General features: G+C 73.1%; 50 protein-coding genes, 1 pseudogene and 1 riboswitch (1 of these 52 only partly in view). Of the genes and pseudogenes, 29 read left to right on the top strand and 22 right to left on the bottom strand.

Annotated features, from left to right (window positions below):
- On the top strand, positions 1–728 hold the 3' end of the coding sequence (locus E6U81_RS20080) for an NAD(P)/FAD-dependent oxidoreductase (RefSeq protein ID WP_136231493.1). 970 nt of this gene lie to the left of the window's left edge; 728 of the gene's 1,698 nt are visible here — the last part of the coding sequence; the start codon falls outside the window, past its left edge; it ends in the stop codon at positions 726–728.
- A gap of 117 nt (positions 729–845) precedes the next feature.
- Here the strand turns inward: E6U81_RS20080 and E6U81_RS20075 are convergent, their stop codons facing one another.
- The 4 genes from E6U81_RS20075 to E6U81_RS20060 form a co-directional block, all read right to left on the bottom strand.
- The gene (locus tag E6U81_RS20075) at positions 846–1,409 is read right to left on the bottom strand and encodes a DUF1963 domain-containing protein (RefSeq protein WP_136231492.1); all 564 of its coding nucleotides are present in this window, start codon (positions 1,407–1,409) and stop codon (positions 846–848) included.
- Between the two features lie 54 nt (positions 1,410–1,463).
- Complete coding sequence (locus E6U81_RS20070; RefSeq protein WP_136231491.1) at positions 1,464–2,105, bottom strand: DUF5995 family protein; 642 nt, start codon at positions 2,103–2,105, stop codon at positions 1,464–1,466.
- 76 nt (positions 2,106–2,181) lie between these two features.
- On the bottom strand, positions 2,182–3,579 hold the full coding sequence (locus E6U81_RS20065; RefSeq protein WP_136231608.1) for a solute carrier family 23 protein: 1,398 nt from the start codon (positions 3,577–3,579) through the stop codon (positions 2,182–2,184).
- 111 nt (positions 3,580–3,690) lie between these two features.
- Positions 3,691–4,929, bottom strand: a complete 1,239-nt coding sequence (locus E6U81_RS20060) for an MFS transporter (RefSeq protein ID WP_136231490.1) — start codon at positions 4,927–4,929, stop codon at positions 3,691–3,693.
- Between the two features lie 54 nt (positions 4,930–4,983).
- Between E6U81_RS20060 and E6U81_RS20055 the strand changes: the two genes are divergently transcribed.
- Positions 4,984–6,171, top strand: coding sequence for an ROK family transcriptional regulator (locus E6U81_RS20055; protein ID WP_136231489.1), 1,188 nt, complete (start codon positions 4,984–4,986; stop codon positions 6,169–6,171).
- 10 nt (positions 6,172–6,181) lie between these two features.
- Here the strand turns inward: E6U81_RS20055 and E6U81_RS20050 are convergent, their stop codons facing one another.
- The 4 genes from E6U81_RS20050 to E6U81_RS20035 all read right to left on the bottom strand — a co-directional run bounded on the left by E6U81_RS20050 (position 6,182) and on the right by E6U81_RS20035 (position 12,335).
- Positions 6,182–6,622 carry a DUF6086 family protein gene (locus E6U81_RS20050; RefSeq protein ID WP_136231488.1) on the bottom strand — a complete coding sequence of 147 codons (441 nt, stop codon included), beginning with the start codon at positions 6,620–6,622 and terminating at the stop codon, positions 6,182–6,184.
- A gap of 1,497 nt (positions 6,623–8,119) precedes the next feature.
- Positions 8,120–8,920 carry an NAD(P)H-binding protein gene (locus E6U81_RS20045; RefSeq protein ID WP_136231487.1) on the bottom strand — a complete coding sequence of 267 codons (801 nt, stop codon included), beginning with the start codon at positions 8,918–8,920 and terminating at the stop codon, positions 8,120–8,122.
- A 60-nt stretch (positions 8,921–8,980) separates the two neighbouring features.
- Positions 8,981–9,880 carry an RNA polymerase sigma-70 factor gene (locus E6U81_RS20040; RefSeq protein ID WP_240803917.1) on the bottom strand — a complete coding sequence of 300 codons (900 nt, stop codon included), beginning with the start codon at positions 9,878–9,880 and terminating at the stop codon, positions 8,981–8,983.
- Between the two features lie 100 nt (positions 9,881–9,980).
- Positions 9,981–12,335, bottom strand: coding sequence for a chitinase C-terminal domain-containing protein (locus E6U81_RS20035; protein WP_136231486.1), 2,355 nt, complete (start codon positions 12,333–12,335; stop codon positions 9,981–9,983).
- Positions 12,336–12,677: 342 nt separating this feature from the next.
- Positions 12,678–12,807: riboswitch (FMN riboswitch) on the top strand.
- Between the two features lie 221 nt (positions 12,808–13,028).
- Between E6U81_RS20035 and ribD the strand changes: the two genes are divergently transcribed.
- The 10 genes from ribD (at position 13,029) to E6U81_RS19985 (ending at position 21,652) form a co-directional block, all read left to right on the top strand.
- Positions 13,029–14,093: a bifunctional diaminohydroxyphosphoribosylaminopyrimidine deaminase/5-amino-6-(5-phosphoribosylamino)uracil reductase RibD gene (gene ribD, locus E6U81_RS20030; RefSeq protein ID WP_240803923.1), complete on the top strand. Its 1,065-nt coding sequence runs from the start codon at positions 13,029–13,031 to the stop codon at positions 14,091–14,093.
- Complete coding sequence (locus E6U81_RS20025; protein WP_136231484.1) at positions 14,094–14,723, top strand: riboflavin synthase; 630 nt, start codon at positions 14,094–14,096, stop codon at positions 14,721–14,723.
- Positions 14,720–15,373 carry a nicotinamide mononucleotide transporter family protein gene (locus E6U81_RS20020; RefSeq protein ID WP_136231483.1) on the top strand — a complete coding sequence of 218 codons (654 nt, stop codon included), beginning with the start codon at positions 14,720–14,722 and terminating at the stop codon, positions 15,371–15,373. Before E6U81_RS20025 ends, E6U81_RS20020 begins: the two co-directional genes overlap by 4 nt.
- Positions 15,370–16,659, top strand: coding sequence for a bifunctional 3,4-dihydroxy-2-butanone-4-phosphate synthase/GTP cyclohydrolase II (locus E6U81_RS20015; protein WP_136231482.1), 1,290 nt, complete (start codon positions 15,370–15,372; stop codon positions 16,657–16,659). Before E6U81_RS20020 ends, E6U81_RS20015 begins: the two co-directional genes overlap by 4 nt.
- Before the next feature lie 51 nt (positions 16,660–16,710).
- Entirely contained in the window at positions 16,711–17,196 is a 486-nt protein-coding gene (gene ribH / locus E6U81_RS20010) for a 6,7-dimethyl-8-ribityllumazine synthase (protein WP_007262951.1), read from the top strand.
- A 58-nt stretch (positions 17,197–17,254) separates the two neighbouring features.
- Positions 17,255–17,536, top strand: a complete 282-nt coding sequence (locus E6U81_RS20005; RefSeq protein WP_136231481.1) for a phosphoribosyl-ATP diphosphatase — start codon at positions 17,255–17,257, stop codon at positions 17,534–17,536.
- A 65-nt stretch (positions 17,537–17,601) separates the two neighbouring features.
- Positions 17,602–18,450, top strand: coding sequence for an ATP phosphoribosyltransferase (hisG, locus tag E6U81_RS20000; RefSeq protein ID WP_136231480.1), 849 nt, complete (start codon positions 17,602–17,604; stop codon positions 18,448–18,450).
- A gap of 65 nt (positions 18,451–18,515) precedes the next feature.
- Complete coding sequence (locus E6U81_RS19995) at positions 18,516–18,980, top strand: PH domain-containing protein (RefSeq protein ID WP_136231479.1); 465 nt, start codon at positions 18,516–18,518, stop codon at positions 18,978–18,980.
- Positions 18,981–19,178: 198 nt separating this feature from the next.
- Entirely contained in the window at positions 19,179–20,612 is a 1,434-nt protein-coding gene (locus E6U81_RS19990) for a hemolysin family protein (protein ID WP_168714685.1), read from the top strand.
- The gene (locus tag E6U81_RS19985; protein ID WP_136231478.1) at positions 20,609–21,652 is read left to right on the top strand and encodes a hemolysin family protein; all 1,044 of its coding nucleotides are present in this window, start codon (positions 20,609–20,611) and stop codon (positions 21,650–21,652) included. The genes E6U81_RS19990 and E6U81_RS19985 overlap by 4 nt, the downstream gene beginning before the upstream one ends.
- A gap of 53 nt (positions 21,653–21,705) precedes the next feature.
- Here the strand turns inward: E6U81_RS19985 and E6U81_RS19980 are convergent, their stop codons facing one another.
- Together E6U81_RS19980 and E6U81_RS19975 are read right to left on the bottom strand one after the other, a co-directional pair.
- Positions 21,706–23,634, bottom strand: coding sequence for an AAA family ATPase (locus E6U81_RS19980; protein WP_136231477.1), 1,929 nt, complete (start codon positions 23,632–23,634; stop codon positions 21,706–21,708).
- A 388-nt stretch (positions 23,635–24,022) separates the two neighbouring features.
- Positions 24,023–24,658, bottom strand: a complete 636-nt coding sequence (locus tag E6U81_RS19975; RefSeq protein WP_136231476.1) for a hypothetical protein — start codon at positions 24,656–24,658, stop codon at positions 24,023–24,025.
- A gap of 109 nt (positions 24,659–24,767) precedes the next feature.
- Here E6U81_RS19975 and E6U81_RS19970 point away from each other — a divergent pair, with 109 nt between their 5' ends.
- The 5 genes from E6U81_RS19970 (at position 24,768) to E6U81_RS19950 (ending at position 29,119) form a co-directional block, all read left to right on the top strand.
- Positions 24,768–26,135: a peptidase C39 family protein gene (locus E6U81_RS19970; protein ID WP_136231475.1), complete on the top strand. Its 1,368-nt coding sequence runs from the start codon at positions 24,768–24,770 to the stop codon at positions 26,133–26,135.
- 168 nt (positions 26,136–26,303) lie between these two features.
- Entirely contained in the window at positions 26,304–26,735 is a 432-nt protein-coding gene (locus E6U81_RS19965) for an SPW repeat protein (RefSeq protein WP_136231474.1), read from the top strand.
- 147 nt (positions 26,736–26,882) lie between these two features.
- Positions 26,883–27,035: an SCO1431 family membrane protein gene (locus E6U81_RS19960; protein ID WP_136231473.1), complete on the top strand. Its 153-nt coding sequence runs from the start codon at positions 26,883–26,885 to the stop codon at positions 27,033–27,035.
- A 75-nt stretch (positions 27,036–27,110) separates the two neighbouring features.
- Positions 27,111–27,800 carry a TetR/AcrR family transcriptional regulator gene (locus E6U81_RS19955; RefSeq protein ID WP_136231472.1) on the top strand — a complete coding sequence of 230 codons (690 nt, stop codon included), beginning with the start codon at positions 27,111–27,113 and terminating at the stop codon, positions 27,798–27,800.
- Positions 27,801–27,946: 146 nt separating this feature from the next.
- The gene (locus E6U81_RS19950) at positions 27,947–29,119 is read left to right on the top strand and encodes an acyl-CoA dehydrogenase family protein (protein WP_136231471.1); all 1,173 of its coding nucleotides are present in this window, start codon (positions 27,947–27,949) and stop codon (positions 29,117–29,119) included.
- Positions 29,120–29,140: 21 nt separating this feature from the next.
- On the opposite strand, the gene E6U81_RS19945 is transcribed toward E6U81_RS19950, so the two are convergent.
- Entirely contained in the window at positions 29,141–29,347 is a 207-nt protein-coding gene (locus E6U81_RS19945; RefSeq protein WP_240803916.1) for a hypothetical protein, read from the bottom strand.
- Between the two features lie 2,210 nt (positions 29,348–31,557).
- On the opposite strand from E6U81_RS19945, the gene E6U81_RS19935 reads away from it, so the two are divergent.
- Both E6U81_RS19935 and E6U81_RS19930 read left to right on the top strand, forming a co-directional pair.
- The gene (locus tag E6U81_RS19935) at positions 31,558–32,691 is read left to right on the top strand and encodes a hypothetical protein (RefSeq protein ID WP_136231469.1); all 1,134 of its coding nucleotides are present in this window, start codon (positions 31,558–31,560) and stop codon (positions 32,689–32,691) included.
- A 45-nt stretch (positions 32,692–32,736) separates the two neighbouring features.
- A complete protein-coding gene (locus E6U81_RS19930; RefSeq protein ID WP_136231468.1) occupies positions 32,737–33,828 on the top strand; it encodes a phosphotransferase family protein in 1,092 nt (363 codons plus the stop codon).
- A 38-nt stretch (positions 33,829–33,866) separates the two neighbouring features.
- Here E6U81_RS19930 and E6U81_RS19925 read toward each other — a convergent pair whose 3' ends face one another.
- Positions 33,867–34,340: a hypothetical protein gene (locus tag E6U81_RS19925; RefSeq protein WP_136231467.1), complete on the bottom strand. Its 474-nt coding sequence runs from the start codon at positions 34,338–34,340 to the stop codon at positions 33,867–33,869.
- 216 nt (positions 34,341–34,556) lie between these two features.
- On the opposite strand from E6U81_RS19925, the gene E6U81_RS19920 reads away from it, so the two are divergent.
- The 4 genes from E6U81_RS19920 to fxsA all read left to right on the top strand — a co-directional run bounded on the left by E6U81_RS19920 (position 34,557) and on the right by fxsA (position 38,543).
- Positions 34,557–34,997 (top strand): Lrp/AsnC family transcriptional regulator, encoded by a 441-nt coding sequence (locus E6U81_RS19920; RefSeq protein ID WP_030663734.1) that lies wholly within the window; start codon positions 34,557–34,559, stop codon positions 34,995–34,997.
- A gap of 59 nt (positions 34,998–35,056) precedes the next feature.
- Positions 35,057–36,685 (top strand): amidohydrolase, encoded by a 1,629-nt coding sequence (locus E6U81_RS19915; protein WP_136231466.1) that lies wholly within the window; start codon positions 35,057–35,059, stop codon positions 36,683–36,685.
- A 366-nt stretch (positions 36,686–37,051) separates the two neighbouring features.
- Positions 37,052–37,861 (top strand): polyprenol monophosphomannose synthase, encoded by an 810-nt coding sequence (locus tag E6U81_RS19910; protein ID WP_136231465.1) that lies wholly within the window; start codon positions 37,052–37,054, stop codon positions 37,859–37,861.
- A gap of 88 nt (positions 37,862–37,949) precedes the next feature.
- On the top strand, positions 37,950–38,543 hold the full coding sequence (gene fxsA, locus E6U81_RS19905) for an FxsA family membrane protein (RefSeq protein WP_136231464.1): 594 nt from the start codon (positions 37,950–37,952) through the stop codon (positions 38,541–38,543).
- 82 nt (positions 38,544–38,625) lie between these two features.
- Here the strand turns inward: fxsA and E6U81_RS19900 are convergent, their stop codons facing one another.
- The 3 genes from E6U81_RS19900 to E6U81_RS19890 form a co-directional block, all read right to left on the bottom strand.
- Positions 38,626–39,000, bottom strand: coding sequence for an RNA polymerase-binding protein RbpA (locus E6U81_RS19900; protein ID WP_007262928.1), 375 nt, complete (start codon positions 38,998–39,000; stop codon positions 38,626–38,628).
- A 313-nt stretch (positions 39,001–39,313) separates the two neighbouring features.
- Positions 39,314–40,717: an MFS transporter gene (locus tag E6U81_RS19895; protein WP_136231463.1), complete on the bottom strand. Its 1,404-nt coding sequence runs from the start codon at positions 40,715–40,717 to the stop codon at positions 39,314–39,316.
- Between the two features lie 67 nt (positions 40,718–40,784).
- On the bottom strand, positions 40,785–41,555 hold the full coding sequence (locus E6U81_RS19890) for a glycerophosphodiester phosphodiesterase (RefSeq protein WP_136231462.1): 771 nt from the start codon (positions 41,553–41,555) through the stop codon (positions 40,785–40,787).
- Between the two features lie 160 nt (positions 41,556–41,715).
- On the opposite strand from E6U81_RS19890, the gene E6U81_RS19885 reads away from it, so the two are divergent.
- Complete coding sequence (locus E6U81_RS19885; RefSeq protein WP_136231461.1) at positions 41,716–43,218, top strand: PLP-dependent aminotransferase family protein; 1,503 nt, start codon at positions 41,716–41,718, stop codon at positions 43,216–43,218.
- Between the two features lie 309 nt (positions 43,219–43,527).
- Here the strand turns inward: E6U81_RS19885 and E6U81_RS19880 are convergent, their stop codons facing one another.
- Together E6U81_RS19880 and E6U81_RS19875 are read right to left on the bottom strand one after the other, a co-directional pair.
- Positions 43,528–45,099, bottom strand: a complete 1,572-nt coding sequence (locus E6U81_RS19880) for a hypothetical protein (protein ID WP_136231460.1) — start codon at positions 45,097–45,099, stop codon at positions 43,528–43,530.
- Between the two features lie 69 nt (positions 45,100–45,168).
- The gene (locus E6U81_RS19875; protein ID WP_030031218.1) at positions 45,169–45,363 is read right to left on the bottom strand and encodes a hypothetical protein; all 195 of its coding nucleotides are present in this window, start codon (positions 45,361–45,363) and stop codon (positions 45,169–45,171) included.
- Between the two features lie 302 nt (positions 45,364–45,665).
- On the opposite strand from E6U81_RS19875, the gene E6U81_RS19870 reads away from it, so the two are divergent.
- Positions 45,666–46,082, top strand: a complete 417-nt coding sequence (locus E6U81_RS19870) for an ankyrin repeat domain-containing protein (protein ID WP_031154880.1) — start codon at positions 45,666–45,668, stop codon at positions 46,080–46,082.
- A gap of 321 nt (positions 46,083–46,403) precedes the next feature.
- Positions 46,404–47,801 carry a HEAT repeat domain-containing protein gene (locus E6U81_RS19865; protein ID WP_136231459.1) on the top strand — a complete coding sequence of 466 codons (1,398 nt, stop codon included), beginning with the start codon at positions 46,404–46,406 and terminating at the stop codon, positions 47,799–47,801.
- Between the two features lie 151 nt (positions 47,802–47,952).
- Here the strand turns inward: E6U81_RS19865 and E6U81_RS19860 are convergent, their stop codons facing one another.
- From E6U81_RS19860 to E6U81_RS19840, 5 genes are all read right to left on the bottom strand, one after another.
- On the bottom strand, positions 47,953–48,963 hold the full coding sequence (locus tag E6U81_RS19860) for a hypothetical protein (RefSeq protein WP_136231458.1): 1,011 nt from the start codon (positions 48,961–48,963) through the stop codon (positions 47,953–47,955).
- Entirely contained in the window at positions 48,960–49,532 is a 573-nt protein-coding gene (locus tag E6U81_RS19855) for an RNA polymerase sigma factor (protein ID WP_136231457.1), read from the bottom strand. Before E6U81_RS19855 ends, E6U81_RS19860 begins: the two co-directional genes overlap by 4 nt.
- A 73-nt stretch (positions 49,533–49,605) precedes the next feature.
- A complete protein-coding gene (locus E6U81_RS19850; RefSeq protein ID WP_136231456.1) occupies positions 49,606–50,472 on the bottom strand; it encodes a biotin-dependent carboxyltransferase family protein in 867 nt (288 codons plus the stop codon).
- Positions 50,469–51,089 carry an allophanate hydrolase subunit 1 gene (locus tag E6U81_RS19845; RefSeq protein ID WP_136231455.1) on the bottom strand — a complete coding sequence of 207 codons (621 nt, stop codon included), beginning with the start codon at positions 51,087–51,089 and terminating at the stop codon, positions 50,469–50,471. The genes E6U81_RS19850 and E6U81_RS19845 overlap by 4 nt, the downstream gene beginning before the upstream one ends.
- Positions 51,086–51,853 (bottom strand): 5-oxoprolinase subunit PxpA, encoded by a 768-nt coding sequence (locus tag E6U81_RS19840; protein ID WP_136231606.1) that lies wholly within the window; start codon positions 51,851–51,853, stop codon positions 51,086–51,088. Before E6U81_RS19840 ends, E6U81_RS19845 begins: the two co-directional genes overlap by 4 nt.
- Before the next feature lie 117 nt (positions 51,854–51,970).
- On the opposite strand from E6U81_RS19840, the gene E6U81_RS19835 reads away from it, so the two are divergent.
- The 3 genes and pseudogenes from E6U81_RS19835 to E6U81_RS19825 form a co-directional block, all read left to right on the top strand.
- Positions 51,971–53,473: a hypothetical protein gene (locus E6U81_RS19835; RefSeq protein ID WP_240803915.1), complete on the top strand. Its 1,503-nt coding sequence runs from the start codon at positions 51,971–51,973 to the stop codon at positions 53,471–53,473.
- Between the two features lie 317 nt (positions 53,474–53,790).
- Positions 53,791–54,693: a hypothetical protein gene (locus E6U81_RS19830; protein WP_136231453.1), complete on the top strand. Its 903-nt coding sequence runs from the start codon at positions 53,791–53,793 to the stop codon at positions 54,691–54,693.
- Positions 54,694–54,746: 53 nt separating this feature from the next.
- Positions 54,747–56,588: pseudogene (locus E6U81_RS19825) on the top strand (hypothetical protein); the annotation flags it as partial.
- Positions 56,589–56,805 lie beyond the last annotated feature (217 nt).

Below are 56,805 nucleotides of genomic sequence, written 5' to 3'. Positions count from 1 at the left end.
ACATCCGCACGTACCGCGCCGCGATCTTCACGGCCCAGTCGTGGATGCTCCTGTCGAAGATCGAGTGCGACGACACGCTGTTCCCGATCGACCACTGGACGGCGATCGAGCGCACCCACTACATGGAGTCGTCGAAGCTGTTCGTCCCCGTCGACCGGCCGTTCTGGCTGGACAAGGACGAGGAGACCGGCCGCGACGTCATGTCGATGACGCTGACCGACCGCATGACCCGCGGCACCTACCTGCTGGACAACGGCCCCGACAAGCCGGCCGTCATCTGCCTCTCGTACACCTGGTGCGACGACAGCCTCAAGTGGCTGCCGCTGTCCGCGAACGAGCGGATGGAGGTCATGCTGAAGTCCCTCGGCGAGATCTACCCCAAGGTCGACATCCGCCGCCACATCATCGGCAACCCGGTCACCGTCTCCTGGGAGGACGAGCCCTACTTCATGGGCGCGTTCAAGGCCAACCTCCCCGGCCACTACCGCTACCAGCGCCGCCTGTTCACCCACTTCATGCAGGACCGCCTCCCCGAGGACAAGCGCGGCATCTTCCTCGCGGGCGACGACATCTCCTGGACGGCCGGCTGGGCCGAGGGTGCGGTCCAGACCGCGCTGAACGCCGTCTGGGGCGTCATGCACCACCTCGGCGGGTCCACGGACTCCACCAACCCGGGCCCGGGCGACATCTACGACGAGATCGCCCCGGTCGAACTGCCGGAGGACTGACCCTCCCGGCCCTCCGAGAAGGGCCCCATGATCACGGGCCGCCGCCCCGCGCCGTCAGCACGCGGGCCGGCGGCCCGTTCTCATGCCCGCGCCCCGTACCCGGGGCGCCCGGCCCGCTCAGCACTGCCACAGCAGCGCCGCCCGGCCGCACCCTCCGCACACGTGGGCGTAGGCCTGCCCGGACCCGAAGTTCATGGCCGTGACGGGGTCCGGCCCCTCCTCCAGGCCCGCCGCGAACTCCATCGGCCGTGCGCACGCGGGGCAGTCGGGTGTCTCGTCGTACTGGAGCCAGTCCGGCTCGCCCCCGAGCGAGCCCAGCACCGCCCGCCCGTCCGCCCCGCAGGCCGACGGCACGACCGCCCGTACGGCGCCCAGCCCGAGCACTTCCGGATCCGCACCGCGCGGTACCGGTACGGGCGCCAGGCCGCCGGCGGGCAGCAGCAGGGCCAGGTTCCCGCCCGCGGAGGGGCTCCACTGCTCGCATTCCCCGGGCCGGTGCGCGCACATGAACAGGACCAGTACGCCCGCGTCGAGCACGATCTGGGCCAGGAACTGGAGCGGACCCGCGCATGCGCCGCACACGGGCCAGACCATCCCGGAGGGACCCAGCGGCACGCCACCGGTCCGGCTGACCGGGGCGTCCGGGGCGACCGGCCCGCCGTCGAGGAGAAGTGTCGTCATGGCCGGAACCTATCCGCCGGCCCCGACAGCGTTCCGGGCGGGCCGTACGGCGTCTCAGCCCCGCGGGGTCAGCAGACAGCGGCCGACCAGGCCCACGCCCGCGTCCAGGGAGTCGGCGAACTCCTCGGCCAGGTCCGGCGCCCGGCGCAGTGTCCACAGCAGGCGGGCCGCCGACCAGGCCCCGGCGCGGGCCCGCTCCAGGCTCCACGAGCCGACCAGGTGGGTCAGCGGGTCGGCGATCTCCAGCAGGTCGGGGCCCGGCATCAGGTCCTCCCGGATGTGCTCCTCCAGCGAGACCAGCGTGTCGCCGACCCGGTCGAAGTCCGCCTCCAGGGCCCGTGGTTCGCAGTCCAGCTCACCGCACGTGGCCACCACCGCGAGCGCCAGGTCGTGGCCGATGTGCGCGTTGATCCCGGCCAGCGCGTGCTGGAGCGGCCGGATCCCGGGGTGGCGGCGGTACTGCAGCAGCGGGCGCCAGCACGCCGGGGCCCGGTCCGCCTCCACCGCCGTCAGGTACCGCTCCGCGAACCGCACACTGAGCGTCGCCGCCCGCCGCGGCGCCGGGAAGGCCCCGTGCTCGATCCGATGGTGCAGGGTCTCCGTCACCGTCAGGTAGACCCGGTTGAAGACGGCGACACCGTCCTGCGGCGGGAGCCGCTCCTCCAGGGCGCGCATCCGCGCCAGCACCGCTTCCATGGGAGGCAGAGTCGCAGGCGCCGGCACGGATCCGGGGAACTTGGCCGTACGCTTCCCCGGTTCGGGCGAAACCCCGTCAACGCGGCTTGTCCTCCGCCTCCCCGCCGTCGTCGTAGGCGGACGTGCCCGCGTCGAGCAGGGGCCCCTGCGGCTTCAGGTGTGCGGGGGCGAGGCTCCGCAGCGCGTGGTAGCCGCCGATCACCACGATCGTGCCCAGCGCGATGCCGCCCAACTCGAAGGTGTCCGTGATCTGCAGCTTCACACCGCCGATGCCGATGATGATGCCCGCCGCCGCCGGCACCAGGTTCAGCGGATTGCGCAGGTCCACCCCGCCGTTGATCCAGATCTGGGCGCCGAGCAGGCCGATCATCCCGTACAGGATGACCGTGATGCCGCCGAGGACGCCGCCCGGGATCGCCGCGACGACCGCGCCGAACTTGGGGCACAGGCCGAAGAGCAGCGCGAAGCCCGCCGCGGCCCAGTAGGCCGCCGTGGAGTAGACCCGGGTGGCCGCCATGACGCCGATGTTCTCGGAGTAGGTGGTGTTGGGCGGGCCGCCGACCGCCGTGGACAGCATCGACGCGGCGCCGTCCGCCGCGATGGCCGTGCCCAGCTTGTCGTCGAGGGGGTCGCCGGTCATCTCGCCCACGGCCTTGATGTGCCCCGCGTTCTCGGCGATCAGCGCGATCACCACGGGCAGGGCGATCAGGATCGCCGACCACTCGAAGGACGGGCCGTGGAAGGACGGCAGGCCGATCCAGTCGGCCTTGGCGACCGCGGAGAGGTCCAGGCGCCAGTGGTCCACGGCGGCCTCCCCGCCCACCGTCGAGTGGATCTTCCCGAAGAGCAGGTCGAAGAGCCAGGAGATCGCGTACCCGAAGACCAGCCCCAGGAAGATCGCGATGCGCGACCAGAAACCGCGCAGGCACACCACGGCGAAGCCGGTGAACAGCATCGTCAGCAACGCCGTCCACTGGTCCTGGGGCCAGTACGTCGACGCCGTCACCGGCGCCAGGTTGAAGCCGATCAGCATCACCACCGCGCCCGTCACGATCGGCGGCATCGCCGTGTGGATGACGCGCGCGCCGAAGCGCTGCACCGCGAGACCGGCCAGGAACAGCGCCGTACCGACGACGAACACGGCGCCCGTGACGACCGCGCTGTCCCCGCCCGCCGCCCGGATCGCCGCCGCTACGCCGACGAAGGACAGCGAGCAGCCCAGGTAGGAGGGCACCCGGCCGCGCGTCGCGAGCAGGAAGATCACCGTCGCGACGCCGGACATCATGATGGCCAGGTTCGGATCCAGGCCCATCAGGACCGGCGCGACGAAACTGGCGCCGAACATCGCCACGACGTGCTGGGCACCCAGCCCGGCGGTCCGCGGCCACGACAGCCGCTCCTCCGGCCGGACCACCGCGCCGGGGGCGGGGGTCCGCCCGTCTCCGTGCAGGGTCCAGCCCACGCCGAGGCCCATGTTCCACTCCTCTTCGCCGGTTCTCCCGGCCATCCGGACGAGCACGGCAGCGGCCGCGCACACATCGAAGCCGCAGCGCACGGGTGCGTGCCGCTGCGGCCAGTCGACATATTACGGCCGGATATCGGCAGGTTCGTCCCGCTCGGCCGGCCCGGCCTTCCCGGTGAACCCGCCCCCAGACTGCCCCACCGGCGTCCTCTGGCGCAGCACCGCGGCACCCACCACCAGCGCGAAGGCCAGCACGGTCACCAGAGCGAACGACACCACCAGCGAGGTCGCGTCCGCCACCGCGCCGATCGCCGACGGCGCGATCAGCCCCGAGGTGTACGTGATCGTCGCGACACCCGCGATCGCCTGCGCCGGAGCCGGACCGCTGCGGCCCGCCGCGGCGAAGGCCAGCGGAACCACCACCGCGATGCCCAGCCCGATCAGCCCGAACCCGGCCAGGGCCGCCGCCGGATGCTGCGCGCCGACCACGAGCAGGCCGCCCGCGGTCGCCACCAGCCCGCCCGCGCGGACCGTGCGCACCGGCCCGAAGCGGTCCACCACCCGGTCCCCGACGAGCCTGGCCACGGCCATGGTCAGTGCGAAGGCGGTGGTCGAGGCGGCCGCGAGGCCCGCGTCCGTGTGCAGGACGTCCCGCAGGTAGACCGCGGACCAGTCCAGGCTCGCGCCCTCCGCGAACACCGCGCAGAAGCCGATCGCGCCGATCAGCAGCGCGGACCGGGGCGGCAGCGCGAAGTGCGGGGGCGCCTGCGCCCCCTCGTCGCTGCGCAGGTCCAGCACGCCCTGTACGGCGACCAGCCCGAGCGCGGTCAGGGCGAGTGCGGCCACCAGGTGGTGCAGCCGGGCGTCCGTCCCGGTGTGCGCGGCGACCGTACCGGCCGCGGAGCCGAGCAGGGCGCCCACGCTCCACATGCCGTGAAGGGAGGACATGATCGAGTGGCCCAGCCGGTTCTCGGTCTCCACGCCCAGCGCGTTCATCGCCACGTCCGACATGCCCGCGGTGGCCCCGTAGACGAGGAGCCCCAGGCACAGCACGAGCAGGTTCGGGGCGAGGCTCGGCAGGATCAGCGAGAGGGTCCACAGCACCAGCAGCCCCCGCAGCGCGGTCCGCGCACCGAACCGGTGGTTGATCCGCCCGGCCAGCGGCATCGCGAGCGCGGCGCCCACGGCGGGGAAGGCGAGCGCGAGCCCCAGGGTGCCCGCGCCGAGCTGGGCGTGCTCCTGGATCCAGGGGATGCGGGTGGCGAAGGAGCCGGTGACGGCGCCATGGGTGCAGAAGACGGCGGCGATGGCATAGCGGGCACGGCGCAGGCGCGCCGGGCTGAGGTCGGTGTCCCCGGTCATGACGCATAAACTATCAGGGAACCTGCCTGATAGATAAGAGCCCGACTCCTTAGGATGGGCGCCGTGACTCCAGCCCACGCCCCGGTACCGTCCCCCGCCTCACCCAGCACGGCCCGTGCCATCAACGACCGCCTCGCCCTGCAACTCCTGCAGGACTCCGGTCCGCTGACGGCGACCCAGCTCAAGACCATGACCGGCCTCTCCCGCCCCTCCGTCGCCGACCTCGTCGACCGGCTCACCGAAGCGGGCCTCATCGAGGTCGTCGGCGAATCCGGCGAACAGCGCCGCGGCCCCAACGCCAAGCTCCACGGGATCGTCGCCCGCCGCGCCCACCTCGCCGCCCTCGACGTCCGCACCGACCGGGTCACCGCCGTCGTCACCGACCTGCTCGGCCACCCCCTGGCCGAAGCCGCCCTGCCCGTCGGCGCACCCGACGAGGCGGTCGCGGCCCTGCTGCGCACCGCCCACGAGGCCGGCGCCGCCGAACTGCACACCGTCGTCGTGGGCGCCCCGGGCCTCGTCGCCCCCGCCACCGGCGAACTCCGCGACACCATCGGCCTCCCCGCCTGGCACCGCGACCTCGTCACCGCTCTGCAGCGAACCCTGCCCGCCGTCGTGGCCGTCGAGAACGAGACCAACCTCGCCGCCCTCGCCGAGCAGCGCCTCGGCGTCGCCCGCGACCTGGACTCCTTCGTCCTGCTGTGGCTCGGCGCGGGGGTGGGCGCCGCCGTGGTCCTGGACGGCCGGCTGCGCCGCGGCGCCTCCGGCGGCGCGGGCGAGATCGGCTTCCTCCCCGTACCGGGCACCGGCGGGCTGCCCTCGGCCGTCGACTGCGCGGGCGGGTTCCACGCCCTGGTCGGCCGGGACGCCGTGACCGCGCTGGCCCGCGAACACGGCTTCGCCGGCCCGGCGGAACAGGCCGTGGCGGGAGCCGCCGGCGAGCCCTTCCTCGAAGCCCTCGCCGAACGCCTCGCCCTGGGCGCCGCCGCGGCCGCCGCCCTCCTCGACCCGGGGTGCGTGGTCCTGGCGGGAGAACTCGGCCGCGCCGGCGGCCCCGACCTGGCCGCACGCGTCTCCCACCGCCTGGCGAAACTGACCCCTGTCCCGACGGAGATCCGCGCCACGACCCTGGGCGACCCGGCAGTCCTGGCGGGTGCCCGCCTGGCAGCCCGCGAAGCGGCCCAGGGGGTGCTGTTCGGGGGGGTGAGGGCGGGGCCGCGCCCACCGGCTCCGCCCCGCTGACCGCGACCGGTCAGCGGGGCATGCGCCCTCCCAGCTCCCGCGCCCTCTCACGCAGTCCCGCGCCCCAGGCCCCGCCGCCCGCGGCGACGGGCCACCCCCCGCCCGCGGAAACCTGCACGTCTTCGAAGGGCGCTTCCGCAGCGGCCCCCAGCTGCGCCCAGTCCAGCCCGATGCCGGCGCGCTCCGCGAGCACCAGCACGGTCGCGATGAAGCCCTCGGAGAGGGCGAGGGTGATGGCGTGCCCCGTTCTTCGGTGCTGCGCCAACAGGGCGTTGACGAACGTCTCCAGTGCGACCGGGTCGATCTGGCACTCGTCGTTCTCCATCGGCCCGATGCCGGAGGGGAGTTCGAGCTCGGCCTCGAAGACGGCCACGTGGCGCCGGAACATGCGCGAGGCGCCGTTGGAAGGGTTCCACAGGGTTACGTCGCCCAGGTCGAAGTACTGGCTCACCGCGCCGCCTCTCTCAACTGATCACAGCGCGGCAGCGTATCGGGCGGAACGCTGCGGGGCCCGAGCATTTTGCGGGGCGGGGTTCCAGCCCCCTCGGCCCCCCACGCCGGGCCGGTGGTTGCCCACCCGCCTCGCCGGCCGTGCCCCGCTCGACCGGAAGCGCGAGGCGGCGGGCACGGTGAGGTCGCGGGGGTCTCGGCGGGGCGGGATGGGCAGCACGCGGGGTGGTGCGGGGGAGCGGTGCCTCAGCGGGGCGGGACCGGTAGCACGCGGGGTGGTGTGGAAGGGGCGGGGTCTGAGTGGGGCGGTATCAGTGACGTGCTGGGGGTTTCCCGTCCGTCCTATCGTCTTCCGTGTCGGGCCGGTCCCTCAAGGGCGCTCCTTTGTCGCGTCGCTTCGCGATGTCGCTGCGCTCCACCCTTGACCGCCCGTCCCGCCCCGGAAAATCGAGGACAGCCGGGAACCCCCCAGAAGAACGGGCCGGGGGAGGGATGGAGGGACGGGCACATCAGCGATGCGCGGGGCGGTCGGGGGAACGCCTCAGATCGCTACGCGGTCCTGCCGGATGGCGTCTGCGGGCCTCTGTGGCTGGGCATAGGCCGCCTCAGATCGGTACGTGCTTCTCGATCGCGCGACTGCAGACCGTCTGGGGCTGGTCATAAGCCGCAGACGCTCTGATGCGCCTGCCTTGGACGGCGTCTGCGGGCGGTCTGGGGGGAGGAAAGGCGTCAGATGACGGCTGAGGCGATGCCCATCCAGGTCTGGGCGGGCAGGGACCCCAAAGGGGCTTCCATTTGCACCAATTGCCCTTTTTTGGGCGTGTGGTTGTGACCTTGCTTTGGTCTTGATGGGGGTTGGCATCGGCTGGGCCGATGGATGGGCCCTCCGTCCCTCGAATCCGCCTTTCCCAGCCCCGAACGAGGGGGGACGCCGTCTCGGAGAAGCACGTGACGATCGATGGCAGCTTATGTCCAGCCCAAGAGGCCTGCGGACGCCGTCTCGGAGACGCGTGTAGCGATCGATGGCGGCTTATGCCCAGCCCAAGAGGCCTGCGGACGCCGTCGTGCAGGACCGTGTAGCGATCTGGGGCGCGCGGGCTCTGCCCGGGCCTCTGCGACGCCCCGATGGTGTCTTCTCCCCCGGCCCGTTCTTCTGGGGGGTTCCCGGCTGTCCTCGATTTTCCGGGGCGGGACGGGCGGTCAAGGGTGGAGCGCAGCGACATCGCGAAGCGACGCGACAAAGGAGCGCCCTTGAGGGACCGGCCCGACACGGAAGACGATAGGACGGACGGGAAACCCCCAGCACAGCCCTGATGCCGCCCCACTCACACCCCGCCCCTGCACCGACGCCGCGCCTCCCACCCCCGCCTCACATAGACCCCGCTCTCCGCGCCGCCCCTGCGCCTTCTATCCCGGCCCGCTGGAGCCCCGCTCTCCGCGCCGCCCCCGCGCCTTTTCATTCCGGCCCCGCCGGAGCCCCGCTCTCACGGGGCTGCCCTTATGCTCGCGTCGCCGCCCCGCCGGGGCCCCGCCCCCGCGCCCCCTCGCGCTCGTGTCCCCGCTGGGCCGCGAACTGCTCGAACGTTTCGTGGCCCACCGCGTGGGTCGGGGTGAGGTGGCCGCCCCGGCGGAAGGCCGCGTAGGCCTTGCCCGCCAGGGGGACCGGGAGGATGCGGCGGTTGCGGCCCGTCGCCCGCAGGTAGACGCGGGCCAGGTCCCGCAGGCTGCGGATCTGCGGGCCGCCCATGTCCGGGACCCGGCCCGAGGGGGTCGGGACCGCCAGCTCCGCCATCCGGTCCGCGACCTCGCCGACCGCGATCGGCTGCACCCGTACGCCCTTGGGGATCGGCGCGACGGGCAGCTTCGCCACGGTGTCCGTCACCATCGCCACGAGGTCGTGGAACTGCGTCGTGCGCAGGATCGTCACACCCAGCCCGGACGCCTCCAGCAGCCGCTCCACCCGGAGCTTGCGCTTGTAGTAGCCCAGCGGGACCACGTCCACCCCGACGATCGAGATGTAGACGATGTTCCCGACGGTCCCGGCCCGCCGGGCAGCCTCGATCAGGTGCCCGGCGGCCACGTCGTCGCCCTTGCCCGCCCCGTCCGTGTTGCTCGCGCAGTGCACGATCACCTCGGCGCCCGCCAGCGCCGCGTCCAGGCCGGTCCCGTCCTGGAGGTCGACGGGATGGTCGGGGGCGTGCCGGCTGAGCACACGGACCTCGTGCCCGGCCGCCCGCAGCCGTTCGGCGACGAGCGAGCCGAGGGTTCCGGTGCCTCCGGTGACGACGACGGTGCCCATGGTGTCGGTCCTTCCCTGGTGGGGTGAGGGGTACGTGCACCAGCAGGGACCGGACAGCCGTCAGGAATGTGACAGCTGCCGCCGGAGGAATTCCAGCTTCTCCGGGTTGACCACCGTGCTGATGCCGGTGACCAGCCCATTCTCGAATTCGACCAGCAGGACCGCCACCTCGCCGAAGAGCAGCGCGGGCGATCCGTTGACCTCTGCGACGCTGACCGGCACCCCGGCCACGTACTTCGCCATGGCGCCCATCGCGAACCGGGCCACGTGGTCCCGGCCCAGGATCGGCCGCCGCGCCGCGTTGACCACGCCGCCGCCGTCCGACACGTACCGCACGTCGGCCGCCAGCACCCCCTCCAGGCGGGTGAGGTCCCCGCTCTGTGCGGCGCTCAGGAAGCTCTCGACGAGCCCCTGCCACCGCTCGGGGTCGGCGGAGAACCGCTTCTCCGGCGCGGCCTCCCGCTCGGCGGCCACCCGGCCCGCCGCGCGTCGGTAGATCTGGCGGCAGTTGGCCTCGCCGAGGTCCAGGAGGGTGGAGATCTCCCGGTGGCTGTAGGCAAAGGCCTCGCGCAGGACGTACACGGCGCGCTCGACCGGGGTGAGCTGTTCCAGCAGCAGGAGCAGGGCCATGGACACGCTGTCGCGCTGCTCCGCCGATTCCAGCGGGCCGAGGGCGCCGTCCGCGGTGAGGACGGGTTCCGGCAGCCAGGGGCCGACGTAGCTCTCGCGCTTGGCGCGCGCCGAGGTGAGGCTGTTGAGGCAGAGGTTGGTGACGACCTTGGCGAGCCAGGCGCCCGGGTGCTCGATGGCGGCGCGGTCCGCGGAGTCCCAGCGCAGGTAGGCGTCCTGCACGATGTCCTCGGCCTCCGCGGCGGAGCCGAGCATGCGGTAGGCGATGCCGAACATCCGGGGCCGGTGTTCCTCGAAGTCCGCTGCGGATGCGGTGACATGTGTGATCACCGGGTCAGCCTACGAGGCCGGGCGCGGCGGGAACGCGTGAGGACCCGGTGGCCGCCGGGCCACCGGGTCCTCACGTTCTCAGCAAGTGCTCAGCAGATCCTCAGCAGGCGCCCTGGTCCTTCCAGACGCCCCATTCACCCGTGGTGCCGGGCTCCTCGTTCTGCGTCCACCACTGGGCCTTCCAGTTGCGGCCCTTGTGGGAGACGACGTTGCCGCTGTTGTAGACCGTGCCCGCGACGTACGCCGGGCCGGTGCAGGTCCCGCCGGTGGGCGGCGGGGTCGTGGGCGGCGTGGTCGGAGGCGTGGTCGGGGGAGTGGTCGGCGGGGTGGTGCCGCCCGGCTCGCCGACCGTGGTGCCGCGTGCCAGGTCGCCGGCGAGGGCGTACGTCGTGCCGGAGATGTTCACCGTCCAGTTGGAGGGGGTGGACACCGGCAGGTAGTAGTTGAACGCCAGGTCGACGGAGGCGCCCGGGGCCAGGGACTGCCAGGCCGGGAGCTTCAGCGAGACCCGGTGGAAGTCGCCCTTCAGGCCGCCCACGTTGCTGCCCGTGTGGCCGCTGCTGATGATCTTCGTGCCGAAGCCGGACTGGTCGGAGGCGTTGTTCGGGGCCGAGGTCGAGTAGTCGAACTGGAACTCGGTGCCGCCGGGCAGCGTCGTCCTCGTGTTGTTGGTGATCTTGATCTTCGGGGTGATCGGGTAGTTCGAGTCGCCGAGCTTGAACTCGGTGAACTCCGTCCTGATGTCCACGGCCTGGGTCGGCACGGCGGTGGTACCCGCCTTCTTCGCCCCGTACGGGGAGGCCGCCCTGAACTTGTCGTACATCAGGGAGGTGAGCGTGGAGCCCATCTCGTACTGGCCCTTGGCCGCGTTCCAGCCGTAGTCGCCGGCCATCTCCCAGACCATGGTGCCGCCGATGCCGCGGTCCACCACGTAGTCGGCCTTGGCGGCCACCGACTGCTCGTCCTCGGTGGAGAGGAAGACCTTCTTCTGCGCGTTCCACAGCCACGGCGCGACCAGGGTCGAGTCGTACTTGCGGGCGTAGGTGCCGGTCAGCGAGGTGTTCGCCGGGAAGCCGTACTGGGTGACGTAGTCGCCGACGATTCCCTTCTCCAGGTTCTTGGCGTGCCACATCGGGTTCGAGCCGGCGGGCGACTCGTTGCCGTTGTCGTCCTTGTCGTGCCACAGGTTGTCGATGCCGACCGCGCCGTCACCGCACTTGGTCAGCCCCGCGCCGGCCGGGCAGGTGGTCGCCGCCGCCTTGCCCCACAGGCCGTCGGTGCCGCCCTGGACGTTCTTGTGGCCGCGGGTGTAGTAGGGCAGGCCGATGTTGATCCGGCCGGCCGGCATGGAGCCGCGGAAGTAGTGGTAGGCCCAGTCCGTGTTGAGGTAGCCGATGCCGCCGTACTGCTGGGAGCCGTAGACGCCGGCGGCGGCGAGCTCGCCGTCCTTGCCATCGTCGAAGAGCGAGGCGTTCGGTCCGACGTACTCGTTCCAGGCGCCGTGCAGGTCGTAGGACATGATGTTGACGTAGTCCAGGTACTGCTGCATCTGGAACGTCTCCATGCCGCGCAGCAGGTAGCCGGAGGAGGGGGCGGCGACGGTCAGCATGTAGTGCTTTCCGTCGGCGGCGCCGGCCGCGTCCAGCTTCTGGCGCAGGCTCTTCATGAGGGCGTCGTAGCCCTTGACCAGGCCGGCCCGGCGGGCGTTGGCGATCTGCCAGTCCAGCGGGTTGCCGGCGTCCTTCATCGTGGTCGGGTATTCGTAGTCGATGTCGACGCCGTTGAAGCCGTACGTGCGGATGAAGTCGACCGAGGACTGGGCGAACGTGTCGATGCCCGCCTGGTTGACGGAGCCGTCCGCGTTGGTGGCCATGCTGTAGAAGCCGCCGGAGGCGACGCGCTTGCCGTCCGCGCCGAAGTAGCCGCCGGTCTCGGCCCAGCCGCCGACGGAGATCAGGGTCTTCACGTCGGGGTGCTGCTTCTTGTACTTCGTCAGCAGGTTGAAGTGGCCTTTGTAGGGGAGCGAGGGGTCCATCTCGGCCCCGGCAACGCCCGGCCAGGTCATCCCGGTGGCCTCGTTCGTCGCGCTGTCGGCGCCGACCGAGATCTTGTTGTCGCTGCCGACGTGGGCGAACGCGTAGTTGATGTGGGTGATCTTGTCCCACGGGATGTTGTTGACGAGGTAGGACGGCTGGCCGTTCTTGCCCGTGCGCCAGCCGGTGAAGTATCCGATGACGCGGCGCTGGTGGTCGGCGCCCATCTTCTCGCGGCCTTCGGAGTCGTAGACCGAGCAGTAGGGGACGTCGACGCCGGCCGTCTTGTAGAGGCCGTCGGGGCGACAGCTCTCATTGTCGGCCGCGTGCGAAACGCCCGTGGAGAGCCCGCCGACCAGCAGTCCGGCGATTGCGGCGCCGGTTGCCAGGAGCATCGCTCTCGTATGTGTGGGGGACGGCATTGTGCCTCCTGGGGAGGGGAGGATGCAGGACACAAGTGGACACAACATGGAGCAACGTGATGGGTGCAGAAGCCTGTTGGCCCGTGACGTGCGCACATCTGACGGGCCGTTCCCGGGAAGATGAAGGGAACGTTAAGAGGACTAGACCAACCCGTCAATAGGTCTGGACCAACCGCGCTCACACCTGTCCAGGTCCCGCGCCGAGTCGGCTTCGGCTCGGCGTCGACCCGGCGTCGGGTCCGCGCCGAAGTAGCGCCCGGGTCACCCTCTGTGAGCCAGGCCACACCACCTCGCTCGCATGGCTGGCGATCGGCCGTGGCAAACTGGCTGGAGTACCAGTAGCAGCGCACTCCGGGGTCGGTGTAATTCCGAACCGGCGGTATAGTCCGCGACCCGTCCGCAGCCAGCGGCCGGTTGACCAGGTGAAATTCCTGGACCGACGGTTAAAGTCCGGATGGGAGGCAGTGCGCGGCGGGCCAGTCACCGGTACGCCGCCGTCGGCGGTTCATCGGCACATCCCTGCGGATGTGCCCGGTCGAACCGTTTTCCGGCCTCGGCGTCCCCGCGTGAGCTGTTCCGCTCCATCTGTCGTATCCCGACAGGCCCCGGAGTCCGTGCCCGATGAGGCAGGAGGACCCGGTGGCGACACACGCCGCGCACGCAGCACCCGCACCCGACGCGGGTACCCGTGCCATGCGACGAGCCGTCCAGCTCGCCGCCCGCGGACTCGGTTCCACCAGCCCCAATCCGGTCGTCGGCTGTGTCATCACCGACCCCTCTGGCGCCGTCGTCGGCGAGGGCTGGCACCAGCGGGCCGGCGGCCCGCACGCCGAGGTCCACGCCCTGCGCGCCGCAGGCGAGGCGGCCCGCGGCGGCACCGCCTACGTCACCCTCGAACCCTGCAACCACACCGGCCGCACGGGACCCTGCGCACAGGCCCTCGTCGACGCCGGCATCACCCGCGTGGTCTACGCCGTCCCCGACCCGAACCCGCAGGCCAGCGGCGGCGCCGCCACCCTGCGCGCCGCCGGGATCGCTACGGAGGCGGGGTTGCTCCGGGCCGAGGCCGAGGCGGGCAACACCGCCTGGCTGACCTCCGTACGCCTCGGCCGCCCCCACGTGACCTGGAAGTACGCCGCCACCCTCGACGGCCGCAGCGCCGCCGCGGACGGCAGCAGCCGCTGGATCAGCTCCGCCGAGTCCCGGGCCGACGTCCACCGGCTGCGCGCCGAGGCCGACGCCGTCCTGGTCGGCGGCGGCACCCTGCGCGCCGACGACCCGCACCTGGCCGTCCGCGGCGTCGACGGGGCCACCCAGCCGCTGCGCGTGGCCCTCGACACCCGCGCCGGCCTCCGGCCGACCGCCCGCATCCTCGACGACGCCGCGCCCACGCTGCTCGTCGTCGCCGAGGACGCCGACACCCGCCACTTGCCCGGCGTCGACCTGCTCCGGCTGCCCCCGCACGACGGCCGGATCCCCCTCGACCGCCTCCTGGCGCAGCTGTACGCCCGCGGTGTTCGCTCCCTGCTCCTGGAAGGCGGCCCCACCCTCGCGGGCGCCTTCCTCGAAGCCGGAGCCGTCGACCGCGTCGTCGGCTACCTCGCCCCCGCCCTGCTCGGCGCCGGCCCCGCGGCCCTCGCCGACGCGGGCGTCACGAACATCTCCCACGCCCTGCGCCTCGACATCACCGAGGCCGTCCGCGTGGGCCCCGACCTGCGCATCACCGCCCTTCCCGCCACCGCCCCCAAGGAGCACTGAGTGTTCACCGGAATCGTCGAAGAACTGGGCGAGGTCACCGCCGTCGAGCAGCTCCGGGAAGCCTCCCGCTTCCGGCTGCGCGGCCCCCTCGTCACCCAGGACGCGAAGCACGGCGACTCCATCGCCGTCAACGGCGTCTGCCTGACCGTCGTGGAGACCGCCGACGGCGAGTTCACCGCCGACGTCATGCAGGAGACCCTCGACCGCTCCAGCCTCGGCGCCCTGACCCAGGGCTCCCGGGTCAACCTGGAGCGCCCGATGGCCCTCGGCGGACGGCTCGGCGGCCACCTGGTCCAGGGCCACGTGGACGGCACCGGCGAGATCCTCTCGCGGACCCCGTCCGAGCACTGGGAGATCGTCAAGGTCGCCCTCCCGCAGAGCCTCTCCCGCTACGTCGTCGAGAAGGGCTCCATCACCGTCGACGGCGTCAGCCTCACCGTCGTCGAGGCCGCCGCGGACTGGTTCACCATCAGCCTCATCCCCACCACCCTCGCGCTGACCACCCTCGGCATCAAGCAGCCCGGCGACCCGGTCAACCTCGAGGTCGACGTCCTCGCCAAGTACGTCGAGCGCCTGCTGGCCGCCGGCGTCGACCCGCTGCACGCCGACCCGGCCGGAGAAGCCCGGTGAACGCCCTGACCTGGCTCAACGCGGAGGCCTTCACGGTCTTCGGCCAGAAGGTCATCTGGTCCGACATGATCGGCAACTTGATGGGCCTGGCGGCACTCGCCCTCGGCTGGCGCCGCTCCATATGGACCTGGCCCGCCCAGCTCCTGTCCGGGCTCATCCTCATCGCCGCCTACGCCTCCGCGCACCTCGCCGGCGGCGTCGGCAAGCAGCTCCTGGTCATCGGCGTGGCCCTCTTCGGCTGGCGCGCCTGGCAGCGAGGCAGGCAGGACGCCCAGGACGGCTCCATCGCCGTACGCACCGCCACCTGGAAGGAGCGCGGACTGCTCCTCGCCGGAGCGGCCCTGGGCACCCTCGCCGTCGGCGGCCTCTTCACGCTCTACCCGTCGCTGTCCTGGAGCCCCTGGGCCGACGCCTACATCTTCGTCGGCACCATCGTCGCGATGGTGGCCCAGGCCCGCGGCCTCGTCGAGTTCTGGTTCGCCTGGCTCCTCGTCGACCTGGTCGGCGTCCCCCTCGCCTTCACCGGCGGCCTGGCCTTCTCCGGCCTGGTCTACGTCGTCTACTTCGCTCTCGTGGTGTGGGGCGCCTACGACTGGTACCAGCGCTCCCGCACCACTTCCGCCCCGGCCCTCGAAGGAGCAGCGGCATGACCAGCCTCAAGCCCGTGCCCGACATCCCCGAAGAGACCTTCCGCCTCGACCCCGTCGAGCAGGCGATCCGCGACATCGCGGCGGGCCGGCCCGTCGTCGTCGTCGACGACGAGGACCGCGAGAACGAGGGCGACCTCGTCATCGCCGCCGAGAAGGCCACCCCCGAGATCATCGCCTTCATGATGAGCGAGTGCCGCGGCCTGATCTGCGCCCCCATGGAGGGCGACGAGCTGGACCGGCTCGAACTCCCCCAGATGGTCGAGAACAACACCGAGTCGATGAAGACCGCCTTCACCGTCTCCGTCGACGCGAGCGCCGCCCACGGCGTCTCCACCGGCATCTCCGCGGCCGACCGCGCCACCACCCTGCGGCTCCTCGCCGACGGCGTCAGCGGCCCCGCCGACTTCGTCCGCCCCGGCCACATCTTCCCGCTGCGCGCCAAGCCCGGCGGCGTCCTGGTCCGCAACGGCCACACCGAGGCGGCCGTCGACCTCGCCCGCCTCGCGGGCCTGCGCCCGGCCGGCGCCATCGTGGAGATCGCCGGCGAGGACGGCGTCATGCTGCGCCTGCCCGAGCTGATCCCCTTCGCCCGCAAGCACGGCCTGACGATCATCTCGATCGAGGACCTGATCGCCTACCGCCGCTCCGCCGAGCCCAAGGTGCGCCGCGAGGCCGAGGTCAGCCTGCCGACCGCCTTCGGCGAGTTCACCGCGCACGGCTACCGCTCCACCGTCGACGGCGTCGAGCACGTCGCCCTCGTCCACGGCGAGATCGGCGACGGCTCCGACATCCTGGTCCGCATGCACTCGGAGTGCCTGACCGGCGACATCTTCGCCTCCCAGCGCTGCGACTGCGGCCCCCAGCTGCACGCCTCCATGGAGCGGATCAAGAACGAGGGCCGCGGCGTCGTCGTCTACCTGCGCGGCCACGAGGGCCGCGGCATCGGACTGCTGTCCAAGCTGCGCGCGTACGAGCTCCAGGAGCGCGGCCGCGACACCCTCGACGCCAACCTGGAACTGGGCCTGCCCGCCGACGCCCGCGACTACGCGGCCGGCGCGCAGATCCTCGCCGACCTCGGCGTGCACAGCGTCCGGCTGCTGACGAACAACCCCGACAAGTCCGCCGCCCTGGAGCGACACGGCATCACGGTCGCCAGCCGGGAGTCGATGCCGGTCGAGGCCGGCGAGCACAATCTGCGGTACCTGCGCACCAAGCGGGACCGGATGGGCCACGACCTGCCCTGGCTGGAGGGGGCCGTGACCACCTCCGCCTGCGGCAACCAGTAAGCACGCACCACCACCCGTACGTACATCCACGAACCACCGAGGAGCAGAGCTGTGAGCGGCAAGGGCGCACCCGAACTGAGCGTGAAGAACTGCGGAGACCTGCGAGTCGCGGTGATCGCGGCCCAGTGGCACGAGAAGGTCATGGACGGACTGGTCGACGGCGCCCTGCGGGCCCTGCACGAGCTGGGCATCGACGAGCCCACCCTGCTCCGCGTCCCCGGCAGCTTCGAGCTCCCGGTCGTGGCGAAGGTGCTGGCCGGCCGCGGATACGACGCCATCGTCGCGCTCGGAGTGGTCATCCGCGGCGGCACCCCGCACTTCGACTACGTCTGCCAGGGCGTCACCCAGGGCCTGGTCCAGGTGTCGATCGACACCGGGGTCCCCGTCGGCTTCGGCGTGCTGACCTGCGACAACGACGAGCAGGCACTGGACCGTGCCGGACTCGAAGGGTCGAACGAGGACAAGGGGCACGAAGCGGTCACCGCCGCCGTCTCCACCGCCATGACCCTGCGCACCGTCAGCGAGCCCTGGCGTTAGTCCAAGGAGTGAACCCCGGCACCGGGACACCCGGGTGAGCCCGTACTCTAAGGACATCATGGCGAACAAACCCTCCAAGACCTTCGAAGAGCTCTTCACCGAGCTCCAGCACAAGGCCGCCGAAGGCGACCCCAGCACCTCCCGCACCGCCGAGCTCGTCCAAAAGGGCGTCCATGCCATCGGCAAGAAGGTCGTCGAGGAGGCCGCCGAGGTCTGGATGGCCGCCGAGTACGAGGGCAAGGAAGCCGCCGCCGAGGAGATCTCCCAGCTGCTGTACCACGTCCAGGTGATGATGGTCGCGCGCGGGATCTCCCTCGACGACGTCTACGCGCACCTCTGAGCCCGGGCCGCAGGCCCGCCCGTTCACCACGTCAACCACGCACACCACGCATCAAAGGAAGCCCCATGCTGCGCATCGCCGTCCCCAACAAGGGTTCACTCTCCGGACCGGCGTCGGCGATGCTCCATGAGGCCGGCTACCGGATGCGCAAGGAGTCCAAGGAGCTCGTGGTCGTCGACCCCGAGAACGAGGTGGAGTTCTTCTACCTCCGCCCCAAGGACATCGCGATCTACGTCTCCTCGGGCAAGCTCGACATCGGCATCACCGGCCGCGACCTCCTGCTCGACTCCGGCGCCGGCGCCGAGGAGATCCTCCCGCTGAACTTCGGCCGCTCCACCTTCCGCTACGCCACCACCCCCGGCACGGCGAAGGGCCCCGAGGACTTCACCGGCATGACGATCGCGACCTCGTACGAGGGAATCGTCGCCAAGCACCTCGCCGACCAGGGCATCGACGCCTCCGTCGTGCACCTCGACGGCGCGGTCGAGACCGCCATCCAGCTCGGCGTCGCCCAGATCATCGCGGACGTCGTCGAGACCGGCACCAGCCTGCGCAACGCCGGCCTGGAGGTCATCGGCGAGCCGATCCTCACCTCCGAGGCCATCGTCATCCGCGGCAACGGAGCCGACGCGGACGACCCGCAGGTCCAGCAGTTCCTGCGCCGCCTCCAGGGCGTCCTCGTCGCCCGCAGCTACGTGATGATGGACTACGACTGCCGCGCCGAGCACCTGGAACGCGCGGTCGCCCTCACCCCGGGCCTGGAGTCGCCGACCGTCTCCCCGCTGCACAACGAGGGCTGGGTCGCCGTCCGCGCCATGGTCCCCGCCAAGGAGGCCCAGCGCATCATGGACGACCTGTACGAGCTCGGCGCACGCGCGATCCTCACCACCTCGATCCACGCCTGCCGCCTCTGAGGACCCGCGTGCCCGACCGGCACGCCGCCCCCTCACCCGTACGCCACCCCAGAAGGCAACGCACCATGGCCGAGTCCGCCGCCCCGCCCGCACCGCCCGCCCTGCCGGTCACCTTCCGGCCGACCCGCACCCGGGCCGTCCTGCTGGGCGTCGGGCTCGCCATGTTCGCCACCATCACGGCCATTGCCGTGCTGCTGGAGAACCTCAGCCCCGGCGAGCGGATCAGCTTCGTCTTCACCGCCGTCCTGCTGAGCTCCGTCCTCGTCCTGCTCAGCCGCCCCAAGGTGGCCGCGGACGAGGAGGGCGTCACCGTCGTCAACCTCACCAACACCCGCCGCCTGGCATGGGCCGAGATCCTCCGGGTCAACCTCCGCCCCGGCGACCCGTGGGTGTTCCTCGACCTCAGCGACGGCACCAGCCTGCCCGTGCTCGGCATCCAGCCGGGCGTGGCCAAGCAGCAGGCCATCAGCGACGCGCGCGCCCTGCGCGCCCTCGCCGAAATCCGCGGAACCGGCACGAACGGCAGCTGACCCCGCCGATCCGTCGCCGCCTACCGTTGCGGCCGCGATCCCAATGACTACCCTGGTGGCGGGGCGCAGCCGTGCGCCCTCCCACCGGCCCCGGGACCCCGAGGCCCGCGGGCACCTGCAACTCGAGGAGTGACTCCCTCCAGCAATGGACGGATCGTCCGGTAATACCCGCGCCGCCCTCCCCACGGAGGCGGCGGCATGACCATCCCGCTACTCCTGCTCGCAGCGGCGTTCGCCCTGATCCTCGCCAACGGATTCTTCGTGGCGGCCGAGTTCGGCCTCGTCACCGTGGAACGCCCCGAGGCCGAGCGCGCCGCAGCCGACGGAGACCGCCGTGCCCGCACGGTCGTCAAGGCCCTGCGAGAGCTGTCCTTCCAGCTCTCCGGCACCCAGCTCGGCATCACCATCACCTCCCTCGTGGTCGGCATGCTCGCCGAGCCCGCCCTCGCCGCCCTGCTGGCCGGGCCGCTCTCCGCGACCGGCCTCCCGAAGGGAGCCGTCTCCGGCGTCGCCGTCGTCATCGGCATGCTGCTCGCCTCCGCCGTCCAGATGGTCGTCGGCGAGCTCGTCCCGAAGAACTGGGCGGTCTCCCGGCCGCTCCAGGTGGCCCGCTTCGTCGCCGGCCCGCAGAACGCCTTCTCGCGCGTCTTCCGGCCGGTGATCGCCGGCCTCAACGCCGTCGCCAACCGGCTCGTACGAGCCCTCGGCGTGGAGCCCACCGAGGAGATGGCCTCCGCCCGCACCCCGGGCGAGCTCGTCTCCCTGGTCCGCCATTCGGCCCAGGCGGGCGCCCTCGAACAGGACACCGCCGACCTCTTCGTACGGACCCTGTCGCTGGGCGAGCTCACGGCCCAGCACGTCATGACCCCCCGGGTGAAGGTCAGCGCCCTCCAGCACACGGCCACCGCGGCCGACGTGCTGAACCTGACCCGCGCCACGGGCCTGTCCCGCTTCCCGGTCTACTGCGAACGCATCGACGAGATCACCGGCGTGGTCCACCTCAAGGACGCCCTCGCCGTAGCCGAGTCCGAACGCGACCGCATCAGCGTCGGCCGGATCTGCGTCGCCCCGCTGCTGGTGCCCGGCTCCCTGCCGGTGCAGCCGCTGCTGGAGCGGCTGCGCAGCGAACAGCCGATGGCCGTCGTCGTCGACGAGTACGGCGGCACCGCCGGCGTCGTCACCCTGGAGGACATCGTGGAGGAACTCGTCGGGGAGGTCCGCGACGAGCACGACCTCGCCGAGGACGAGACCCCCGAACTCGCCGCCGTCGCCGCCGAGGACGGCCGCCCCTCCTGGGAGGCCGACGGCAGCTGCCGCGTGCAGACCCTCCGCCGGATAGGCCTGGAGGTGCCCGAAGGCCCCTACGAGACCGTCGCCGGGCTCGTCGCCGACCTGCTCGGCCGGATCCCCGCCCCCGGGGACCGCGCGGACCTCCCCGGGTGGAAGCTGTCCGTCCGCAGGGTCGGCCGCAACCGGGCGGAACGCGTCCGGCTGGTCCGGCTGACGGCCGTACCCGCCGCCGGCGCGTACCGGCAGCCCGCGGCCCCCGCCGGCGCCACCGTGCCCGGCACCGGCGGCCGCCACGGCGACGCCGCCCCGCAGCGGGCCGAGCTGGAAGGCGCCGCCCGGTGAACGCGCTCCAGCTCGTCTTCGCCCTGCTCCTCGTCCTCGCCAACGGCTTCTTCGTCGGCGCCGAGTTCGCACTCGTCTCCGTACGGCGCAGCCAGATCGAGCCCCTCGCGGCCGAGTCCAAGAGGGCCCGCCAGGTGCTCCACGGCCTGGAGAACCTGCCCCGCATGATGGCCGCCGCGCAGTTCGGCATCACCATCTGCTCCCTCACCCTCGGCGCGGTTGCCGAACCCACCGTGGCCCGGCTGCTGGAGCCCGTCTTCCACGCCGTCCACGTACCGCAGGGCCTGATCCACCCCCTCGGCTACGCCCTCGCGCTCGCCGCCGTGGTCTTCCTGCACCTGGTCATCGGCGAGATGGTCCCCAAGAACCTCGCCATGGCCGCCCCCGAGAAGACCGCCCTGTGGTTCAGCCCCGGCTTGGTCGCCTTCGCCCGCCTGTGCGGGCCGGTCACCAGTGCCCTCGGCGCCTGCGCCAAGCTCGTCCTGAAGCTGTTCAAGGTCGAGCCGAAGGACGAGGTCGAGGCCGCCTACACCTCCGCCCAGCTGGGCCGGCTCCTCAAGGACTCCCGGCAGGCCGGGCTCCTGGAACCGGTCGAGCAGGAGCGGCTGGAGGACGCACTGGAACTGGGCAGCCGCCCCGTCACCGACGTCCTCCTCGACCGGGACCGCCTGGTCACCGTCGGCCCGGCCGTCACCCCGCGCCAGATCGAACAGCTCACCGTGCGCACCGGCTACTCCCGGTTCCCCGTCCGTGCCGACAGCGGCGCCTTCATGGGCTACCTGCACGTCAAGGACGTACTCGACCTGGAGGACCGGGAGCGGGCCGTGCCCCAGCGGGTCTGGCGCCGCATGACCACGCTGTGCGCCACCGTCCCCCTGGACGACGCCCTCGGCGTCATGCGCCGGGACGCCACCCACCTGGCCCAGGTCGCGGACCCGACCGGCCGCGTCCTCGGCCTGGTCGCCCTGGAGGACGTCCTGGAAATGCTGGTCGGCGAGGTGCGGGACCCGGCCCACCGGGTCCCCGCGGGCCGCACCTAGGCCGTCCAGGGCCGGAAGGAGCCGCGGCGCGGCTCTTTCCGGCCCTGCCGGCATCACATCGGAGGCTCGGGCCGTTCCTGGGGGCCGCGGCCCGACAGGACCTCCCCGTACGCCTGCATCAGGTCCGGCAGCCGCAGCGTGGCCAGGTCGTCCCGCGACGGCTCGCCTGCGAAGCCCGCCAGCCGAAGGTCCCGGTACGCGCAGCTCTTCTCGTACAGGGTGCGCAGGAAGCGGCCGTTGCCGAGCTCGTCGATCCACCCCTGCTCCACCACGTGCCCGCTGATGCTGCGCAGCTCCTCCAGGGCCTCCTCGTCCCAGTGGTCCCCGTTGGCGTCCGCCAGCACGCCGCCGATCGCGGTCAGTTCCGGCGGCCGGTAGCTGGGGAAGTCCACCCGCGTGGTGAACCGCGAGGACAGCCCCGGATTGGCCGCCAGCAGCCGGTCCATCCCGGCCGGATAGCCGGCCAGGATCACCACCAGGTGGTCCCGGTTGTCCTCGGCCCGCTTCAGGAGCACCTGCAGGGCCTCGTCGCCGTACGCGTCGCCCTTGCTGTAGCCCGTGTTCGACAGCGAGTACGCCTCGTCCACGAACAGCACCCCGCCGATCGCCGAATCGATCAGCTCGTTGGCCTTCACCGCGGTCTGCCCCAGGAACTCGCCGACCAGGTCGGCCCGTTGGGCTTCGACCAGATGGTCCCCGCCGAGCAGGCCCAGGGCGTAGAAGACCCGGCCCAGGATCCGCGCCACGGTGGTCTTGCCGGTGCCCGAGGGGCCGGAGAACACGAAGTGCCGTTTCGGCGGCTGCACCGGCAGGCCCTGACCCGCCCTCAGCCGTGCCATGTGCAGCTGCGCGGACAGCGCCTTCACCTGCCGCTTGACCGGCTCCAGGCCCACCATCCGCTCCAGCTCCGCCAGCGCCTCGGCCAGCGCCGCCGGGTCCGCCGGGCCGGTCGGCAGGCCCTGCGCCGAGCCCTGCGGCGGGACGGCCGCCTTGCGCCGTGCGCCCTCCGTCCGGCCGGGCGGGGCAGGCGGCGGGGCCAGCGGGTCCAGGCCCGCCTGGCCGTCCGCGGCGATGTCCTGGACGGGCCCGCCGCCCGGCGGACCGCCCAGGGCGACCGCAGCGAAGTCCCCGCCGACCGGGGACGGGCCGTGCGCCGCGTAGCCGCCGTACCCCGCATACCCGGCCAGGCCCGCCAGATCGGCCATGCCGTCGGTGTCGTCGCCGTCCTCGATCGCCGTCAGCCGGGCCGCGGTGTCCATGAACGAGGGATCCACCCGGTGCACCGCCCGGTACAGCGGCAGCGCCGCCGCGCTGCGCCCCGTCCCCTCGTGCGCCCGCGCCAGCCAGTACCGCAGCTCCTTGCGCTGCGGCTGCTCGCTGCGGCAGCGCATCAGCGCCGCCGACAGCAGCGGCTCCGCCTGCCCGTACATCTCCAGCCGCACCCGTGCCATCCCGCCGAACAGCCCCGACTCGATCCCCAGCAGTGGATCGTTCACCAGCGGCTCGGTGTGCCGGACCAACTGCTCCCAGTCCTTGACCAGGTAGGCCCGGCACGCGTGCAGGAACCGCACCTGCGCGTCGGTGTCCACCGGCGGCAGCGCGGCGAGGGCCTGGTCCAGCTCCGGGACGTGGCGGCCGTCCAGCCAGTGCGAGGCGTGGGCGAGCAGCAGGTCCCGCCGGTTCTCCAGTACCGGCTGGACCCACCAGCCCAGCCAGTACCAGGAGTTCAGCGTCCTGCGGTGCCGGGCCCGCTGTTCGCCGAAGCGGTCCCGGTGCGCGTACATGCGCAATAACGCGTTTCCCGTGTCGACCCGGAGCGCGTGCAGGCCCAGCCACGCGTCGGCCATCGAGGGGTCGAGCCGCACGGCCGTCCGGAACTCCTCCTCGGCCTGCGGATAGGCGCCCACGGTGCAGGCGTCGACCCCCCGCAGCCAGGCGAGTTCGGCCGGGGCGTGCATGCTGCCCGGCGTGCCGAAATCCATCACGTCCCCCACAAGCCTGCCCGTGGTGCGCCGCAACCCCCGCTTCGAGCGCGCGAGTTGTCCGGTACCCCCGCCTGGCGTCGCTGGAATCAGGGCTGCATCGTACCTGCGCTTTCGCACCTTACGTAGGGTGCGACGGGCCCGGTTCCGGCGGGAGCCCCGGGCGTGGCCGGTGACACAGGGTGAACATTCGGGGAGCGGATGCCTCGTTCGGCGCCCCAGGGGAGGGGGTTCGCGGGCAGAACGAAGCCCCCGATCACGGGGGAACAATCGGGGGCTCCGTGTGCGCGGCGGCCGGTAAAGGCCCCGCATTGAGAACGTAAGGCCGCTGCGGGCCCGCGGTCAAGCGGGTCGGCACAGGGCCGGACGGGCGGAATTCCGAGGCCGTTCAGGCCCGGGGGAGTTCGTCACCGTCGGTGACGGAAGCGGGGGTTCCCGCTGTCCCTCCCGTCCCGGAAGACCACTCGTATCCCGTACCGCTCTGACGTACCAGAGTGTCGGCGAAGGGGCGCGAAGGATCACTGGAGAAGTGTGCGCGCTCCGCGCGCTCCCATCCGTCCCAGAAGCCGGAGAGTTCACGCCCGTCCCGGGTGCGGCCCCGCAGCCACGACTCCGCGCGCGGGGTCTCCATCCACAACAGCCGGGCCAGGTGCGGGCGCAGCGCCCGCCGCCCGGCGCCGACCCCCTCCACCAGGAGCACCGGCGCCGGCTCCAGCACCCGCTCCGGTCCGAAGCGCCGCTCCACCCAGTCGTACGGGGCCCAGTGCGCTGGCCGGCCGCCGGCGAGGGGCTCCAGCACCTGGGTGCGCAGCCGCTCCTCCCAGCCGAACAGCTCCGTGTGGCTGGCCACGTCGTCCAGGTGCAGCACGGGCGCCCCGCCCAGGGCTTCGGCGAGCCGCCCCGCGAAGGTGCTCTTCCCGGATCCGGCGTGCCCGTCGATCGCGATCAGACGCACCGGGCCGAGGGAGCACGGCAGGGCGGCGAGCTCCCGCGCGAGTGACTCAAGTGACTGGTGTGACTCCACCCGACCAGCGTAGACAAGCCCGACACGACCCGTGGCTTGGGCCTTCGGCCGCCGGGAACCTGGAAAGGTGACACCACCGAAGCGCCGACCCACCCCGGGGGAACACGCGATGACCGCACCCACGCCACGCAGGGCCGTACTCGTCGCCGCACTCGCGGTCGTCACCGCGGCCACCGCCGCCGTCGTCCCGGGCGGCGGCACCCCGGCCGCCGCCGCCCCCGCACCGCGTGCCCAGGGCCGCAGCGTCGACAACCGCTTCTGGTTCTCCTACGGCCACTGGCGGGCCGGCACCCACCGGGGCACCGGGGCCGTCGCCGGGGCCCGCCCCGGCCTGCAGATCCGGACGGCCGTCGGCCGTACCGAGTACGCCGACCCGCACACCGGGCGCAAGAGCACCTGGGAGTACGCCACCTGGACCTCCCCGCTGCACCGCTCCACGGTGCCCGCCACCGAGGCCGTCGCCTCCTGGAACGCCCGCACCCCGGCCGGCACGTGGATCCAGGTCGAGCTGCGCGCCACGTACACCGACGGCACCACCGCCCCCTGGTACGTGATGGGCCGGTGGGCCTCCGGCGACACGGACATCCGGCGCACCTCGGTGGACGGCCAGACCGACGGCCGGTCCACCGTCTGGACCGACACCCTGGCCGTCGACGCACCCGCCGCGGCCGGAGGCCTGCGCATCGCCGGCTGGCGGCTGCGCCTGACCCTCCACCGCCGGCCGGGCGCCGCCGAGGGCCCGACGGTCTGGCTGGCGGGCGCCATGGTCTCCGACGTCCCCGACCGGTTCACCGTCCCGGCCTCCCGCCCCTCCGGCACCGCCCACGAGCTGAAGGTCCCGCGCTACTCCCAGCAGACCCACGCCGGGCGCTACCCCGAGTACGACAACGGCGGCGAGGCCTGGTGCAGCCCCACCTCCTCCCAGATGGTCATCGAGTACTTCGGCCGCAGGGCCGAGCCCGCCGCCCTGGCCTGGGTGAACCCCGCGTACTCGGACCCCCAGGTCTGCCACGCCGCCCGCTCCACCTACGACGCCGCCTACAAGGGCTGCGGGAACTGGTCCTTCAACGCCGCCTACGCCGCCACCTACAGCGGCCTCGCCGGGGTCGTCACCCGCCTCGGCTCCCTGACCGACCTGGAGAGCGTAGTGAGCGCCGGCATCCCCGTCATCACCTCCACGTCCTTCCGCGCGGACGAGCTCACGGGCGCCGGCTACGGCACGTCCGGCCACCTGATGACCGTCGTCGGCTTCACCGCCGCCGGTGACGTGGTCGTCAACGACCCCCACGCCCACGACAACCCGTCCGTACGCCGGGTCTACCGGCGCGCCGAGTGGGAGAACGTCTGGCTGCGCACCAAGCGCACCGCCACGGGCGGCAAGACCGCCTCCGGGAGCGGAGGGGTCTGCTACCTCTACGCCCCCGCCCTGCCGTCCCCGGCGCAGATCGCGGCCCTGCGGGCGGTGGGCGTGCTGTGAGGGAGCGGGGCAACGGCGGGCATGACGGGGATCGCGGGGACCGCGGGGATCACGGGGTTCTGAGGCATCGCGGAGATCGTCGAAATTGGCCGTTGACCAGGCAGCCCGGTAAGCGGAACATTATGGGGTAAATGGCACATAAAGGCTTCTCATAGGAGGCGGCCCGCCATGACCACCCATCCCAGCATCGAGCACCACCCCGACCTCGCCGAGATGCGCACTCGGTTCGAGCGGGTGACCACCACTCCCCGCGCGCAGGCCGTCGAGGCGCTGGCCCTGATAACGGGCCTGTACCTGGCCGCCTCGCCGTGGATCGCGGGATTCGGCATCCTGCTCCCGCTGACGATCAACAACCTGATCGTCGGCCTCGCGTACTGCCTGTGCATGGGCGGCCTGGGATCCGCCTACGAGCGCACCCACGCGATGGCGTGGACGGCGGTCGTCCTGGGCGCCTGGACGATCATCGCCCCGTGGGCCATCGCCGGTGAGATGGACGCGACGCGCGCGGTGGTCAGCAATGTGATCACCGGAGCCGTCGCCCTCTGCCTCGGCCTCGCGATGGCGGCCATGGCCGGCCGCACCCGCGACACCAGGGTCTGACACGGAAACCGACGCCGGGTGAACCGGCCGCCGGGCCCCGACCGCTCCGCCCGCCGGCGGTGCGGCCGGGGCCCGGTCGCGTGACGTGCGCCACCAGTGACCCTCGTCTCTACCGCGAAAGCCGCGAACGCTGGCACATTGGACACCATGACCGCAGACACCGCCGCCCCGACCGCATCCGCCCGGAACCTCGCCCGCACCGGGGGCCCCAAGGAGGACTCCAACTGGATGGAGCACGTCCTCGGCTGGACCCTCGTGGTCGTCGTGGCCATGTTCGTCACCCAGGTCGGCTGGTTCTGACACCTCCCCGACGCGAGCCCCGTACTCGCTGCCATACTTCGGCCATCCTGTGGCAGTCCGAGGCTGGGGCCGGAATTGAACAATAGTCAACAGCGTCGAGCGACCGGGCGTTCACACGTACGGAGATCCGAACTCCTGGCCATCGGGCGCAAGTTGTTCGCCGACACCTCCTACGACGCGCTCTGCATGGACGACATCGCCAAGCAGGCGGGCGTCGCCAAGGGCCTGATCTACTACTACTTCAAGAGCAAGCGCGGCTACTACCTCGCCATCGTCGAGGACTCCGTGGCCGACCTCGTCGCCCGTGCCGGCGGCGACACCGACCTCCCGAACGCGGAACGGGTCCGCCGCACCGTCGACGGCTACCTCCACTACGCCGAGCACCACCGCGCCGCCTACCGCACCATCGTCACCGGCGGCGTCGGCTCCGACGCCGAGGTGCTCGCCATCCGCGACGCCGTCCGCGAGGAACTGGTCGCCACCATCGCCGAAGGCGCCTACGGACACCGCTCCCTCCCGCCCATCGCCCGCCTCGCCCTCGTGGGCTGGCTCTCCGCGGTCGAAGGGACCACCCTGGAATGGATCGGCGGGCTGAGCGCCCCGGACCAGCCCGGACGCGCCCGGCTCGGAGCCCTGCTGGTACGCCAGCTGCGCGCGACATTGGCGGTGATCGAGGAGTTCGCCCCGGAGTGTCCGGCACCTCCCGCTACCGGAGAGCCGTTCGAAACTGCTGGTGATCTTGCCCCGGTGACGGGAAGCCCCTGATCGGGCATACTCAAGCCGCCGCAGCCGCTGAACAGCCTCTTCCGTGACCCGGGAGGGCAGCATCGGCTGCACAGAGCCCGAGACCCGGCGGCGCGTCCCACACCTCGCGCGTCGCCGCCGTGCCCGAGATGGAGGAGAGCGCCGCCATGACCGACCGCGCCCCGCAGCCGGTGGACCGACAGCTGCCCACCGAGGAGTCCCGCGACCTCCTCGCCCTCGTACGCGAGATCGCCCAGCGCGAGATCCGTCCCCGGGCCGCCGAGGAGGAGGACTCCGGACGGTTCCCCCGAGAGGTCTTCACGCTGCTCTCCGAGGCCGGGCTGCTCGGCCTCCCGTACCCCGGCGAGTACGGCGGCGGCGAGCAGCCCTACGAGGTCTACCTCCAGGTCCTGGAAGAGCTCGCGGCGGCCCGCCTGACTGTCGGCCTCGGCGTCAGCGTGCACTCCCTCGCCTGCCACGGCCTCGGCGGCTACGGCACCAAGGAGCAGCAGGCCGCCCACCTGCCCGCGATGCTCGGAGGCGGCCTCCTGGGCGCCTACTGCCTCTCGGAGCCGGCCGCCGGCTCCGACGCCGCCTCGCTCACCACCAAGGCGGTCCGCGACGGCGACGACTGGATCATCACCGGCACCAAGGCCTGGATCACCCACGGCGGGGTCGCCGACTTCTATACCGTCCTCGCCCGCACCGGCGTCGAGGGCCCCAAGGGCATCACCGCCTTCCTGGTCCCCGGCGACGCCGCCGGCCTGACCGCGGCCGTACCCGAGAAGAAGATGGGCATGAAGGGCTCGCCCACCGCCCAGCTGCACTTCGACGGCGTACGCGTACCGGACTCCCGCCGCATCGGCGAGGAGGGGCAGGGCTTCTCCATCGCCCTCGCCGCGCTCGACGCGGGACGGCTCGGCATCGCCGCCTGCGCCATCGGGGTCGCCCAGGCGGCGCTGGACGAGGCGCTCGTGTACGCGCTGGACCGCAAGCAGTTCGGTCACCCCATCGCGGACTTCCAGGGGCTGCGGTTCATGCTGGCCGACATGGCCACCAAGATCGAGGCCGGCCGGGCGCTGTACCTCGCGGCGGCGCGGCTGCGGGACGCCGGCAAGCCGTTCTCCCGGCAGGCGGCCATGGCCAAGCTGTTCTGTACGGACGCGGCGATGGCCGTCACCACGGACGCGGTCCAGGTCCTCGGCGGCTACGGCTACACCGCGGACTTCCCCGTCGAGCGCCTGATGCGCGAGGCGAAGGTGCTCCAGATCGTGGAGGGCACCAACCAGATCCAGCGCATGGTCATCGCCCGCCACCTGGCAGGGCCCGAGACGCGCTGACGCGCTCCCTCGCCGGACGGGTCAGTACAGCCCGCTGCTGGTCGAGGGCCAGACCGGGGACGACGTGAGCCGGGACCACTCCGGGTCCCGCCGGCCGGGCAGGGTGCGGCCGGCGTCGGCCCACCGGGCCAGCAGGTCGCGGTAGATCGGCGGATCGGGCGCCTGCTGCTCGCGCAGCGGTTCACGCGGAAGCGGGCGCTGAACCGATTCTTCGAAACCTGACGACATCGGACGGCGCCTTCGGCCCGTTGAAGACTGAAGCGTGCTCATGCACGGCCAACGCGGGACGGAAGCCGCGGGTAATCGCCCCCGGCGTACGCCCATCCGTTCGACGTGTCCCCGGAGCCCCAACGACACCGAGTCGCGCAGGGCCGCTGCCCCGCCGGGGTGCGGCGGGGCAGCGGCGAGGCAGGGGCGGACCGGGTCCCGCGACTCACTTGACGGTCACACCACCAGAGCCGTCGCCGGCCGGTGCTCCGGGGTCGGGCTGCGCAGGGCTGTCGTAGCCGGACCGCGAATGCGGGGTCACGTTCCCAGGACTCGGGGCTTGACCGGCGGAGGGCGGCGGAGAATATGCCGCTGGCCCGTACCGAGGTGGACACTGTCCGGTTCTGTGGCCGGCCGGAGGTGCCGCAGAGGTCGTGGCCCTGGGGCTTCGCGGCATGAAGGGGCACGTGGACGCCGAAGCAACGACGGCGTACCGCCCCGCGGGCCCCGTCCAACTGATCATGGCGGGGCGGCAGACGAGCGCCGGGCAGCAGCGTTGCGAGCGGGATGCTCCGGGGCGGCCGTTGCGGCCGCGGGCCGCGGGCCGCGGGCCTCGGGCCTCGGGCCTCGGGGTCTCGGCGGGGCGGGGGCGGTAGGCGCGGGGCGGTGTGCGACGGCGGGGTCTGCGTGGCCGGGATCGGTAGCACGCGGGGTGGTGTGGGGGAGCGGTGTTTCGGTGGGGCGGCATCAGGGTTGTGCTGGGGGTTTCCCGTCCGTCCTATCGTCTTCCGGTTCGTGCCGGTCCCTCAAGGGCGCTCCTTTGTCGCGTCGCTTCGCGATGGCCTTCGGCCACCCTTGACCGCCCGTCCCGCCCCGGAAAATCGAGGACAGCCGGGAAGCCCCCAGAAGAACGGGCCGGGGGAGAGATAGAGGGACGGGCACATCAGCGATGCGCGGGCGGAGCCCGGTGCGCCTCAGATCGCTACACGGTCCTGTCGGACGGCGTCTGCGAGCCTCTGTGGCTGGGCACAGGCCGCCAGCGATGGCGAGGCGCTTCTCGATCACGCGACTGCAGACCGTCTGGTGCTGGTCATAGGCCGGAGGCGCTCTGATGCGCCCAACTTGGACGGCGTCTGCGGGCGGTCCGGGGGAGGAAAGGCGCCAGATGACGGCTGAGGCGATGCCCATCCAGGTCTGGGAGGGTGCGCGCCTCACACGGCCGTCAGATTGCCCCAATTGCCCTCGTTTGGAAGTGGGGTTGGAGTGTTATCCCGGCTCTGATGGGGGTTGGCATCGGCTGGGCCGATCCATCGGCCCTCCCGTCCCTCGAATCCGCCCTCTCAGCCCCGAACGGGGGGCGGACGCCGTCTCGGAGAAGCGCCTCGCCATCGCTGGCGGCCTATGTCCAGCCCAAGAGGCCTGCAGGCGCCGTCTCGGAGACGCGTGTAGCGATCGATGGCGGCTTATGTCCAGCCCAAGGGGCCTGCGGACGCCGTCCGGCAGGGCCGTGTAGCGATCTGAGGCGCGCCCCCGACCGCCCCGCCCCTTGCTGATGTGCCCGTCCCTCTATCTCTCCCCCGGCCCGTTCTTCTGGGGGCTTCCCGGCTGTCCTCGATTTTCCGGGGCGGGACGGGCGGTCAAGGGTGGAGCGCAGCGACATCGCGAAGCGACGCGACAAAGGAGCGCCCTTGAGGGACCGGCCCGACACGGAAGACGATAGGACGGACGGGAAACCCCCAGCACAACTCTGATGCCGCCCCACTCACACCCCGCCCCCGCACCGACGCCGCGCCTCCCACCCCCGCCTCACATAGACCCCACTCTCCCCGCCGCTCCCGCGCCTTCCGTCCCTGCCCCGCGCGGTTCCCGCTCCTCGCGTCCCGCCCCGCACCTTCCGTCCCTGCCCCGCGCGGTTCCCGCTCCTCGCGTCCCGCCCCGCGCCTTCCGTCCCTGCCCCGCGCGGTTCCCGCTCCTCGCGTCCCGCCCCGCGCCCCCCGCCCCCGCCCCGCCGGAGCCCCGCTCGCCTCTGCCCCCCGGAGCCCCGCTCGCCTCGGCCCTCGGCCCTCGGCCCCCGGTCCCGCCGGGCCCGCTCGCCCCGCCCCTCGCCACTTCGTGCCCTGCTGTCAGAGCGTGTCAGAAGTCTGGTCCCGGGGCGTATTTCTGACGTACCGTCATATCCATTCGCCCGCGCCGCTCCCCGACGTCACCCGCCCCCGCCCCGGAGGTCCGTCATGCCCGCAGACCGGCCCGTCGCCCTCGACGAGTACCCCATCCACCAGGCTCCCCTGTCGATGAAGCACCTTGTGAGCGGCGACCGGAACGCCTACGACCGGTGCATCTTCCACGTCTTCGACCACGCCGGCCGCGCCGTCCTGATCCTCGGCCTCGGCGTCTACCCCAACGCCGGGGTCATCGACGCCTACGCCACCCTCCGCATCGGCGACGAGCTCCTGGCGGTCCGGGCCTCCGACGCCCTCACCGACGACCGGATGAACCTCTCGGTGGGGCCCCTGTCCATCACCGTCGACGTGCCCCTCAAGCAGCTCACGCTGCGCTGCGCTCCCGATGCCGACGACCCGCACGGGCTCTCGTACGACATCACCTGGACCGCCGAATTCCCCGCGGTCTGGGAGCCGCACCACATCCAGCGGCGCGGCGACCGGCTCATGCTGGAGGGCCGCCGCTTCGTCCAGGCGGGCAGCGTCACCGGCACCGTCCGCGCCAAGGGCGAGGAGTTCACCCTCACGGCGGGGGAGTGGACCGGCACCCGGGACCGGAGCTGGGGCGTGCGGCCGATCCCCGGCGAGGAGGGCGGCCGGGCGGCCGAGGAGCACCGCCCCGAGGGCTTCCACTGGCTCTGGATCCCGGTCCGCTTCGCGGACCGCTTCGTCATGGTCATCGCGCAGGAGGACGCCGACGGCCACCGCACCTTGAACGAGGCCCTGCAGGTCTTCCCCGAGGGCACCGGCCGCGCGGACGTCCAACTCGGCTGGCCGCACACCGAGATCCGCTACCGCCCCGGCAGCCGGCACCCCGAGAGCGCCGTCATCCACCTCACCGACCCGTCCCGCAAGCCCCTGGAGCTGGGCGTGGAGATACTGAACTCCTCCCCGCTCGCCGTCGGCGCCGGCTACCCGCCCGCCGGCGACTGGCAGCACGGCACCTGGCAGGGCCGCGGCTGGAGCGACCGCCGCGTCTACGACCTCTCCCACCCCGGCGCCCACCCCATGGCGGCCTTCGGGGTCACCGACCACTCGGCCCGCTTCACGCTCGACGGACAGACCGGGCACGGCATCTTCGAGCACGGCAGCTTCGGGCGCCACGACCCGAGCGGCTTCGCCGACTACTCCTCCGTCGCCCCGTAGATCCCGCGGGTCCAGGTTCACGTCCGAGCGCGAGAAGGGCTACCCATGGCAACCGCACCACGTCCGCGCACCTCCACCCGAGAGCCCGAGGAGCTCGGCCGCCGCCTCGGCGCCTGGCTCGACGGCCGGCTTCCCGGGGCGAAGGTCACCAACGTCTCCGTCCCCGGTTCGAACGGGATGTCCAGCGAGACCCTGCTCTTCGACATCGAGCATCCCGACACCCCGCTGCGCGCCTGCGCGCTGCGGCTCGCCGCCGACCCGGCGGCCTACACCGTCTTCCCGACGTACGACATGCCGCGCCAGCACCGTGTGATGGGCCTGGTCGCCGAGCACACGGACCTGCCCGTCCCGCGCGTGCAGTGGCTGGAGGAGGATCCCGGGCCGCTGGGGGCGCCGTTCTTCGTCATGGCCCGCGCCGAGGGCCGGGTCCCGCCCGACGTCATGCCCTACACCTACGAGGGCAACTGGCTGCACGCGGCGACCGACGCCGAACGCGGCGCGCTCCAGGAGGCGAGCATCTCGCTCCTGGCCCGGCTGCACGACCAGTTCCCCGCCAAGGAGGCCGAGTTCCTCCTGCCCGAGGGCGAGGGGAGCCCGCTGCGCCGACACGTCGACGCCCAACGGGCCTATTACGCCTGGGTGGTGAGCGGACTGGCGCCCTCCCCGCTGATCGAGCGGGCCTTCGCCCGGCTCGAGGAGCTGTGGCCGGCCGACGAGGGGCCCGCCGTGCTGAACTGGGGCGACGCCCGCATCGGCAACGTCGTCTACGACGGTTTCACACCGGTGGCGGTCCTGGACTGGGAGATGGCGGGGTACGCCCCGCGCGAGGTGGACCTCGGCTGGAGCGTGTACCTGCACCGCTTTTTCCAGGACCTCACCGTGAGCTTCGGCCAGCCCGGCCTGCCGGACTTCCTGCGCCGCGAGGACCTGGAGCGCCGCTACGCCGAACTGACCGGCCACACACCGCGGGACATGGAGTTCCACACCCTCTACGCGGCCCTGCGGCACGCGATCGTGATGCTGCGCATCGCCTACCGGCAGGCCCACTTCGGCGAGGTCGAGGTCCCGGCGGACCCGGACGGCCTGATCCTGCACCACGCCAGCCTGGCCGCCATGGTGCAGGGAACGTACTGGTAGGGGAACAGAGGGGAGCAGAGGTGGCGGACGGGCGGCCCTCAGGCCGCCTGTGCGTGCTGCTGGCGCGTCTGCGCCTGCGGCTGCGACAGGACCGGGCGCACGACGCGGACCGGGCGCGAGCCCGGGCCTCCGACGTGCGAGAACGGCTGCGTCCGCCAGTCCAGGCCCTGGGGCAGGGCCGATGGGGCGAAGGAGTCGAGCTCCGGCGCGGCCTCGGCCGACTGGTTCATGCCGACGGTGGGGAGGGCGTCGGCGGCGGGCCGACCGGTGCCGGCGCACACGGTGAGCCCGAAGGGGTTCCACGGGGTGAGGCAGAGCGCGTGCTGCGGCAGGTACTCCTCGTCGGCGACGAGGGCGATCGACTGGCCGCAGTCGGGGCAGATCGCGTGATGGATCTCGAACCCCTCGACGTCGTCGAGGTACTCGCCGTCCTCGGGGTACGCGTCGTCCCCGGAGTCGAGCGGTTCGAGGGGCTCCGGCTCGGTGCGACCGGCGCGCTTGGTATTCAGCATGGATGTACTCCCCCTTGGGTGGGCCGGGCGGGCAGGTTCTGCGGCCTCGGCCACAGCAACCACTTCCCGTCGAGCGTCACGAGTAACCACAACAGACCAGCCTCCACCTGCATACCCCTGTGGCCTTGGTCACATGCCCGGCGCAGATGCCTCCAGTGGGCGGACAGCACTGGGCCTGGAGTGCCTTTGGCCGTAAGTTGAGCGGCTATGAGCGCAATGGAGGAGCTGGACCGCCAGATCGTGGATCTGCTCGTGCGGGACGGGCGGATGAGCTACACGGATCTGGGCAAGGCCACGGGACTGTCCACGTCGGCAGTCCATCAGCGGGTACGCCGACTGGAGCAGCGCGGGGTGATCCGCGGCTACGCGGCCGTGGTCGACCCGGAGGCCGTCGGCCTGCCGCTGACCGCTTTCATCTCGGTCAAGCCCTTCGATCCGAGTGCCCCGGACGACATCGCCGACCGGCTGTCCGGCGTCCCCGAGATCGAGGCCTGCCACAGCGTCGCCGGCGACGAGAACTACATCCTCAAGGTGCGTGTCGCCACTCCCCTGGAGCTGGAGGACCTCCTGGGCCGGCTGCGCGCCCTCGCCCACGTCGCGACCCGGACGACCGTGGTCCTCTCCACTCCCTACGAGGCGCGCCCGCCCCGCGTGTAACCGCCGAAGGGGGTACCCGGCGGTCGGGAGGGGCGGGACGACGCGGGACACTGGTCGGCATGACTGACCGCACCGCCCACTCCGCCGACGCCGTCGGAGCACCGACCAGGACCGTCCTCCTCCGCGGGGGCGAAGTACACAGCCCCGCCGACCCCTTCGCCACGGCGATGGTCGTCGAGCGCGGCCACATCGCCTGGGTCGGTTCCGAAGGCGCGGCCGACGCCTTCGCGCAGGGTGTCGACGAGGTCGTCGATCTCGGCGGGGCGCTCGTGACCCCCGCCTTCACCGACGCGCACGTCCACACGACCTCCGCGGGCCTGGCCCTGACCGGGCTGGACCTCACCGGAGCGCGCTCGCTGGCCGCCGCGCTGGACCTCGTACGCGCGTACGCGGCGAGCCGGCCCGCCGACCGGGTGCTGCTCGGGCACGGCTGGGACGCCGCCCGCTGGCCCGAGCGGCGCGCGCCGCGCCGCAGTGAGCTCGACGAGGCCGCCGGGGGCCGCCCCCTCTACCTCAGCCGCATCGACGTGCACTCGGCCGTGGTCACCACGGCCCTGCTCGACCTCGTCCCGGGGGTGCGTCCCGAAGGGGACCTGCCGCTGACCGCCGACGACCACCACTCCGTACGGCGGGCGGCGCTCGCCGCGGTCACCCCGGCCCAGCGCGCCGAGGCGCAGCGGGCCGCGCTGGACCGGGCGGCCTCCCTCGGCATCGGTTCGCTGCACGAGTGCGGCGGGCCCGACATCTCCTCCGCCGAGGACTTCACGGGCCTGCTGGCCCTGGCGGCGGAGCGGCCCGGTCCGCGCGTGTTCGGGTACTGGGCCGACCGGGACCTGGACCTGGCCAGGGAGCTGGGGGCCGTCGGGGCCGCCGGCGACCTCTTCGTGGACGGCGCCCTCGGTTCGCACACCGCCTGCCTGCACGCCCCGTACGCCGACGCCTCGCACGCCGGTACGGAGTACCTGGACGCGGTGGCGGTCGCCGAGCACGTGGCGGCCTGCACCGAGGAGGGCCTCCAGGCCGGCTTCCACGCCATCGGCGACGCGGCGATCACCGCGGTGGTCGAGGGTGTCCGCGCGGCCGCCGAGAAGGTGGGCACGGCCCGGATCCGTGCGGCCCGGCACCGCGTCGAGCACGCCGAGATGATGACCCCGGTCACCATCGCCGCCTTCGCGGAGCTGGGGCTCACCGCCTCGGTGCAGCCCGCCTTCGACGCGGCGTGGGGCGGCGGGGACGGGATGTACGCCGACCGGCTCGGCGCCGACCGCGCCCGCACCCTCAACCCGTACGCGGCCATGCTGAAGGCCGGGGTGCCGCTGGCCTTCGGTTCGGACGCGCCGGTGACGCCGCTCGACCCGTGGGGCACCGTCCGTGCGGCCGCCTTCCACCGGACGCCCGAGCACCGGGTCTCGGTTCGGGCCGCCTTCACCGCCCACACCCGGGGCGGCTGGCGGGCCCTGGGCCGCGACGACGCGGGGATCCTCGTCCCCGGCGCCCCGGCCGACTACGCGGTCTGGCAGACGGGCGAACTGATCGTCCAGGCCCCGGACGACCGGGTGGCCCGCTGGTCCACCGACCCCCGCTCGGGCACCCCCGGACTGCCCGATCTGACCCCCGGATCCGAACTGCCGGTGTGCCTCGCCACCGTCGTCGGCGGGCGGGAGGTATTCGTACGCCCACAGGGGTGATCCGGTCGGCCTCGGTTCGGTACGGGCGGCCGGACCCGGATAGGTTCGGCCGGGTCCACCACAGGACGTCGTGCCGGACGGATCCGTCTGCTCAGCGCGCCCGCGCCTCGGGGGCGAGGGAAGGTTTCGCCGGGCGGCGGGTGGCCCCAGGTCGGGGTCCGGCGGTCCAGTAGACAACGGTCACGGCGGCCCGCAGCCAGCGGGAGTCTGATCGGCCCGAAGGACCGCGGGCCCCGATCACCCGCCCGGGGCGCCCCCGGGGAGGCCGCAGGCGCCCGCACCGCCGGGGCGGGCCGCGGCCGATGTTCTAAAGTCATCCTTTGCGACCAGACGTACAGGACGTGCAAGAGCACAAAAGGGGACTCAGTGAGCGACGGCGGACAGCGGACCTACGGGCCGCTCGGTACAGCCTTGGTGATCATTCCGACCTACAACGAGGCGGAGAACATCGGGCTGATCGTCGGCCGCGTCCGGGCGGCGGTTCCCGAGGCCCACGTCCTGGTCGCCGACGACAACAGCCCCGACGGCACGGGCAAGCTCGCCGACGAGCTCGCGGCCGGTGACGACCACGTGCACGTCCTGCACCGCAAGGGCAAGGAGGGGCTGGGTGCCGCCTACCTCGCGGGCTTCGTCTGGGGCCTGGACGAGGGCTACGGCGTGATCGTCGAGATGGACGCCGACGGCTCCCACCAGCCCGAGGAGCTGCCCCGCCTGCTGACCGCGCTGGCCGGCGCCGACCTGGTCCTGGGCTCGCGCTGGGTGCCGGGCGGCCGCGTGGTCAACTGGCCCAAGACCCGTGAGTTCCTCTCGCGGGGCGGTTCGACGTACTCCCGGCTGATGCTGGACGTCCCGATCCGCGACGTGACCGGCGGCTACCGCGCCTTCCGGCGCGAGACCCTGGAGGGCCTGGGCCTGGAGGAGGTGGCCTCCGCGGGCTACTGCTTCCAGGTGGACCTGGCCCGCAGGGCCGTGCAGAAGGGTTTCCGCGTGGTGGAGGTCCCCATCACGTTCGTCGAGCGTGAGTTCGGCGACAGCAAGATGAGCAAGGACATCGTCGTGGAGGCCCTCTGGCGGGTCACCCAGTGGGGCCTCAAGACCCAGGCGGCCAAGCTGCTGGGCAAGGACAGCGGCAAGGACAGCGGCAAGGACAGCGGGAAGCGGAACGGCGGCGCCTGACCGGGCCGGACCGGGGGAGACCCCCTAGGGGGTGCCCCGTACCTCCGGCTGAGGACACTTTTATCCGGCCCCAGGCACACTGGATGCCATGACGACCGGCACTGGATCCCTGCGAACGGGCACCCCGACGGCCCCCCGTCGGCGCTCGCCCGCCCGAACCTTCCTCCCCCTGGCCATCGCCGCCTGGCTGATCCTGGAGATCTGGCTGCTCGGCATGGTCGCCGACGCGGCCGGCGGCCTGGCCGTCGCCGTGCTGATCGCCGGCGGCCTGGTCCTGGGCGCGGTGGTCATCAAGCGCGCCGGGCGCCGGGCCTTCAAGAACCTGACGGACACCTTCCAGCAGGCGCAGCAGGGGCAGCAGCCCACCCCGCAGCAGCCCGGCCAGGGCAACGGCCTGACCATGCTGGCCGGTCTGCTCCTCATGCTGCCGGGCCTGCTCTCCGACGTCGCGGGCCTGCTCCTGCTGCTCCCTCCCGTCCGGGCCTGGGTCGGCCGCAGGGCCACGCGTTCCCTGGAGCGGAAGATGGCCGCGGCCCCCGCCGGCAGCTTCGGTGACGCCTTCCAGCAGGCCCGTATCCACTACCCCGACGGCAAGGTCGTCCAGGGTGAGGTCGTCCGCGAGGACCGGCCGGGCCCGCAGGGCGGCCCGGACACCAGCTACCGTCCGCCGCTCACGCCGTGACGCCGTAGCGGCACGAGAAAGCCGAGGGGCCCCGCCACACACTGTGTGGCGGGGCCCCTCGGCTTGTGCGTTCGTCCGGCTGTCAGGCGGACTTGCGGCTGTCCCGCGGATGCACGGCAATGTTCATGGCGCCGGAGCGCAGGACCGCCAGCCTTTCGGCCAGCACTTCCTCCAGCTCCTCGCGAGTGCGTCGCTCCATGAGCATGTCCCAGTGCGTTCGCGCAGGCTTGCCCTTCTTCTCTTCGGGCCCGTCCCCGTCAACCAGGAGTGCCATGGCGCCGCACGCCTTGCACTCCCACTCCGGCGGAATCTCTGCCTCAACCGAGAACGGCATCTCAAATCGATGTCCGTTCTGGCATGCGTACTCCACCGCCTGGCGCGGGGCCAGATCGATGCCGCGGTCCGTCTCGTAGCTGGTAACCACGAGGCGCGTACCGCGGAGAGCTCGCTCACTCATGAATCGTGCCTCCCGGGCTTGTCGCCCACAGGACAGGTGTCGCTGTCGTCGTCATCCGGTCAACGTCCGGTCGGCGGTATAGATTCCCGCTCCGGGTCATGCGTCGCCCGTCGTACCGCCCCTTGTTGTACCCACCAGTGCCCGTTTTGTCACATCTGGCAGCAGATGTCACCCAACGTCTAGACTTCTTTAGCGCGCAGTAACGGTCCGCCTGGCAGGCCAAAGGCGTACACTACCGGCCCTTCGCCGCAACGTCTAAATCCGTTCGGAATTCGCTCGTGGATCCGGACCGGGCACAGGCGGGTGCCCGGTCTCAGAGGCGTTCCGGTACAGGATTGCCCGCCGCCTCCACCGCGCGCCGCACCGGCACTCGCGCGAGCAGCAGGAACCCCAGTGCGAAGAAGGCCACCAGCGAGATGATCGCGTCCCGGTAGCTCCCCGTCACCTGATAGGTCAGGCCGAACACGAGCGGTCCCACCCAGCTCAGGCCGCGGTCGCTCATCTCGTACGCCGAGAAGTACTCGGCCTCCTTGCCCGCGGGCACCAGGTGCGAGAACAGCGACCGCGACAGCGCCTGGCTGCCGCCCAGCACCAGGCCGATCATGGCAGCCAGGGCGAAGAACCACACCGGCGTCCGCGCGGGCAGGAAGTAGCCGACTCCCAGCGTCACCGCCCAGGCGGCCAGCGAACCCAGGATCGTCCGCTTGGCGCCGTAGATCCGTGCCAGCCGGCCCATGCCCAGGGCGCCGCCGACCGCCAGGACCTGCACCAGCAGCACCGCCCCGATCAGGGTGCCCTGTTCCAGCTCCAGCTCCTCCGAGCCGTAGATCGAGGCCTGGGAGATCACCGTCTGCACGCCGTCGTTGTAGATCAGGTACGCCAGCAGGAACGACAGCGTCAGCGGGTAGCGGCGCATGTCCTTGAAGGTGGCGACCAGCTGCTTCCAGCCGCTGACGGCCGGCGCCGCCCCCGGATCCCGCACGACCGCCCGGTCCCGCAGCCGGCGCAGCGGGATCAGGGCGAAGGCGCCCCACCACAGGCCCGACGCCGCGAGGCAGATCCGCACCGCGGTCCCCTCCGAGACGCCGAAGGAGTCGTGCCCCAGGTAGAGAGCCAGGTTCGCGATGAGCATCACGGACCCGGCGGTGTAGCCGAAGGCCCAGCCGCGCGAGGACACCGTGTCCCGCTCGTCCGGAGTGGAGATCTGCGGTAGGTAGGCGTTGTAGAGCACCATCGACACGGACAGCGCGGCGTTCGCCACGATCAGCAGGAAGCCGCCCAGCAGGTAGCGCTCGCCGCCCAGGAAGAACATCGCGGTCGTCGCCGTTGCCCCGGTGTACGCGGCCACCGCCAGCAGCGGCTTCTTGCGGCCCGTCCGGTCCGCGACCGCGCCCGCGAGCGGCATCAGCAGGACGGCCAGGATCACCGAGGCCGAGACCGAGTAGGCGAAGAAGGAGCCTGCCCGCACCGGTATGCCCAGCGGGTGCACGAAGCCCTCGGCGTCCGCGGCGGCCTTGGCCACCGACGTCAGGTACGGCCCGAGGAACACCGTCAGCACGCTCGCCGAGTACACCGAGACGGCGAAGTCGTAGAAGTACCAGCCGCGCTGCTCGCGCTTGCGCGAGGCCGCGGCGGCCGCCTTCTCGGCGGCGGTGGATCTGCCGTCCTCCGCCCCCGGTTCCGCTTCCTCGGTCCTGCTGCTGTTGTCCGCGCTCACTCGGTGCCCCCCTCGGTGGTCCCGTACCGCGTCGGCCGCCGCACCCTTCACGGCGGCCGAGAGCGGGTCAGACCCAGGCGCCGCGCCGGTCCAGCACCGTGCGCAACATGTCGATGTGGTCGGTCATGATGCCATCGACACCCAGGTCGAGGAGAGCCTCCACACGTTCCGGTTCGTTCACGGTCCACACGTGGACCTGCAGGCCCCGCTCGTGCGCCGTCCTGACGAAGCGCCGGTCGACCACACGGATGCCCGCCTGGGTCTCCGGCACCTGGGCCGCCACCGCCCCGACGCGCAGCGCCGCCGGGATCGCGTACGAGCGCAGCCGCAGCCCGACCACCCCGCGTACGCCGTACGAGGTCGCCAGTCGCGGGCCGGCGATCCTCTGGGCGCGGGCCACCCGGCTCTCCGAGAAGGAGCCCACGCAGACCCGGTCCCAGATCCCGGTGCGCGCGATCAGGTTGACCAGCGGGTGCAGGGCCGATTCGGCCTTGACGTCGATGTTCCAGCGCGCGTCCGGGAACTCCTCCAGCAGCTCCTCGAAGAGCGGCAGGGGCTCGGTGCCCCCCACCCGCGCCTCGCGGACCTGCTTCCAGGGCAGTTCGGCGATCCGGCCCCGGCCGTCGGTGACCCGGTCCAGGGTGGAGTCGTGGAAGGCCACGAGCTTGCCGTCGGCCGTGGCGTGCACATCGGTCTCGAAGTACCGGTAGCCGGCCCCGGTGGCCCGGCGGAACGCCGCGGCGGTGTTCTCCAGCCCTTCCGCGGCACCTCCCCGGTGCGCGAAGGGGATCGGAGCCGGGTGGTCCAGATACGGATGGCGAAGGCGTACGTGCGTCACGGCGGCAGTATCCCCCGCGGCGGCGGGGACCGGTGGTACGCGCGGTGAACGGGATACGGCCCCTGGTGCAAGTGGACTGACTCGTGGCACGCTGTGCCCCGGACAGCAATCCAATCGAGGCTTCCGTCGAGGCCAATCGGACGAAAGTGGACCGCACGCCATGGCCGAATGGACCTCAGCGGTCGGTGCCGCTCAGCTCGCCCGCCTCATCACCTCGCAGCAGGAGCGGACCTCCGTACCGGGCGCCCGCAAGCCGCCCGCCTACCGCTCCCTCGCCGACGGCATCCGGCTGCTCGTCCTGGAGGGCCGTGTCCCGGTCGCCGCCCGGCTCCCCGCCGAGCGCGAACTCGCCGTCGCCCTGTCCCTCAGCCGCACCACCGTCGCCGCCGCCTACGAGGCCCTGCGCGGGGAGGGCTTCCTGGAATCCCGCCGCGGCGCCGGCAGCTGGACCTCCGTCCCGGCCGGCAACCCGCTGCCCGCCCGGGGCCTGGAGCCGCTGCCGCCCGAGTCCCTCGGCTCGATGATCGACCTCGGATGCGCCGCCCTCCCCGCCCCCGAGCCCTGGCTGACCAGGGCCGTCCAGGGCGCCCTGGAGGAACTGCCGCCGTACGCGCACACTCACGGGGACTATCCGGCGGGCCTGCCGGCGCTGCGCCGGATGCTCGCCGACCGCTACACCGAGCAGGGCATCCCCACCATGCCCGAGCAGATCATGGTGACCACCGGGGCCATGGGTGCCATCGACGCCATCTGCAGCCTGTTCGCCGGGCGCGGCGAGCGGATCGCCGTCGAGTCCCCTTCCTACGCCAACATCCTCCAGCTCATGCGCGCCGCCGGGGTCCGCCTCGTACCGGTCGCGATGGGCGACGGACTGTCGGGCTGGGACATGGACGTCTGGCGCCAGGTCCTGCGCGACTCGGCCCCGCGCCTCGCCTACGTGGTGGCCGACTTCCACAACCCCACCGGAGCCCTCGCCTCCGATGAGCAGCGACGCGCGATGGTCGAGGCGGCCCGTTCCGCGGGCACCGTCCTCGTCGCCGACGAGACCATGCTCGAACTCCAGCTGGACCCGGACCTGGAGATGCCCCGCCCGGTCTGCTCCTTCGACCCGGCCGGCAGCACCGTGATCACCGTCGGCTCCGCCAGCAAGGCCTTCTGGGCGGGCATGCGGATCGGCTGGGTCCGCGCGGCCCCCGACGTCATCCGCAGCCTGGTCGCGGCCCGCGCGTACGCCGACCTCGGCACGCCGGTGCTGGAACAGCTCGCGGTGAACTGGCTGATGCGGACCGGCGGCTGGCAGGAGGCGGTGGAGATCCGCAGGCAGCAGGCCCGGGAGAACCGTGACGCACTGGTCGCGGCGGTCCGGCGGGAGCTCCCGGAGTGGGAGTTCGAGGTCCCGGCGGGCGGTCTGACGCTGTGGGCCCGCGCGGGCGGCCTGTCCGGCTCCCGCCTGGCCGAGGTGGGCGAGCGGGTCGGCGTAAGGGTCCCCTCGGGTCCGAGGTTCGGCGTGGACGGGGCCTTCGAGGGCTACGTCCGGCTGCCGTTCACGGTGGGCGGACCGGTGGCGGAGGAAGCCGCCGGCCGCCTGGCGGCGGCAGCGACCCTGGTCGGCAAGGGCGCGGGCGACAGCGGCGCCGAACCCCCCCGCACGTTCGTGGCGTAACGCCCCGGCGGCCGAGGGGGACAGGGCGGGGTGTGGTCAGCGACGTAGAACGTGATGTGTTGGCGCGGCATCGCCCCGCGCCCGCGGAGCGAGGGCCAGGGCGCCATTAACCATGAGTCCCGGACCAAACCCCGGTCAGGCCCCGGCCTGGCCTCGGCCCCGGCCTGGCCCCGGCCTCGGCCCCGGCCTGGCCCCGGCCTGGCCTCGGTCCCGGCCTGGCCTCGGCCCCGGTCAGGCCCCGACCCGCCCGGCCAGGGCCCAGAACACCGCCCGGCCCACCGCCAGGGCCCCCGCACCGCCCGGCCAGGGCTACCGCTCCGGCGCGTCCAGCGCCGCCGCACCCACCGCCTCGGCCAAGCCCGTCCCCGGCGCCTGCTGCCGCTCCGGCAGGAGTTCCAGTACGGCCTGCCGGTGCGCCGGATGCGTGGCCTCGTCGTACGGGTCCGGGGTCGCCGGCACCTGGAGCCGGTGCACCGGCCCCGTGCCGAGCCGCGCGTACCCCCGCCCCGGCGGCACGAGCGTCGTCGGCGTGGTGTGCGGCGGCAGCCCCAGCACGTCGGTGATCTGCTGGATCGAGGCGGCCCCGAGCACGATCCGCGCACGCGTGTGCTGCCACACGGCGTCGTGCAGCAGCTCCAGGTGGTCGAACGGCTCGGCCACGGCCACCGTGACGTGCGCGGGCCGCCCGTGCCGAAGCGGCACCTGGAGGTGGGTCATGGGGTCCGGCCCGCCCTCGGCCACCGCGAGGTGCGCGAGCACGCTCGGCTGGTCCAGCAGGATCCACAGCGGGCGCCGGGTGTCCTCCGGAGCGGGCCGGCCGGCCTCGCGGGCCCGGTGGGTGGCGATGAGCCGGCGTTCGGTCTCCTGCGCGGCCCACTCCAGGGTGGCCACCGCGCCGACCGGCCCGCACTCCACCGCGAGGACGCCCGCCCGGCCGGACAGGCACGCGTACTCGCCGCTGCCGCCGCCGTCGACGATCAGGACGTCGCCGCCGTGCCGCAGGGCCTGCAGCGCGAGGGAGCGGAGCAGGGTGGAGGTGCCGCTGCCGGGCTGGCCGACCGCGAGCAGGTGGGGCTCGGTGGAGCGGGGGCCGGTGCGCCAGACGACCGGCGGGACGTCGCGGGGCCGCTCGCCCTCCAGTACGGGCAGGGTGCGCTGCACGCTCCCCGAGTCGGTGAAGCCGAGCACGCTCTCGCCCGGGGAAGTGACGAACGGCTGGGCGGCGATGCCCGTCGGCAGCGCCGCCAGCACGCTCAGGTCGAGCTGGTTGCCCTCCTCGTCCCAGTCGAAGAGATACTCCCGTCCGCGTCCGGACTTTGCGTGCAGCAGTGCCTCGATCCGGGCCCGTGAGGCGGCCTCGCCGTCGGTGAAGTAGGCCGGGTAGCGGATGTGGAGCCGGGTGAGCCGGCCCGCCTCGTCGAACTCGTAGCCGCTGAAGGCCTTGTCCCACTCCCCGCCGTGGGCGAAGAGCGGACTGGGGTCCTCCGGGATGGAGAAGTACGGCACGAGGGCTTCGTAGAGGGAGCCGAGTCGTTCGGCCTCGGCATCGCTGGGTCCGGTCTTCACCGGGGTGCGGTCGCGCCCGTGCCAGGCCGCCGCCGCCATGAGGGTCATCAGGGCGAGGAGCGGGCCGTAGGGGACGAGTGCGACCACGAGGACGCAGGCGGCACCCAGGAACAGGGCGGGACCGCGCTTGTCCTTGGGGGTCTCGGACCATCTGCGCCGCCCGGCCGCGGCCAGGATGCGCAGGCCGCGTCCGATGACGAGGAGCGGATGGAGGACGTCCGTGGCACTGTCGGCGGCCGTGCGAGCGAAGTCGCGGCCCCGGGCCAGCGACGCGGTGCCGCTGCTGAGAATGCGGGGAAGTGGGCGCCGGGCCACGGGCGTCTCCTGGAGTTGTGGTCGTGAGAGGTGTTCCGGGTGGGGCTGGAGTTCCTGCTCGGGGGGCCGCTAGAGCTTGATCCCGCCGAGCAGGCTCGCGAGGCTCGCGGTGCTCGCCGTGATGCTCGGGGCGATGGCGGAGCCGGCGAGGAAGAAGCCGAAGAGCGAGCAGACGAACGCGTGCGTCAGCTTCATCCCGTCCTTCTTGAAGAACAGGAAGCAGATGATGCCGAGCAGGACCACGCCTGAGATGGACAGGACCATGAGAGGTTCTCCTGGTTGGTGGGGACAGTCACCATCAGTTGTTCCAGGCTCACAGGAAGTATCAATGCGAAAAAAGGTGCATACGGGTGAATCAAGGGGTTTTTCACTTGACCGGCTCAGCCCGGCTGGCGCGCCCGCCGGACAGGGGTCCTGGGTGATCCAACCCTCGGACCGGCCCGGACATGCGCAGGCCAGGGCGCTACTCTGACGATTCACCCGTACGGACGCAGTGCGGTGCACCCCCCTGCCCGCACGGCCTGGGGAAGCTTCATGCCAGCAGCGAGTGAAAGGCGGTACGCACGATGAGCGAGCACCCCGAAGGCACCTCTCCGGAAGGCCCCGACGAGGACGTCATCGAGCTGGCGACCAAGATCTTCGATCTCGCCCGCCAGGGTGACAGCGCCCGGCTCGCCGCGTACCTCGACGCCGGGGTCCCGGCGAACCTCACCAACGACCGCGGCGACACCCTCGTCATGCTCGCGGCCTACCACGGCCACGCGGACACCGTCACGGCCCTGCTGGCCCGCGGCGCCGAGGCCGACCGTGCCAACGACCGCGGCCAGACCCCGCTCGCCGGCGCGGTCTTCAAGGGCGAGGAGGCGGTGATCCGCGCGCTGCTCGCCGGAGGGGCCGACCCGAACGCCGGAACCCCCTCCGCGGTGGACACGGCGCGCATGTTCGCCAAGGCCGACCTGCTGGAACTCTTCGGAGCCCAGTAATCCGCTTTTTGCCGGGCAGGGACCGGCGCGGAGCTCACAGGTTGGTCACGGCGGCCGTAAATGTGGTCGCGGTGCACAAACCGGCTGGGCCATCATGGCGTCGGATTCGATTCGCGAGCACGGGGGACGGGCAGACGGCCAGGACACGAAAAGTGCCCGGGCCCGGTCCGGCCACCCCTTGATCACGAACCACCGACGAGAGTGAGAAGGCAATGGTCTACATCGAGCGGAACAAGACGGCGGACGTCCTCACATGCTGTTACGCGGCCCTGTGAATCCCGATTCCCGGTTGCGTCCCCAGCTTGATTTGAGGCCATTCCCATGTTCGAACCAGTCATAGCGCCGAGCGGTACCCTGCTCGGCCTCCTCCAGCGGGGCCGTGGCGACGGCACGCTGCACGCACTCGCGGCGCCCAGGGCGGAGGCCCTCGCGGCCCTCAACCAGTGCGTGCTCCGTGATCCGCGCCAGGACTGGCAGGTCGAGAACCGCTCGCTGTACTACGCCAGGCTCTACCTGGACCTCGACGGCCCCCTCGGCGAGATCGAGAGCCACCTCTTCAGCGCCGACGACCTCGTCGACGACACGGACCACCGCACGGGCCTCGCCCTGTCCGTACTGGGCCACCTGGCCTCGTACGAACGCGACGACGCACTCATGCTGCTGCGCCGCTACGCCGCGTCCGGAGCCAACTGGGCCTGGGCCCTCGACGAGCTCGCCCTGCGCGACGACGACGAGGGGCTGCGGTCACTGGCCGCACCCGTCCTCGCCCGCTTCCCCGCCACGGCGGAGGGCGAGGCGCGGCTGGCCGCCGCCGTCCGCGACGCCTACGAGCCCCGGCCGTGGTGTCTGTGGGAGGAGTCCCCGCTGTACGGGGAGCGCTTGAGCGCAGCCCGCCGCCAGGGCTCCTTCGACCGCTGGCAGCGCCAGCTGACCCCGAGCGGACCCCGCCCCGGCTGGGGCGTCCAGGCCGTCTTCGAGTGGGCTGCCGACGGCCTGCGCCGCGGCACCCCGCTGCACGTGCCCGCCGCCCGCTGCCTGGCCGCCGTGGCCCAGCCCGAGGACCGCTCCGCGATCCTCGCGGCCGCCGCCGGCGCCGACGGCGAGGCCGCCCGGGCCACCGCCCTGCACCACCTGGTCCTCGCCGAACCGGACAACCCGGCCGTGCTGGACCTGATCGAAGCCGCCGCCGACGAGCCCGCCGTGGCCGCGTACGAGCGCATGTGCGGCCCCGGGGCCGTCGAGCGGGCCCGCCGCTGGGTGCACCGCCCCGACGCCCTCGGCGAGGCCGCCGCGGCCGTCCTGGCCGCCCGGGGCGGAGCCGAGGACGCACCCCTGGTCCTGAGCGCGCTGCGCTCCACCGTCCGCGGTTCGGGCCCCGACACGCAGCGGCTGTTCGCCCTGGTGGACGGAGCGGGCCGGCTCGCCATCGGCTGCGCGGCCCCCGTACTGCGCCACGTCTACCGCGAGACGTCCTCGTCCCACCTGCGCGGCCGCGCCGCACGGGCCCTCGCCAGCACGGACCCCTCCTTCGCCGCAGGCTTCGCCGTCGAATGCCTCTGGGACTGCGAGGAGACCACCCGCGAGGTCGCCGCACGCCACGCCGAGACGGCCGACGCCCGTGTGGCCCCCCGCCTGCGCCGCCTGGCGGCGGATCCGGCGGAGGAGGAGGACGTGCAGTCCGCCGTCCGCAGCCGCATCACCCCGGAGTCGGCCGTGTAGGCCCCCGGCAGCCGAACCCCCGCGCCCGGGCCCCGCGACGACGGAGCCCGGGCGCGCCGCGTTCCGGTCCGCCCCGGATACCCGTCCGCCCCGGCCCCCGTGACGGGACCGGGGCGGAGGGCCGTGCCACCGGGTGCGGCGCCCGGGGCGGTCAGTTCGGCGGCGAGGGAGCGTCCAACCAGAAGTCGATCTCGCAGGGCGTGACCCTCGACGTCTCCTTCACACCGGCTCCGACCCTTTGCGAGGGGTCCGTCGGCTTCCTGAAGACGAGCGTGTACCCCGGCGGGACCGTCTTGGAATTGATCTTCAAGTTGTCCAGGTCCTTCGGGGTCCGCAGCTCGGCCTCGGGGTCTGCCTGCGGACCGCGGTACCCGCCACCCTGATGCGGGCACTCCGCTGCGGCCTTCGACTCGCTCACCGCGACGCTGACCCCCTGCGCCTGCAGACTGCGCACCACTTCGGGCAGTTCACCGGCCTTGGGCAGGGGAATGCGGATGGTGCCTGCGGGCTCTCCCGCGAAATAGCCGGAGCCCGCCTTCAGCACGTCCTCCAAGCCCTCGGAGTAGTCGACGGTGCAGGACGGGACCTTGGAGGCCTCGATCACTCCGATGCCGATACTGCGGCTCTCGCCGAACGGGTAGTAGTCCGCCCAAGTGAAGGTGATCGCGTAGCCCGGTGGCACCGTCTTGGCGTCGACCTTGACGGTGAAGCCGTCAGCGGAGCGCTGCATGACCTCGGCCTCTGGGTCCGCCTGCGGCCCGCGGTAGCCCCCACCCATTTCGGAGCACTGCGATCGCGGCCGCATCGGGACCAGCACCGCCGGCACGCCCAGCTTCTTCAGTGCGTCCACGAGCGCCGGGACCTGACCGGGCTCCGGCATCCCGAACCGCAGCGCGCCGTCCGGGTCCTTCCTGATCTCGGGCGCGCCCGTGGCCGACGGGCTCGGCCCTACCGTGGGACCGTCGGCGGGCCGGGACCCGTCTCGGGTGCTCCCCGGCACGGTCATCACCGCGACGACCGCCACCGTCGCCGCGCCCACCGCGAGGGGGACGCCGTACCGCCGGGCGAAGGAGCGGGCCGGGGTCGGAGGCGGCGTCTCCGGGAGGCGGGCCAGGAGCGCCGCCTTCAGGCGGTCCTCGAAGCCGCGGGGCCTGCTGATCATCGGGCTACCTCCAGCTGGGACTCGCTCACGGGGCCCGAGGCGCGCAGGGCGCGCCGGGCACGGTGCAGGCGGACGCGGACCGTCGCCCGGGTGATGCCGAGGGCCTGCGCGGCCTCGGCCGGGGTCAGCTCGTCCACCACCACGAGGTCGAGGACGGCTCGCAGCGGCTCGGACAGGGCGGCGTGGCGCTCGGCCAGCTCCCTGAAGGCCCGCTCGGCATCGATGCGCTCCTCCAGCGCGGCCACGTCCTCGTCGTCGAGCAGGCGTCGTCCGCTCAGGCGCGCCAGCGCTCCGCTCTCCCGCGCCCTTCCGCGGGCGTGGCCGGCCAGGATGTTCCGGGCGATGCCGAACAGCCAGGCGACCGGGGCTCCCCTGTGACCCCGGTACGTGCCGGCCGAACCCATCGCCGCGAGGAAGATGTCCGCCGTCAGATCGGCCGCCAGGTGCGGATCGGCGACCCGGCGGGTGACGAACCCGAGGACGGCGTCGATGTGGTCCTCGTAGAACGCCCCGAATCCCTCGGCCGTCGTGAGATCCGGTGGGCCGGTCTCGTGTCGTGGGCTGTGCACCCGGTTCCTCCCCTGAGCCGGGGACCCGGTCGGTCCCCTCACCCGGTACTTGGCCGCAGCCCCGGAAAACGTTTCATCGGGCCCGTACGAACTTCACCGCAGTACCCGGACGGGCCTGCGCGGCCGCGTCCAGGGCAGGGCCCGGCGGGACCACGCCCACCACCGGGTAGCCGCCGGTCACCGGGTGGTCGGCCAGGAACACCACCGGCAGGCCGTCCGGGGGCACCTGGACCGCGCCCAGCACCATGCCCTCGCTCGGCAGCTCCCCGGCCCGGGCGCGGACCAGCGCGGGACCCCCCTCCGTGCGCAGACCGATCCGGTTGGAACGCGGCGACACCCGCAACGCCGAGCGCCACAGCCCGGCGAGGGACGCCCCGGTGAACCAGTCCGCCCGCGGCCCGAGCCACAGCGGGAGCAGCAGTTCCGACGGCGCCGCGGGCAGCCCGTACGCGTCCGCCCCGGACACCGGGTCCGGACCCGCGGGGCCCACCGGCAGCACCGTCCCGGCCGACAGGACCGGCGGCCCGAGGCCCGACAGCAGGTCCGTGGAGCGACTGCCCAGGACCGGCGGGACGGCCAGGCCTCCCCGCACCGCGACGTAGCCGCGCAGCCCCGACTCCGCCCGGCCCACCTCCAGCTCCGCCCCGGCCGGCAGCCGGACCGGCGCTCCCCAGGCCACCGGGCGCCCGGAGATCCGTACCGGACAGGGCGCGCCCGTGACCGCCACGACCGTCGCAGCCGCGGCGCGCAGCGACACCCCGTCGAGGGTGGTTTCCAGCACCGCCGCGCCGGGCGGGTTGCCGACCAGCCTGTTCGCCAGCGCGTACGCCGCCGTGTCCAGCGCTCCCGACCGCGGGACCCCGAGGTGCGCGTATCCGGGGCGGCCGCGGTCCTGGACCGTGGTCAGCGCCCCAGGCCGTACCACCAGCAGCCCGGTCACGCCCGCTGCTCCTGCGTGAACCGCACCCGGACCCCCGGCGCGAACAGCGCCGCCGGTTCCCGCTCCGCGTCCCAGAGCACCGCGTCGGTGGAGCCGATCAGCTGCCAGCCGCCGGGGGAGGAGCGCGGGTACACCCCGGCGTACTCGCCCGCCAGCGCCAGCGAGCCCGCCGGGACGGACGTGCGCGGAGTGTCCCGGCGCGGCAGGTGGAGGTGCTCCGGCAGCCCCGTCAGATAGCCGAAGCCCGGCGCGAAGCCGCAGAACGCCACCCGGAACCCGATGGCGCCGACGATGGCCGGCACCTCCCCGGGGGCCACCCCCCACAGCCGGGCCACCTCCGCCAGGTCCGGCCCGTCGTAGCGCACCGGGACGGTGACCAGCGGTCCCTCCTCGCGGGTGAGCGGCGCTACCTCCCAGCGCGCGATCCGGGCCCCGAGCGCGGCGGGGTCCGCCACGCCGTCCAGCAGTACGGTCCGGGCCGCGGGCACGACGTCCCGTACGGGGCCCAGCGCGCCCGCGTCCCGGCGGCGCAGCAGCTCGGCGTGGAGCGCGGCGACCTCGTCGGCCGAGTCCAGTTCGACGAGCAGCGCCTGCGCGCCCACCACCAGCGTCCTCACGCGAACGCCTCCACCCGCACCCCGGCTGCGCCCAGTGCCTCCCGCACGCGCAGCGCCAGACCGGCCGCCCCGGGGGTGTCCCCGTGCAGGCAGAGCGACCGCGCGGCCACGGGCACGGCGGAGCCGTCGGCGGCCTCCACCGTGCCCCCGGCGGCCATCCCCACGGCCCGTGCCACCACCGCGTCCGGGTCGTGCAGCACCGATCCGGGCTCCCTGCGCGGCACCAGCGTCCCGGCCGGGGTGTACGCGCGGTCGGCGAACGCCTCCGGCACCGGAGCCAGCCCCGCCTCCTCGGCGGCGGCGAGCAGGAGCGAGCCGGGCAGCCCCAGGACGGGCAGGCCACCGGTGGCCCCGGCCCCCGCCGCCAGCCGGACGCCCGCGACGACGGCGGCGGCCTGGCCGGCGTCGTGCACGGTCCGGTTGTAGAGGGCGCCGTGCGGTTTCACGTAGGACACCCGGGATCCGGCCGCCCGCGCGAACACCTCCAGCGCGCCGATCTGGTAGGCCACCTCGTCGGCGAGCTCGTCGGGCGGCACGTCCATGGCGCGCCGGCCGAAGCCCGCCAGGTCGCGGTAGGAGACCTGGGCGCCGATCCGCACACCGCGCTCGGCGGCCAGCTCGCAGACCCGGCGCATGATGGACGGGTCCCCGGCGTGGAAGCCGCAGGCGACGTTGGCGCTCGTCACCACGGAGAGCAGGGCCTCGTCGTCGGTGAGCGTCCAGCGCCCGAACCCCTCGCCGAGATCGGCGTTGAGGTCGATCACCGGAGTGGATGCGATCATGGAAGCCATGCGCCGAGCGTAGAGCAGGGGGGCCGGGGGACGATCCGGCCGAACCATGCCGTTTGGGATGTTGTCAGTAACAGGACCTAGTCTTTGTCCGTGACTCTCCCTGCCCCGGCGAAGACCCTTCCGTCCCCGGCGCCGGGCCCGGCCGCCGACGAGGGCCTGGCCCGGCGGCTGCGCGCCCTCGCCTGCACCGCCCCGCTGCACGACCTCGACGTACGCAAGGCCAATCTGGCGGGCGAGTACGGCGTCTACGCGATGGCGGAGGTCGCGCTGGCCGCGATCGACCTGGTCACGCTCAACATGGACTTCGACACGGGCGCCGACCACGAGCAGATAGTGGCCAGGCTGCTGCCGCGCGTCGCGGCCCAGGCCCCGTCGCGGCCGGCGGCCGAGCACGAGCGGGTGGCCCGCTGGGTGCTGGAGAACCTGATCAACGTCGGCAGCGTGGACCGCGGCTTCCGCGCGATCTACGGCACCTTCGGCGCCGACGGCGTCTACGTGCGCCGCGACTACGACTTCAAGCTGGTCGAAGAGGTCCCCTACGGCGGCGCGGTCTACCTGCGCACCACCGACGAGGCCGTCAACGTCCTGGTCGGCGCCCTCGACACCGACGTCACCAGCGCCCAGATCGCCGCCGAGGTCAAGCTGGAGGTGCTGATCAGCCGCGGGCGGCTGGCGGACGCCCAGCTGGCCGCCGAACAGGCCCGCTACCGGACCGTGCAGTACGCCGAGACCCTGCGCCGGACCCTGGACGCGACCCGGCGCAACGTCCGCGCGGTGGACTGGCTGCAGGCCGTCCCGGACATGATCGCCGAGGCCCTCGAGCACGTCGCCGACCGCTACCGCCACGAGAACGCGATCCTGACCAACATCCGCAGGGCGCGCGACGAGGCCGAGGAGCCGGAGAACAAGCGCCGCGCCGCCGAGCTCGTCGACATCGTCAAGGACTGCATCCGCCGCCACACCCAGCTGCAGTCCCGGCTGCTGGACGCGGGCCCGCTGTTCCGCGCCGAGCAGGATCGCCAGGCCTTCGCCGCCCCCGCGCCGCGCACCGGCATCGACCTGTACGGCCAGCTGGTCGCCCCGATCCTGCCGCTGCCCGTGGAGCAGGCGCGCCGGGTCACCGACGCTTTCTTCGCCGCCGGCGCGGGGCTGCGCACGCCCGTCTCGGTGCGGGTGGCCGACCTCGTCGAGATCCTGCTCACGCCGCCGGTGGAGCGCGAGCACCTCGGCGCGGAGATGCCGGAGCCGGACCTGATCGCCACCCCGGACGACAGCCGCTTCAGCGAGGAGCAGCTCGCCGCCGCGATGCAGCTCCTGGACCTGCCGCACGACGCCCCGCGCCGGCTGTCCGGGCTCCTCGCGGAGGCCCGCCGCAGCGACGCCGAACTGCCCTACCTGGTGGCCCTGCTGGCCGTCCACGCCGCGAGCCCGGCCGTCGGCACTGCCTACCGCCAGGGCGAGGAGCGGCTGCTCTTCGCCGTGGACGACGGCACGCAGCTCGACGACCCCGAGTTCGGCGGCGCCGACCTCATCGTCGGCACCGCCCTCCTCGACGCCGCCGGCATGGCCGCCGACCGCGCGGAGGCGTCATGACCTGCCGTGGCTGCCGTGGCTGCCGTGCCCTTGCTCCGGCCGCGCCTCGACCAGCCCCGCCGGGACCCCATCCAGCTCGGCCCGTGCTGAACCCGGCCCCGCCGCCCCCGCATCCGGCCCTGCCGGCGTTTGAGGCGCGGGGTCCGGGGCGGAGCCCCGGGAACCCCGGCTCCCGCGCCGACCGCCACCGCGCCCCGCAGCCGCACCGCACGCCCGTGCACCCTGCCCGCACGCCAGCAGAGCCGAACCGCATTCCCCGTACGCCCCCGTACGCCCCGTACGCCCCGTACGCCCCGCACCGCCGAGGAGACCCGCCCGTGAGCGACCACCACGCCGAGCACCCCGCGTGGAGCGAGCCCGACACCCCGTCGGCTCCCGTCGCGCCCGCCACCGGAGGGTCCGTGACCCCGGCGGACGCCGCCGACGCGGCCCGGCTCGTCGCCTTCGGGCTCCAGCCCAAGCTGGCCCCCGCCCGCGACGCCGAATACGCCGAACTGCTCCGCCGCTACCGCGAGGAGCCCGCCTTCGGACGCCTCGCCGACGCCGTCGCGACCGGCCTCGGCCTCGTCGTCCTGGAGGTGTCCCCGCGCGCCGGCATGGCCGTGGCCGCGGACGAGGACTCCGTCTTCGCCGTCCGGATGGGCGACTACGCCCGCCGTACCGCCGCCGACTCCGCCGACCGGTTCCTGCACGGCCTCGCCCACCTCGCCGTCGCCGCCCTCGCCTTCCCGCGCCCCGAGGACCTCGCCGACGACGGCTACATCGGCCGCATCACCGTCAACGGCGTCGACGCCTTCGTCCGGCAGACCTGCCGCCGCCTGGAGGAGCGCGCCGAGGAGCTCGGCGAGAACACCGACCCGGCCTCCGACGCCCCCGGCCTGGAGGCCGCCTGGCGCGTCTACGCCCGCCGCAGCGCGACCGGCGCCACCAAGGACGCCCGCCGCCTCGCCGGTTCCACCACCGGCATCGTCGGCAAGGCCGCCGCCTTCCTCACCGAATCCGGCTTCCTCCAGCGCACCGGGGACGAGTCCGGCGGCACCTACCGCACCACCCCCCGCTACCAGCTCCAGGTCCGCGACATGGCGGGCAGCTCGGCCATGGCCGAGCTCCTGGAACTCGGCGTGGTCCCCGTCAGCGACGGCTCCGCCACCCTCCTGCCGCCGCCCGAGGGCGACGACCTGGAGCTGGCCGCCGACGCCGGGCTGCCCTTCCACGCCTGAGTCCCGATCCCCGTAGACCCTGCCTCACCCAGACACCACGAGAGTCCGCCGCCATGTACGAGCTGTCCCGGATCCGCCTCTACTCCATCGGGCCCGCCGGCGCGCGCTACGCCGACACCGTGCTCGACCTGCGCGGGGTCGGCGAGCCGGTGCCCCACCCGGCGCCGACCCAGGCGGAGTTCTTCGAGGAGGAGCCGACCGGGCCGCCGCGCCGCCCCGCGCCCGCCGGTGTCCTCTTCCTGGAGAACGGCGGCGGCAAGTCCGTCCTCCTCAAGCTGATCTTCTCGGTGATGCTCCCCGGCCACCGCAACACCCTCGGCGGTGCCAGCTCCGGCGTCCTGCGCAAGTTCCTGCTCGCCGACGACTGCGGCCACGTGGCCCTGGAGTGGCAGCACACCCAGACCGGCGAGTGCGTGGTCGTCGGCAAGGTCAGCGAATGGCGCGGCCGGCAGGTCTCCAACGACCCCCGCAAGTTCGCCGAGGCCTGGTACTCCTTCCGCCCCGGCCCGGGGCTGAGCCTCGACAGCCTGCCCGTGGCCGAGTCCACCGCCGTGCGCCCGCCCGTCGAAGGTGCCTCCGGCGCGCAGGGCCGCCGCCGCACGATGAAGGGCTTCCGCGACGCGCTCACCGAGGCGGGCAAGGCCTACCCGCACCTCGAGGTCTGCTTCGAGGAGATCCACGACCGCTGGAACGAGCACCTCACCGAGCTCGGCCTCGACCCGGAACTCTTCCGCTACCAGCGCGAGATGAACGCCGACGAGGGCGAGGCGGCCGGGCTCTTCGCGGTCAAGAAGGACTCCGACTTCACCGACCTGCTGCTGCGCGCCGTCACCGACACCCGTGACACGGACGGCCTCGCCGACCTCGTCCACGGCTTCGGCAACAAGCTCGGCCGCCGCGCCGAGCTCATGGCCGAACGCGACTTCACCGCCGGCTCGGTGGACCTGCTCACCAAGATCGTCGAGGCCGCGGCGACCCGCTCCCGGCTGCGCGACGTCCACGCGGGCGCCGAACGCCGCACCCGCACCCTCGCCCGCCGGCTGTCCGCCCGCGCCGCCGAGGAGCGCGGCCGGGCCGCCGACCTCGCCCAGCGGGTCACCGCCGCCGCCCACGACGTCACCGCCGCCGAGTCCGCCCGCGCCCGCAGCGCGGCCGTCTCCGCCGAACTCGCCTACCGGCACGCCTCCCTGGCCCTCACCGTCGCCGACAAGGCCGCCGCCGCCCAGCGCCGCGAACTCCTCGAAGCGCGCACGCTGCACTCCGCCTGGCAGGCCGCCGAGACCGTGCTGCGCCACCGCGCCGCCGCCGACCGCTCCGCGCGCGTCGCCGCCGCGATCCTGGAGGCCGAGCGGGACGCCGCCCCGGCGCTGGCCGCCCGCGCCACGGCCGCGGGTGAACTCGTACGGGCCCTGCACACCGCCGCCGAGGAGGGCGAGCGGGTCGCCAACGAGGAGGAGGAGCGCTCCGCCGCCCTCCAGGCCACCGGCGAGGACTCCCACCGCGACGCCACCGCCGCCGCCACGGCCGCCCAGCGGGCCCGCAGCGAGGCCGAACACCTCAGGGCCAGGCTGAGCGAGGTCCAGCAGGAGACCGCCGAGGCCGTCCGCGCCGGCTGGCTCGACGACTCCGCGCCCGACGCCGACCCGGCGCGCGCCGCGCTCGCCGCAGCCGACGCCGAGAAGGCCGCCGTGGCCGCCTGGGACGAATCCCGCGAGGCGGCCCGCGCCGCCGCCGAGGCCGCCCGTGAGGCCGCCGCCGCGGAATCCCGGGCCGAGCTGACCGCCGCACGCGCCGCCGACGCCGCCGAGGCCGCCGAGGCCGCCCACGACGCCGAGCACCGCGCCGCCGGCTCCCTCGCCGCGTCCCCCCGCCTCGCCGAGCTCCTCGGGCTGCCCTCGGCCGCGGACGCCGCGGACGTGTCGCTGCCCTCGCCCCGCGCGGGCGACGGCTCCACCGGCCCGTCCGCCGCAGGCCCGGGCGCCCCCGGCGGCACACGCAAGCCGGCCGCGGTCAGCTGTCCGGTCAGCTTTCCGAGGGAGGCGTTCTTGCCGCCGACCCGGCCGATGTGTCGCTTCGGCCGAGCGCGGTGAACGGACGACGCGTCGCGTGTGT

Origin of the sequence: Streptomyces sp. A0592 (assembly GCF_004795115.1) — a bacterium.
Lineage (GTDB): Bacteria > Actinomycetota > Actinomycetes > Streptomycetales > Streptomycetaceae > Streptomyces > Streptomyces erythrochromogenes.
This window is presented reverse-complemented; position numbering and strand designations above follow the sequence as displayed.

What these genes read in the sequence shown, in the direction of transcription:
- E6U81_RS20075 (WP_136231492.1), bottom strand. Translation starts at nt 1,409, where the DNA reads ATGACGACACTTCTCCTCGACGGCGGGCCGGTCGCCCCGGACGCCCCG.
- E6U81_RS20070 (WP_136231491.1), bottom strand. Translation starts at nt 2,105, where the DNA reads ATGGAAGCGGTGCTGGCGCGGATGCGCGCCCTGGAGGAGCGGCTCCCG.
- E6U81_RS20065 (WP_136231608.1), bottom strand. Translation starts at nt 3,579, where the DNA reads ATGGGCCTCGGCGTGGGCTGGACCCTGCACGGAGACGGGCGGACCCCC.
- E6U81_RS20060 (WP_136231490.1), bottom strand. Translation starts at nt 4,929, where the DNA reads ATGACCGGGGACACCGACCTCAGCCCGGCGCGCCTGCGCCGTGCCCGC.
- E6U81_RS20055 (WP_136231489.1), top strand. Translation starts at nt 4,984, where the DNA reads ATGGGCGCCGTGACTCCAGCCCACGCCCCGGTACCGTCCCCCGCCTCA.
- E6U81_RS20045 (WP_136231487.1), bottom strand. Translation starts at nt 8,920, where the DNA reads ATGGGCACCGTCGTCGTCACCGGAGGCACCGGAACCCTCGGCTCGCTC.
- E6U81_RS20035 (WP_136231486.1), bottom strand. Translation starts at nt 12,335, where the DNA reads ATGCCGTCCCCCACACATACGAGAGCGATGCTCCTGGCAACCGGCGCC.
- ribD (WP_240803923.1), top strand. Translation starts at nt 13,029, where the DNA reads ATGCGACGAGCCGTCCAGCTCGCCGCCCGCGGACTCGGTTCCACCAGC.
- E6U81_RS20015 (WP_136231482.1), top strand. Translation starts at nt 15,370, where the DNA reads ATGACCAGCCTCAAGCCCGTGCCCGACATCCCCGAAGAGACCTTCCGC.
- E6U81_RS20005 (WP_136231481.1), top strand. Translation starts at nt 17,255, where the DNA reads ATGGCGAACAAACCCTCCAAGACCTTCGAAGAGCTCTTCACCGAGCTC.
- hisG (WP_136231480.1), top strand. Translation starts at nt 17,602, where the DNA reads ATGCTGCGCATCGCCGTCCCCAACAAGGGTTCACTCTCCGGACCGGCG.
- E6U81_RS19995 (WP_136231479.1), top strand. Translation starts at nt 18,516, where the DNA reads ATGGCCGAGTCCGCCGCCCCGCCCGCACCGCCCGCCCTGCCGGTCACC.
- E6U81_RS19990 (WP_168714685.1), top strand. Translation starts at nt 19,179, where the DNA reads ATGACCATCCCGCTACTCCTGCTCGCAGCGGCGTTCGCCCTGATCCTC.
- E6U81_RS19980 (WP_136231477.1), bottom strand. Translation starts at nt 23,634, where the DNA reads ATGGATTTCGGCACGCCGGGCAGCATGCACGCCCCGGCCGAACTCGCC.
- E6U81_RS19970 (WP_136231475.1), top strand. Translation starts at nt 24,768, where the DNA reads ATGACCGCACCCACGCCACGCAGGGCCGTACTCGTCGCCGCACTCGCG.
- E6U81_RS19965 (WP_136231474.1), top strand. Translation starts at nt 26,304, where the DNA reads ATGACCACCCATCCCAGCATCGAGCACCACCCCGACCTCGCCGAGATG.
- E6U81_RS19960 (WP_136231473.1), top strand. Translation starts at nt 26,883, where the DNA reads ATGACCGCAGACACCGCCGCCCCGACCGCATCCGCCCGGAACCTCGCC.
- E6U81_RS19950 (WP_136231471.1), top strand. Translation starts at nt 27,947, where the DNA reads ATGACCGACCGCGCCCCGCAGCCGGTGGACCGACAGCTGCCCACCGAG.
- E6U81_RS19945 (WP_240803916.1), bottom strand. Translation starts at nt 29,347, where the DNA reads ATGTCGTCAGGTTTCGAAGAATCGGTTCAGCGCCCGCTTCCGCGTGAA.
- E6U81_RS19935 (WP_136231469.1), top strand. Translation starts at nt 31,558, where the DNA reads ATGCCCGCAGACCGGCCCGTCGCCCTCGACGAGTACCCCATCCACCAG.
- E6U81_RS19930 (WP_136231468.1), top strand. Translation starts at nt 32,737, where the DNA reads ATGGCAACCGCACCACGTCCGCGCACCTCCACCCGAGAGCCCGAGGAG.
- E6U81_RS19925 (WP_136231467.1), bottom strand. Translation starts at nt 34,340, where the DNA reads ATGCTGAATACCAAGCGCGCCGGTCGCACCGAGCCGGAGCCCCTCGAA.
- E6U81_RS19920 (WP_030663734.1), top strand. Translation starts at nt 34,557, where the DNA reads ATGGAGGAGCTGGACCGCCAGATCGTGGATCTGCTCGTGCGGGACGGG.
- E6U81_RS19915 (WP_136231466.1), top strand. Translation starts at nt 35,057, where the DNA reads ATGACTGACCGCACCGCCCACTCCGCCGACGCCGTCGGAGCACCGACC.
- fxsA (WP_136231464.1), top strand. Translation starts at nt 37,950, where the DNA reads ATGACGACCGGCACTGGATCCCTGCGAACGGGCACCCCGACGGCCCCC.
- E6U81_RS19900 (WP_007262928.1), bottom strand. Translation starts at nt 39,000, where the DNA reads ATGAGTGAGCGAGCTCTCCGCGGTACGCGCCTCGTGGTTACCAGCTAC.
- E6U81_RS19885 (WP_136231461.1), top strand. Translation starts at nt 41,716, where the DNA reads ATGGCCGAATGGACCTCAGCGGTCGGTGCCGCTCAGCTCGCCCGCCTC.
- E6U81_RS19875 (WP_030031218.1), bottom strand. Translation starts at nt 45,363, where the DNA reads ATGGTCCTGTCCATCTCAGGCGTGGTCCTGCTCGGCATCATCTGCTTC.
- E6U81_RS19870 (WP_031154880.1), top strand. Translation starts at nt 45,666, where the DNA reads ATGAGCGAGCACCCCGAAGGCACCTCTCCGGAAGGCCCCGACGAGGAC.
- E6U81_RS19865 (WP_136231459.1), top strand. Translation starts at nt 46,404, where the DNA reads ATGTTCGAACCAGTCATAGCGCCGAGCGGTACCCTGCTCGGCCTCCTC.
- E6U81_RS19860 (WP_136231458.1), bottom strand. Translation starts at nt 48,963, where the DNA reads ATGATCAGCAGGCCCCGCGGCTTCGAGGACCGCCTGAAGGCGGCGCTC.